The following is a 51,774-nucleotide window of genomic DNA, read 5'->3' as shown; positions in this document are numbered from 1 at the left end:
CTTGGTGTTTTTATTTTGTGTTAAAAGCAGTGGCTAACTTGATTTTAAAACTCGCCGAATTACTTTTTCAGCAAGAATACCAAGCTCATGAATTTTCTGGGGATCTTCGTGTCCGGCATCATCTTTGGCTTCATGCACGTCTCGAGTTTCACCCCGACTTTAATCATGTACGCCGCCCTCGGGTGGGTCTTGGGGTATAGCTACCTGCATTTCCGCGACATTCGTTATGACATGACGCTTCACTTCCTGAATAACGCGTTATCCTTAATCTAACTATCAAAAAGCCTGAGGCAAATGCCTCAGGCTTTTATTATGTACGGCCGCTCCCCCACGATTTCCTAGTTCTCGTGGTTAGCGTCCCGATAGTTTTCTGATCACGCCAACGAAAGCGCTTTGTCAGCACTCCCAAATCTTGTGACCAACGCTTCGCTCAACTTTGAATGCGGACTCCCTCAAGCCGCCTACGATAAGGCTACCTCAGAATCTGGTCACAGTATAGAACATTATTAGGCTAATGGAAAGCTAACTCCCACATATCTGGAAAGGTGCCGTGCAATAACGAAGACACGAAAAGAACCCCGCCCAAAATAATTGCGGAGTTCCGTGATTAACATCCTAAATTGACCAGACCTGTTTGGCAACCGTAATGACTCGCTGCAGCTTCGCCCACTCTTCTTCCTGCGTCAGGCGATTGCCCACCGTAGACGACGCAAACCCACACTGCGTGGACAATCCCAGGTTTGCCAGGGGGACGTGGGTCGCCGCCTCATTTAGCCGTGTCGTCAGCGACTCTACGGATTCCAGTTCTGGCGTCTTTGACGTGACCAGGCCTAGAATGAGCCGTTTATGGGCATCCTGGTGCCAGATCTCGGCGAGTGGTTCAAACCCGCCGGCCCGCTTGCTGTCGTATTCCAGAAATAAGCCATCATACTTCAGTTGTCCCAGGTATTTAGCGACAACATCATAGCTTCCAGAGAAGACGTAAGTCGAGTTGAAATTCCCCCGACAGATGTGGGTGGTGAGGGTCAGATCAGCCGGTAAATCCTGCAAGACGGTATTAATCAAAGCCACAGCATCCCGTGCCTGACTCTCAAAGTTGGCATGCGCTCCCGGATCGTCCTCGGTAGCATTCAACTCACTGATCAGGTAGGCCCAGTTGGTATCATCCAACTGAAGGTAACGATTACCCAACTCATAAAAATGTAGAATGGTCTCCCGATAAGCCTGTGCCAGGTCGCTGAGATAGGCATCCCAGTCGGCATAGACATCGTGCCAGTTAGCGCCAAACAGCAAGGTTGGTGACGGAATTGTCTGCTTCACGGTCACGCCGGCGGGTACCAAGGATTGCGTGTATTTAAAATCAGCGAAGAAGGGATGATCGGGATTAAACGCGACCCGATCCACCAACTGAGCGGTATGGAGCTTATTGCCGCCACCCGCAAACGAGATGGATTCCTTGAAGTGGTCACTGATCCCCGTGAGGTGCTGCCAAAAGTCCAAGTGCCACCAACTGCGGTTAAACTCGCCATCCGTAACGGCCTTCAACCCCAGCGCCACTTCATGATCCACAACCTTTTTCGTTTCCGTGCGCTGGATCTGTTTTAAAGCCGCAGCCGCAATCTCACCGCGTTGGAACTGGTCCAAGGCCTGTCTCAATGCCGGTGTCCGTAACAGACTGCCGACCACATCATAGTGATAGGGAAATTTCAATTCAGGTACTGTCATCACGCATCCCTCCTTCTCAATTACTTGACGTTTGGCACAACCGCAAAGGCCCGTACCGGAAAACCGGGTGCCTTTTCTGCCTTGGGCACCGAAATAAAAATGTAAGCACCCGTAGCTGGGACCAAATCCAAATTATCCAGCAACTCAACCTGATAATGGCCGTGGGATAACACGTAGTATTCCCCAACCAAACCATTCTCCTGCTTCACCGCCGTATCCGTATCGAACGTTTCGTGGCCGTTGGCGGTGACGTGCCGTTGCTCGTAAATAAACTTTAAGGCTTCGAGATCCCATCCCGGATAATGAGCCTGACCCTGGGCATCCAGGTTTTCAAACTTATCCTGACTCGGCCACCGTTTGCCCCAGTCGGTTCGTAACGCCACAAAGGAATCAGCCGGAATCTTACCATGTTGTTTTTCCCAATCCTTGATGTCAGCCACGCTCAGGGAGGCGTCCGCGCTCTTAGCCACCGCGGCCGAGCGATCGATGACGACTAGGGGCAGAACCAGTTGTTTTAAAGCCAAGTCCTCCACGTACTGATCCTGATGCGCATCGAAGTGAATGGGCGGATCAATGTGGGTGCCGAATTGTCCGGGGAAGGTATATTGTTTAACGAAGAAGCCATCCGCGTGAGTAAAGATGGTCTTGAATTCCGGCTTCGCAAATGACGGGAACCGCGGACTATCTGGCCCAAAGGTATGGGTCAAGTCCACCCAGTCATAGGCTTTTAACTGATCAACCACCTGTGCCACGGGTGAGGTTGCGGGTTCGCTAAGGGTCTTTTTAGAATTATCAATGTTAGTTGTCATAAAACAGTCCTCCAATAATCATTTATTTTTCTGTGGGTACCGAGTGGTCAGTTTGCTATGGGAACCGGATTTGGTGAACGGTAGGCGGTCAGCACCATCTAGCGTTGCCAAGTTCTAGTCCTTACTCGTAAAGTCCAGCTTAGGCGTGCGAACGCTGAAAAACTTGGTCTTAACGATCAGAATGATCAGGCCAATCACCAGCCAGGAAGCCCCGACCAACTTGGCGTCAATCGAGAGGTTCAAGAAGATCCACGCACTCACGCCAAAGCCAATCAACGGCGACAGACCATGTTTCAGAAAATCACCAACCGTGCTGTGTTTACCGGTAATGTAGAACTTCCAAATGACGGACAAGTTCAACACCATGAAGCCAAACAGGGCACCGAAGCTGACCAGGTTAGACACCATATCTTGTGACAGTGCCAATGACAGAACCAGTGAGACCAGTCCCACCAGAATGATCGCCACGACCGGTGTCTGGTAACGTTTGTGTAGCTTAGCCAGTGATGAGGGGAGCACCCCATCACGTCCCATGGCGTAGAGAATCCGGGAAACGGCGGTCTGCCCTTCCTGACCACTCGCAAATCCAAATGACAGGATAATGGTAATATCGGCTAATTTAACCAGCCAAGCCCCGCCCACGCGGTCCAGAATGCCTAAGAAAGCCGTGTTCGGATTGAGATTTTGATAATCTGGTGCAACGAATCCCGCCAATGCCGTAATGAAGACAAACAGTAAGCCAATGCTGACGATGGAAAGGATAATAGCGCGTCCCACGGAATGGTAAGGATTCTCCGCTTCCTCCGATAAGGTGCTCACCGCGTCGAATCCGAGGTAGCTGACAATCACGATTCCCGTTGCCTGCAAGACCCCTTGAAAGTTAAAGTGAGCGGGATTGTAGAAGGCCACCACGTTGGGATGAATGGTCCCCTGGATCAATGCGGTGATCGTCCCCACCACGAAAGCCAGTAGGACAAAGGCCTGCAGGGCAATCAAAGCCCAACTGATCTTCGTCACGATATTGACCCCTAAAATATTAATGACGGTGTTGAACAAGACTAGGGCCACAATCCACACCCACCCCGGAATGCCCGGAATCAGGGACTTACCAAACGACTGCGTGATGAGATAAGTAATCGTGGGAATCAAGAGGTAATCGAGCACAATGCCCCAGCCACTGATGAATCCCAGCCCAGCAGTCGTTCCCTGCTGGACGTAAGTATAAACGGAACCGGAGAAGGGATAACTACCGGCCATCGTCGCGTAGCTAAATCCCGTAAACAGCATGGCAATCATCCCCACCAGGTAGGCTAACGACACCATTCCATTAGCCGGGGTAAGAAACGACCCGTAAAAGGCCAACGGCGCCACGGGAATCATAAAGGTCACGCCGTAAATCACTAAATCCTTGGTAGACAAACTCACTTTTAACGCTGAACTGGTACTCTCCATAATGTCATCTTCTTATGCAAATTTTTTTGACGCTGGCTAACGCTAGCCCTGAATCAATTCTCTTTAAAAATTGCCTGCCAACCATGATGACCACTGCAGTTAGTCACCACTGTCGGCGTTGTGACTGAAAGCGGTAAATTTTTCCATCGCTGACGACAAAAAAATTCGCCCCCTAAACGTTGTTCAACACAACGATTAAGGGGCGAATTATCGCTTTACCACCCTTGGTTCGCATCAATCACTTGATGCCTCAACAGTACACTATGATACCAGGGATGGTAACGGATCCTTCCGCAGTACAAGCTTGCACTAGTACCGGTCATTTCGAAGCTCATCTTCACCACGTGTCTCTTTGCCCGTTCACACCATCGGGGGCTCTCTTAGAAAGAAATTTAATGGCTACTCTTCTTCTCGCGACATTTTCAATTTATTTTTGAAAGTCGCTGCGCAGCGACTCAATACATTAGATAATAATGAGTATCGATCTCATTGTCAAGACTAAATTCACATCATTTTCTAATTCAAATAAAAATTGCAAGCTATTTCGTGTGTAGCCCACTACTATCGCCCCGACAAGCAACTAAACTTTAGGTCCTATTGTGCAAACCTACCGCCTCACCGCTCACCTACTTTGAACTGGAGCGCGGTGGGCAGGACGACTAGGGCCTGAAGAAATGGTCTCTGACCTCGGCCGAGCGCTAATTGCTTTCACTCACGGCTACATGACCAGTTGCCTATCGCGCAGGATCAAGACAGTCATTCCGTGCTGTTCGCCGCAATAGAGTCGCTAGCAACAATCGTTAACCGAAGGCGGCCAGAGATGGAGGCAGCCGTGACGACGGTGTTAGCCGGGCAGCGGCTTACAGCGTGGGACGTGTTTGGAGACCGGTGAACTCTACCGGGCTTCAAACCGAGCCGGAGGACCGCTTCCCAGGCCGCAGGCGGTCCCCACAGCAGCCGGAATCTCTGGCAGCCGCAGGTGACGGCCAAAACTACCCTATCTATTCCGAAAATAGACTCAACAGTTCCTCTTGCCGGAGGTTCTGCTTCTCTTCATCACGGACATCCAGCTTGATCTGCCCGTCCTGCACCATGACTAGGCGGTTGCCATACTTTAGGGCATCACTCATCTTGTGGGTGATCATCATCGTGGTTAAATGGTTCTGCTCTACGATGGTCTGGGTTAAGTCCATCACCTTTTGACTGGTCTGGGGATCCAGGGCTGCCGTGTGTTCATCCAGTAGGAGTAACTCCGGTTGACTCAGGGTCGCCATTAACAGGGACAAGGCCTGCCGTTGCCCACCCGACAAGTATTTCACTTGCGTCGTCAGCCGGTTTTCCAGTCCCATGTTTAACGGCCGCAGTAATTCTTGGTAAGCCGCCGTTTGACCGTGATGGCGGTAACGCTTCAGGCTCATACTCCCGGTGTGTTGCGCCGCCAAGGTTAGGTTCTCCGCCACACTGAGTTCGCCCGCCGTGCCCATCTTGGGGTCTTGGAAGACCCGTGATAACCACCGCGACCGGTAGGCGATGGGTTTGCGGGTAATCTTGTGTCCCGCTAACGTTAATTCGCCCGCATCTGCCGGCAACGTCCCAGCAATCGTGTTCAGTAGCGTAGACTTTCCCGCCCCGTTGTTCCCAATCACGGCAACGAAATCGCCGGGTTCAATCGTGAGACTGACGTCCTTTAAGACGTGGCGCTCATTTGCTGTCCCGGGAAAGAAGACCTTCTGAAGGTGCTTGACGCTTAAGACTGCTGTTGGTTGTGGCATTCGAATCGACTCCAATCTGTTTGAGGTAACGTTTCAGTTGTTGTTTCGTTTGGTATTTGTTTCGTAAGAGTGGCAGGCAGATCACGACGACTAAGATACCTGCGGACAGGATCTTGAGGTCATCGACTGGGAAGCCTAAGCCCATAGCAATCGTCAGTAGGAAGCGGTAGATGATGGCTCCCACGACCATGGCCGTGAGACGCACCCACATTTGCCGGCCGCGCAGGAAGATTTCCCCTACCAGCACGGAGGCTAACCCAATCACGATGGTTCCAATGCCCATCCCGATATCCGCGTAACCGTTGCTCTGCGCAATCAGGGCGCCGGACAACGCGATACAGCCGTTTGACACCATGTAACCAATAATCACCATTCGGTCAGTGTAGATCCCGTTGGCAGCACTCATGGCCGAATTATTTCCCGTAGCCATCAGGGATAACCCCAGCCGCGTCTTGAACAGCCAAATCAGTGCGACCATCACGATACCCGTGATCACGGCACCCACGATGATCGTTTGTAAATCAAGGGACCAGCCAGCAGGTAAGTAGCTGGTCAAAACTTTTTGATCCAACAGGGGCACGTTGGATTTGCCCATCACGTGCATGTTGATTGAGTACAACCCCGTCATCGTGAGAATCCCAGCGAGCAGGGAGGGCATCCGAAGCTTGGTATCCAATACCCCGGTGACCCAGCCCGCAATACAACCGGCTAGGAAGCCCAGCAGACTGGCGACCAGTGCGGATTGACCGCTGACCATGGCGCTGACCGTCACGGCCGCCCCCAGTGGGAAGCTTCCCTCCGTGGTCAAATCGGGAATATCTAAAATGCGAAAGGTAATGAATACGCCGATAGCGAGTGGCGCCCACAGGAGGCCCTGACCGATACTAGTGATTAACATAACTATTCTCCCTCTTTCTTTCTACGGTTCTTGAATCTGACTCGTCTTTAAGCCAATTGCCTTGGCATTGGCCTTGTTAATGTACATGTGAAGCTTCTTGGATGTTTGAACGGCCATGCTTTGTGGCTTCTTGTTATTTTCCAAAACGTCGTAAGCCATCTTCCCGGTTTGCTTACCCAAGTCGTAGTAGTTGATACCGTAAGTAGCGGTCCCACCATCTTGTGCCATTTCAATTGAACCGGTCACAACGGGAAGCTTAGCGGTCTTGGCTTTCTGGCCAATCGTCTTCATCGCACTGGCCATCAGGTTATCCGTTGGCAGGTACAGCCCTGATATCTTGCCTTCCAAGCCGGCCAGGACACTTGAGACATCATTGGTGCTGGTAGCGCTAACGACTTTCAAACTGATGTTGTGCTTCTTAGCGTAGGCCTTGGCTAACTTCACTTGTAGGACGGAGTTTTCTTCCGAGGAGTTGTACATGATTCCCAACGGCTTATTGCCCTTGCTCATGCTAGCCAGCAACTTTAATTGCAAACCGACCGGCGTTAAATCACTGGTCCCACTGACGTTGGTTGCAGGCTTGCTGTTGGCCTTGACCAACCCAGCAGACTTGAGATCCGTCACGGCCGTTACCATGGTTGGCGTGGTCGTGGTCTTCTTTGCCAAGGCCTGAGCGGCTGGCGTCGCAATCCCTAGCAATAAATCATTCTTCTGTTGAACCAGTCGTTGGCTCATCGTGTTCAGGTTAGATTGATCACCCTGCGCATTTAAGTAGTGATATTTCACATTCACGGATTTGTTGTGGGCCTTCAGTTCATGGTTCAGGCCGGCCTTGAATCCTTGCCGTGCCTCATCCAGTGAGCCGTGTTGGACGACCTGCAAGATCCCCACGTTTAAGGTACTCTTGTTACTAGCTGAGGACTTGCTGGAGCAGCCCGCCAACGTTAACCCTAATCCCAATAGTGCAACACTCGTCAGTAATAATTTTTTCATAATCGATTCCCTCCAGGTAGGTTTGGTCAGTAACACTGACCGCTTTGTCGTTAAATTTTATAGGTGTAACTGATGCGCTGAATTCGTTTGGATTTTTGATTAAATGATTCTTTTGCCTCCTGATGACACCAGCAGGCAAGCCCACAGATTGTAACAACGTGACGGCTGTTTAACGCTTCGGTTGCCGCCCCCATGCGTCCATGACGGGCAACGACTGAAACACGTTTGCTAAATCAGGTACCCACGCTTTAGCTCACGATTTAAACAAAAAAACACCAGGTAGATTCTGAGTAGAATCTACCTGGTGTTATCGGGCCCGATAATATTTTCTCCAGATAGATTGTACCCGTACCTATCTGGTGCTTAAAGTCATGTTGAAAAACTTTAGCTATTCGATAGATACAAACGCAGTTGTGCGGCGCGTTCGTATCCAACAAGATGAATACAAACGCTATCTAAAGAAAAAGCTAAAGGCAAATTGGCTATTCAAATGAGTGAGGTTATTTTGCTTCATGAGTGAAGTTCCTTTCATTTATCAATTTACATTTACTAGTAAACCATTAAAGAATCATGGTGTCAACCCTAAATTTCTAATCTATTTCTCATTACTCGGGATCAGGCTCTGAAAATCCTGGGACCAAGCCATCCCCATTGCCCCATCGCCCACATGGACGCCAAAGCTGGGGCCAATCAGAGCCACGTCAAACTTCACCGTAGGAAAACGTTCCTGCGCCGCCGCCAACCAGCGTTGCGTGGCCTCAGGCTGGTCCGCATTTAAAATCGTTGCCTTCACGGGCACGGTCGCCGCAAGGTCATCGGCGAGATCATCTAAGAAATCTCCCCGCGCCCCACGCCACCGCAAGGTACTTCCGGCGTAACGCATTTTCCCGGACGGCTCAAATGACAAGATGGGCTTGCCGGCGTGCAGGGGCGTGCTCCCTGGCCCATGACTCGGGTTAACTTCCCCCGTCTTCAGTAAGGGCTTGATCGAGTCCACCACAAAAATGCTGTGAATGGTCTGGCGCAATGCAGTCATCTGTTCAAAGACGCCCTGCACCGTTGCTCCCCGATTAACCAGCTCCGCCGCCAAGCGCACCTGATCGCCCATTACCGTCAAGATTCCCCGTGAATCCCACGGCCACACGTGAATGGCGTCAATGCTCTCCGCAAAGGCTGCCAGTGTGTTCACGAACCCCGAGATTCCCAGTGAGGGACCCACAACAATGACATCGGTATACCCTTGCTTGACCAGGTCATCACAGGCGGCTTGAATCGTCTTCATGGAGAGTTGCGGCGCCGTGGGCACAACTTTCTTCGTCTTGGCCAGGCGCATCAACCGGTAATAATCCGCCGTGGATAGGTCTTGATATTCATGATATTGGCGGTTGCCGAACATGATGGGGGCCGGTAACAGCGTGATGTGCCGCTGCTCGGCCTCAACAAAGTCAATGCCCGCTGAAGTATCCGTCATAACTGCAATTTTCGTCATTTGGCAACCTCCCTGAGGTTTGTTTCATCTATTATTTTAGTTGTAATCTGCTTTTAAGTCGGTCGGAACATGGCAGCCTTGCTCAAATCTGCCGCCTTACCGTTCGCTCAATTTGAACTGGAACGCGGTGGGCAGGACGGTCGGAGCCTGAAGGAGCGGTCTCCGCCCTCGCTTTGAGCCGAAAAAATCATCATCTCAAAGTCGCCATTTTCCAAACAGACTGTTTGGAAAATCCCACGGCTGAGCTCAAATTGGACTCACTCACGGCTACGCAAGAGGTTGTCAATCACCTAGGATGCAGAATTTCAGTGATGGTCACATCAATACGGTGGCTCACAACCAGTCTAACCGGAGGCGGTCAGAGATGGAGGCAGCCGTGACAACGGTGTTAGCCGAGGTTTTCGGCTTACAGCGTGGGACGCGTTTGGAGACTGCCGGTTTTTGACAGGCTTCAAACCGAGCCGGAGGACCGCTTCTCAGGCCGCAGGCGGTCCCCACAGCAGCCGGAATCTCTGACAGCCGCAGGTGAGCGCCAACGACCTCACCAACAATCGACCAACGGAAACCCAATTTTTCCGAACGGTTAAACTCCAGTATACCAAAAAAGTGAAAAATATGGTTGACGGTTTTTCAGCAATGCCGTACACTAAATTTATTCGAAAAACGGAAGGAAGGAAAGTTATATGCAAATGTCTCGTATTCAACTTAATGGACGTTGGCAAAGCCGGTAATCAAGTCGTCATCACTGTAGATGCGACTTGAGCTCCCAGAGCGATTCTCGCATCTGCGCCGGCTAACTTTCTGATGCAATGGCCCGCACGGATGTCTTCTATCCGGTATTGCGGGCCTTTTTCATGGGCACCCAGCCGGACTGGGTGCCCATTTTTTTCTACATACCGACCGGCTCTCGAATTTTGCCACCCCCTACGCAAATCCCTTTGACGCCTATCCCGTCTCTGGCAGTATAGACAGTGGCTAACGTCCCATTTTTCAATGAAGTTATCATATTTATTGTCACCCGCATTTATTTTAGAGAATTGAGGTTGATTGCACCATGAAACGACTATATGGACTCATCGCTATCCTCGTGATTTTTCTAGGCTTCGCTTTCGTCAGTGAAAGTCACAAGGAAGCCGCACAAACCAAAGAAGTGCCGACCGTGGGAATTTTACAACTGCTCTCCCACCCGGCACTGGATGCCATTCACAAGGGGATCATCCACGGTCTTGCCGAGGAAGGTTACCACGTGAATAAGAACATCAAGATTGATTTTCAAAACGCCGAGAACGACCAGAGTAATCTGAAGACCATGAGCGCGCGCTTCGTCAACGAAGATGCCAACGCCATGATCGGGATTGCCACGCCAGCTGCCCAGGCCTTGGCTAACGCCAGTTCATCCACGCCCATTGTCCTCGGGGCCATCACCGATCCCAAGGGGGCTCACCTGGTCAAGAGTAACACGCACCCCGGCAACAACGTCACCGGGGTCTCCGACCAAGCACCACTGGCTTCACAGCTCAAATTGATTCAAAAGATCATGCCTAATATGAAGACTTTGGGCATTATCTACACGTCATCCGACGACTCGGCCACCGCACAGTACCACCAATTTGCGGCGCTCTGCAAGAAGGAACACGTGCGACTCAAAGCCTACTCCATCGCCAACACCAACGACCTCAACCAGGTCAGCCAGGAAATGGTCAGCCAGGTCGATGCCGTTTACGTGCCAACCGATAACACCGTTGCCAGTGCCATGCAAACGCTGGTCGCCACCGCAACGGCCAAAAAGGTGCCCGTCTTCCCAGCCGTGGATACCATGGTTAAGGCCGGTGGACTGGCCACGTTGAGTATTAATCAGTACCAATTGGGGGTTACCACCGGGAAGATGACTGCGGCCATCCTTAAGGGGAAGAAACCCGCCGACACGCCAATTCACTTTGTTCGCAAGGGTGAAATGACGATTAATCTAAAAACGGCCAAGCAGTTGGGGATCACCTTACCCGACTCGGTCATTAAAGAAGCCAAACAACACGGGGAGGTATACCGCTAATGAGTTTATTCGTATCTGCAATTGGACAAGGTCTCCTCTGGGCCGTCCTGGGTGTGGGGTTGTTCCTCACCTTTAGAATTCTAGATTTTGCCGACATGACCGTTGAAGGCACCTTTCCACTAGGTGCGGCCACGGCTGTCGCGGCCATCAGTAACGGGATGAATCCCTTACTGGCCACCTTACTGGCCTTTGCCATCGGCGCCATCGCCGGCCTGATTACCGGGCTGCTCTACACCAAGGGGCACATTCCCATATTGCTAGCTGGGATCTTGGTCATGACCGCATGCTACTCCGTTAACCTGCGGATCATGGGTCGGGCCAACGTCTCTCTGCTGGGTAAATCCACGCTATTCAAGAATCACTTTCTGGCTTCCCTGCCCCAATACTTCGACAGTGTCTTTCTCGGCACGCTCGTTATGGTTGTGATTACGGGAATCGTGATTTACTTCCTGCAAACACAACTGGGGCAAGGCTTCATCGCCACCGGTGATAACCAAACCATGGCCCGTTCACTCGGAATCAACACCGACAACATGAAAATTATGGGCCTGATGGTTTCCAACGGCTTGATTGCCTTTGGTGGCGCCTTGGTTGCCCAAAACAACGGCTATGCCGACGTGAACATGGGGATCGGGATCATCGTGATTGCCCTGGCCTCCATCATCATTGGTGAAGTGGCCTTCGGGGACCTGACGTTGAATCAACGGCTGGTCGCGGTGACCCTCGGGAGTATTCTCTACCGGTTCGTCCTGCTGATCGTCCTCAAACTCGGTTTCAGCGCCAACGACCTGAACCTGTTGTCCTCCATCATCTTAGCGCTCTGCATGATGCTGCCGGTCTTCAAGAAGTCGTTGAACTTCAAGCATATTTTGAAACGGGGGTTGGATACCAATGACTAAACCATTACTCGAATTGAAAAATGTCGTGCTCAAAGTTAATCGCAATACGCCCGAAGAAATCATGATTCTCGATCACCTCAACCTGACCATCAACGCCGGGGATTTCATCACCGTGTTGGGGTCCAACGGGGCTGGTAAATCCACCCTCTTCAACGCTATCGGGGGCGACCTCAGCATTGATAGCGGGCAAATCTTGCTAAACGGCAAGGATATCTCCCATGAATCCGTGGAAAAACGGACGCGCTTCCTCGCCCGGGTCTTCCAAGATCCCAAGTTGGGCACGGCCCCACGGATGAACGTAGCGGAAAATCTCCTGCTGGCTGAGCGGCGGGGACAACGGCGGACACTCGCGCCGCGGCACCTGAACAAGCAACTTGATCGCTATAAAGAAATCACCGCCACCATGCATAACGGCCTGGACGAGCGATTAACGACGGCTACCGGGAACCTCTCCGGTGGGCAACGCCAGGCCTTGAGCTTCCTCATGGCCACCCTCAAGCGTCCAGAGATTCTCTTATTGGATGAACACACCGCCGCCCTTGATCCTCAAACCAGTCAGGACCTCATGCACTTGACCAACGAGCGGGTTCAAGAGGAACAGCTGACTTGCCTGATGATCACCCATCACCTGGAAGACGCCCTGACCTACGGAAACCGCCTGATTGTCCTGCATCACGGTAAGGTCACCTTTGACGTGGCTGGCGCCGAAAAGAAGGCCCTGACGACCGAGAAACTCTACAGTTTCTTCGCTGAGATTGAGTAGGAGGACACCCATGGAACTCGTGATTTCAAATGCCCCTTTTAACCGGGCCGCGGCCCTTTCCCTGCGCCAAGCCATCTTCGTGACCGAACGGGGCATTCCTCGCGATGTCGAGTTTGACGATCGTGATACGGCCGACCGGGTCTACGTCAACCTGTATCAAGACGCCACTTACCCAGTTGCAACGTTAAGACTCGAACCCCAATCCTCACAGGAAATGCGGTTCGGTCGCGTCTGCACCCGCCAAGACCTTCGGGGTCAGGGACTCGGGCGTCGCCTGCTGTCCGCCGCTGAAACTTGGTCCCGCGATCATGGGTACACGACGGGGGTTATCCACGGTGAAGTCAGTGCTCAGGGGTTCTATGAGCACTGCGGTTACAGCATTGCTGACGGGCCATTTGATGAAGACGGTGCACCAGTGGTAGTGTTGCATAAGGTTCTCTAATCCTTGACACTCTGGGTTACCGCCAACAAGGTTTAGACCGGTTAAGTCAGATATGCAATTCACCTGCGGCTGCCAGAGATTCCGGCTGCTGTGGGGACCGCCTGCGGCCTGAGGAACGGTCCTCCGGCTCGGTTTGAAGCCCGGCAAAGATCGCCGGTCTCCAAACGCGTCCCACGCTGTAAGCCGAAAATCGGCTAACACCGTTGTCACGGCTGCCTCCATCTCTGGCCTCCTCCGGTTATGACAGATTTTAGCTATTTTGTTTCTCGGATCATCGCTGGAATGTCGTAGTTGAGCTGCAATGACTGACAACCTCAGGTATAGCCGTGAGTGAGTCAAATTTGGACTCAGCCGTGGGATTTTCCAAGTGGTCCTCTTGGAAAATGGCGACTTTGAAACGTGGACTGTCGGTTCAAAGCGAGGTTCGAGACCGCTCTGTGGCTCGGACCGTCCTGCCCACCGCGTTCCAGTCCAAATTTGGCGAACGGTAAGGCGGCATCTTTCGCTAACGCTGCCGAGATTCAGCGTCTGTGACTCCGGAATGTTGCTACTAATTTCGAATCAAAAAAGCGTTCAGTGAAGCCTGATAAGGCCGTCACTGAACGCTTTTCATTTACTCATTTTTTCAATAGTCGTCGCTGTTTCAACCACAGGTAGCCCCAGACAAAGGGCCCGGCCAGGATCAGGAACAGCCGCAGAACCAGGCTGATCCCCCACCGTTCGACCCCGTTCTCCTTGCCACTGGTATCCCCGATGCGGGCAAACCCAAAGTGTCCCGTATTGCCGTAGTTAGAACCAATCCGCAGAGACTCCTGTTCCGCATTTTCTCGTGGTTGACTGAGCTTCTTGCCCATGTCGCCCGATTGGTCCATATGCTGTCGGGACTGACCATACAGCAGTGGGAAGAAAATCACATAGCTCAGGACCAGGTAGAGGTTCCACCAGGAGAACGCTAAGGTCCACGCCCCCGTTTGCGTATTTAGGTTGTGAATGAAAAAAATAAAGGCGAAGGGAAACAGCCCCCGCAGGTATGTTTTGACCATCTGATAACGTCTCCTCCACGATCATTTCAAGATCGGCTAAATTGCGGATACTGGCATGAACCTCACACCACTCAAGTATGGCGTCACTGTTTCTCCTCTGATCGCTTACTTTTAAGATACTGCTTACCTGGTGAATTAACAACACAATTGACCCATTCGCCGGATTTTAATTTAGTCGTTAAAAAATGAGCTGACTACTGCCAGCCCATCCATAATATCGTTTTAATCCTGCTCGTAAGTCTTAATCAAACCCTGTGTCCCGTCGTTGCCCAGGCCAAAGTCATCGACCATGGCCTCATAGAGGAGCTTAGCCTGCTTGGTTGCCGGCAAGTCCAGGTGCATGCGATCGGCCTCCTGCAGGGCAATCCGTAAATCCTTGAGGAAGTGCTTGGCAAAGAATCCCGGCGTGTAGTCGCCCTTCAGGATTCGTGGCACGTAGTTATCCATGCTCCAGTTGTCGGCACCACCACTACTTAGCGTGGTCAAAACCTGCGGCAAGTCTAAGTCCGCCGCCTTGGCGTAGACCAGCATCTCCGTTAGCCCCGTCATGGTCCCGGCAATCATGATTTGATTGGCCATTTTGGTGTGTTGCCCTTTGCCGGCCGTACCAAAGTAATTAACGCGTTGGCCAATCTGTTGAAAGACGGGCAACACGCGATCATAAGCGGCCCGGTCACCACCAACCATGACGGTTAGCGTGGCATTCTGAGCGCCGACATCCCCACCGGAGACCGGCGCATCCAGTGCCTGCACGTCATGGTCGTGGGCCAACGCCGTCAATTTAACGGCCAGCGCCGGTGTACTCGTGGTCATGTCTACCACAATGCTGCCTGCCTGAATGCCCGCAAAGATGCCATTTTCGCCGGTATACACGGCTTCCACATCGCTGGGATACCCGACCATGGTCATCACTAACGGTGCCTGTTGCGCCACGACTTGCGGAGTATCTGCCCAAGTTGCCCCTGCATCTAGCACCTTCTGAGCATGCGCCTTGGTCCGGTTGTAGACGACCACGGACTGGCCCGCCTTCAACAAGTTCAGAACAATCCCGGTTCCCATGACACCCGTGCCAATAAATCCAATCTGCATAAGCGTTACCTCCCGATCCATTTGTCCTCTATGGTACCACGTCCGTTCAAGAACGGGGTGCGTTTGGCCACGCCGCTCGTAGATATCGCGCAAACGCTTAATTAATTCACGCTTAAACTAACTATCGGCGGATTTTGAAAAATAAGTGAGACTGAATTCACGCAAATTTCGTTAGTAATAAGTGAACGGTCCTGTTCAACCTGCCATTTTTCCTCGGACTAGAATGCTCGTAAGCGATGACCAAAAACGAGGCTGACCTTTGGCCACCCTCGTTCGTTTAATTATTTAATGAATAGGCTCAAATCTGAGCACCTATAAGGACCTGTTGGCCAGCCAATAAACATAGTTGATACCAGGTTGCCTTACTCGGCAGGCTTTTCCGATCGTCCCTGTTTTTTCTGCGGTTGCCGGCGTTTACGAATCACGTGGATCACCAGCGTGACGATAATCGCGCCAATCACGATAATCCCAAACAACGTTGCCGGGATTTCAATATCAATCGCCGGAATCGACACGAACAGCTTCACGGCAATCAAACCGATCAGAATGTAGGCCATGGGCTCCAATTCCGGAATCCGCCGCATGAGTTTCATAATCACTTCGGCAACACCCCGCATGGCCAGAATCCCAATCAATCCCCCAATCAAGACGATGACTGGGTTGTTGGAAATCGCCAGCGAAGCCAAGACGGAATCCACGGAGAAGATGATATCCATCATTTCAATCTGCAAGACCACGGACCAAAACAACGGTAAGAACCGTTTCTTTTTATCTTTAACTAACTTACGCGTATGTTTAACTCGCGTTTTGGTAAAGTACTGAAACACCAGAAAGACCAGGTAGAGGGCCCCGATGACTTTGATTTCCCAGAAATTGATGAGGTAGGTTCCCAGTCCAATGATGATGAACCGGAAGATGTACGCTCCCCAAATACCGTAAAATAGGGATTCTTCTTGTTGTTTCCGAGTTGGCAGCGACTGCGTCTGTGCGGCGAGAACCACGGCATTATCCACGGACAACAGGCACTCAATCAGCACCAGTGAAAAGATAATCAGCCAGTCATTACCCGAGGTAATCACGGTTTCCCAATTGTGAAGATCAAAGAAAGGCCCATAGAGTTGGCCTAGAAAATGTAACAACGGTGTCTTCAGCTCCTTAATTTAGCAATGATCAATCTATTTTTATCTGAATAAGTTTACCACACTCCCCCTTAACTTGCGACTGATTCATCTAATGTGCCCCGCAACTAATTAGCGGATGCGTTGTGGCCACTTAATCCGTTCACCAAATAAATGATTGAAAATGTAACTAAGCCGCGTTAATATGAAACTGGCTTTTGAGAAACTGGAACCGACTTTAAGGGAATGGATGATGATTTTGAAGAAACTTGTGACAATTTTGGGGGTAACTCTCGCTTGTGCGTTTGCTGGCAGCTTCACCACGGTCTCTGCCGATGCTAGCAGTTACTTGGGCATCACGAGCACCAAGAACACCAGCTACAACGCACGTTTTGTGAATCAAAGTCGTCGTAACGACGGTATTTACTATTACGCACCCTACTACACCCAGCGGTCGGCGAAGACCCGTGACGCTAGCGGTAAGAATTGGCAACACCGCTTCGTCAAGGTTAGCCAGGTCGCCACGCTGTCAAATGGGGCACAGTTTGCCAAGTTCTCTTGGTACGGCAAGACCATTGGTTGGGTTGATGTCAAAGCCTTAGAGACCTTCAGCCGGAGTCAAAATGCGAAGGTGCTCCTGAACAATGCGCATTTTCAAGGACGCGCCATGTTATTTAACAACTACACGTCCGGCGCCAGCTACGTCAACGTCGGTTACGCCGATGCGGCAACTAAAACACGAAACTCAGCCAATACGATTTACCCCATTGCCTCCTTACAGAAGGTCATGACTGGGGCAATCATCGAACAATTAGCTGGCCAAGGAAAGTTGTCACTGAACAATAAACTCAGTCGTTACTATCCGGGGGTCAAGAACAGCAGTAAGATTACGCTACGGCAGTTGTTGAACCAACGCTCCGGAATTGATATGTCCGAATCGACGCCTAACACCCTGCTCTCAACGCAATCCGCTGAAATCAACTACACGCTCAATCAGCTCAAGGTTGGCAATAGTGGGAGCTTTAACTACACCAATGCTAACTACACGCTCCTGGCCGGGATCGCGTCTAAGGTCACGGGTCAAACCTACGATCAGTTGGTGCAAAAGCGGATTATCGCCCCGCTCAAACTCAAGCACACGTTTGTCTGGGACAATCTGCCTAAGAGCGGATCCATTGCGAACGGCTATAGCTACGTCAACGGCAAGAGTAACAATCCTAACAATGCGTCACAGAAGTTAGTTTCCTCACTCTTAGGTGCCGGCAACTACTACTCGACACCTTCGGACTACTATGCGATCCAACGAGGCTTACGTAATGGTAAGATTCTCACGACCAATCAGTATTACGATCTGGCCAATGATTACAAGTTAAGTTATGGTGGCGGCTTGTACCACTATAGTGGCAGTATCAAGCGGGTCAGAGGAACGCTCAGTGGTGCGGGCTACGAAACCGTGCTCTACGGATCAGAGGGCAACAAATCTGGGGTCATCCTCTTCGCTAACCAGGCGCCCACTAAGGCGATGGACAGTTTAGCCAAGACACTCTACGACCTCGCGCGTTACTATAACGAAAACTAACGATGCATGGGTAGGCTCACCTTACCGCCAACGTCGCGTCATTCACTAGCGTTAGGCAAACACGCAGACAGTTACAAAAAAAACGAGGCAGCACCAGCTCAATTGCCGGTGTTGCCTCGTTTGCGTTTAGGTGTCATATTGATTTAAATTATAGGTGGCGATTAAATTGGTGAGCTTCTTAGCATAACTGGGATCGGTGGCGTAACCGTTGCTCTGGAGGAGCTTGGCCGCCGTCTTGTAATCCGTCACCGTTTGCTTGAAGTAACTGCGTTTGAGCAACGCATCGTGATCAAGGATGGCCGCCGTCAGGTTCGGGTAATCCCGAAAATTAGCGTGAACCGAAATTTTCTTATTGTTGACATATTCATTCGTCAGGAAAGATTTCGACTGGCCATTGTAGCTGCCCTTCACCCCAAACGGATTGTTGGCCTGCAAGAAAAGTTGGGAAGTCCCCCAACTCGACTCCAAGATCGCCTGCGCAATCACGATACTCGGGAGGACCTGCCCGTTTTGTTGGTAGACCCGCACCGCTGGCTTAGCCATTTTCGTAATAAATTTCTTTTGTGCGGCCGTCTCGTTGTCCGTAGAGCTGTTGGCTGTTTGTGTCACGCGTTGGGACTGAATCTCCGTCTTGATTTTACCGCGAACTAACAGCCCGCCACCCAATACTAACAGGACCATGACAAAGATCCAGGTGGCAGTCGCAGGATTATGGGTCGCTTTTCTTTGCATTCTTCGACGTTTTGGCACCCGGATTCCTCCAATCTCGGTTATAATGTTCTCAATTATAACGAGTTTTTCTTTAGATAGAATTAATTATCAAAAGCCTCAACAAAACTTAAACTTTTATCAGAAAGGAGATTGCCATGCTGCTCAGTGCCAGTGCAGTTCTGATTTGTCTAGTCATTTTACTAACCATCTGGGACCCCCACGGTCTATTCAGTGCGGTGGTCACCATTCTTAGCGGGGGCCTGATTACCCTATTTGCCACACTATCACAGCGACCGTGGGCGCCCTATCTCGCCACGGTTGGCCGGGGGATCATCGGCTTCATCGCACTGTGGGGGTTGTTCACGCTCTTTCTCATCATCGGCGCCCCCAGCCTGGTCGTCCGGAAGCGTGAGCGGCTGACCTGGGGACTGGTGGGCGGTATCTGGATCTGGGTCTTTCTCGGCGTCGCCTGGATCTACGCCGTGGGTCACGGTCACTTCAATGACACCATTTGGCCCTGGTTAACCTTCATCCCCGCATTCAGCCTCTACCTAGGTCTCCTGTTCGGTGCCAGTGCCATCGGTTACCTGCGGGTCATCTGCCAGCGGGCCCGCCACGCGGACACCCTCGTGGTGCTGGGCGCCGGCCTGTTAAACGGCGATCAGATTGGGCGCGTCCTCGGTGCCCGCCTGGACACGGCACTGGCCTTTGCCCGGCGTCAGAATCATCCCGTCACGCTGCTGGTTACGGGCGGCCAAGGCGCCGATGAGACGCTGAGCGAGGCCGCCGCCATGGCCGCCTACCTTAAACAACGGGGCTACCCGGCGGATCAGATTATTCAGGAAACAGCCGCCACCAACACCCGAACCAACTTGATTAACAGTCAAAAAATCTGGTGGCGATTGCCCCATCAAGGGGGTCGCGTGGTGGTGATCACCAACGGCTATCATCTTTTCCGCACGCGACTCCTGGCCCACCATCTGGGTATTCACGCTGGTGGCTATCCAGCGCCAACCCGACCGGGGTACATTTTAGTCGGTTGGGCGCGTGAATTTCTCGCCATTATCATGCTGCATCCCCGGCTACACCGTGGGGTCTTGATTGGGCTGGTCGCCACCAACTTATTGTGGCTCCTGGTTCAAGGCTGACTGACTCTTCAGCACGCCCGTTCATCACTCAAAAAAGCTGGCATTTTCAGAAATCTCAAAGTTCTGAAAATGCCAGTTTTATTCTCTGCCCTTAATTTAAGGGCGTCACCCTGAGCTGGTTAGCCACCTGGTAAAATTTAGGCGTCGTCCACGCCAGCATTTCCGGCGTCAGCTTGAGTTGCACTATATCCAGCCGGTTGTAGGGCTGAAAATAGTAGGTCAAGGACTCACTGCAGGTCGCCGCACGGTAAACAGAATACGTGGGACGATACTGGTGACTCTTAGGTACCGCGACGCTATCCAGGAGATGCCACGCACTGACGATGCCCGCTTGCTCATCAGCGGGAAGATCGGCCCGTTCCTTGTAGTAAGCGGCCCGCACGAACCGCCCACCAGGTGTGTATGAGCCACTGGGAACCGGTTTGCCGGAGAAACGCCCCGTGGTCACCCGAGGCGCGTTTAGCGGGACCGTCTCCATTTCAAAGTCATCGGTGTAGTTGACGTACTGCCCCAACCGCGCTAGCTGTAAGTCAAAGTCCTTGCTGTTGGTCACAACCCCCAGTGGGTTCTCCCGTACGCGCATGGGAAAATGGGTCGGCTCAATCACCACGGTTCGGCCCGTCCGATCGACCACCGCAAAATGCAACTCAGAATCACCAATATCGTTGACCGCATAAGCCCCGCTCATCAGCTGAATCTCGTCGATGTGGGCCTCGATATCGGCCACGGAAGCGAAGTTTGCCAACAGATAAAATGAAAATTCATAGGGTGCAAGGTGTACCTGCCCGGGCGTCGGTCGCGTTACCAAGTGAGAGCCGTTGGCAAACGTCAACTTCTGAACGCTCAACCCCATCTCGTTCACGCCATCGGAAACGTCGATTTCGTTGTGATGCGCGCCACCTCCGCCAATCATGGCATATCGGTTGGTGTGCCACTGATTATCAAAGACACTCTGCCAGCGATAATGCCGTGGCACAAACAACGGCTGAACGTAGAGGGCATGCCAATCCATAGTACGGGCCAGGATGTGACTGCCATCCTTAGCGATCTGTAAAATACTGGTACACATGCAAATCCCCTCTTTCCTTTAGCGTCGGTTTCACGGTTTACCCTGAGCTGACTGCATGGATTACATGGTCACAATCCATTCATACATACAAGATTAATCTAGTTAATTAAGTTTACGGGAAAACTATCGAAACCGCAATTAAATCGGCTTGGCCGCGTCATCCAGGAAGGCCTGGAAGCGACGATCAATCTCCCGTTGGCGATCCATCACAGCTTTACCCGGTTCAGCCACGTTAGCCGTAATCTGTAAGTAAGCAAACATAACCTGGCTCTCATCAAGATGATACTGGGCAGCTAGACGAGTCGCCAGGGCGAAACGTTCCCCCGTCAACATCGCTGCAAAGGGGCTTTGATAACTTTGGTGGTGCTTCGTCATTTTCTCACGTTCTTTCTTTTAGTTAGTATGCGGTCTCCTACTTTACCCGCTTTAAACCTAGAGTCAACGAAAGAGTTCCTTAAACTTTCTTAAATAAAGCTGAAATCGGCCCGAATGCCGCCTAATATGGTAAAATTAAACGTGAACTGCACCCTGCTTGCACGGCGGGAAATTGATTAGATAGAGAGGACTCAGACTACATATGCAAGAACGGATAAGAAAGCTTCACCACAACCGAATTTTTGCACTCGTATTCTGGTTAATCGTGGTCTTCGCGGCCATCGTCACCTTGCCAAATGTTAAGACGATCATTCAATATGATGGTCAACCACAATTGGCGAATACGAGTCAACCCGTTAAGGCGACCCAACTCAAAAACAATTGGGGACGTAATCTCAACGGAACCTACACCGTCAATGCGGTTTTCAACAACCCTGACGGTGCCCTCACCAATAAGCAACTCGCTTCGGTTAACAAGACCGTCTCCGAATTGCAAAAGCGTGCTAACTACTACGGTGTGCAAAAGATCACGACCATGACCAACACACCAACCAGCAAGCCCCAGCTGCTTTCCAAGGATAAATCCACGGAAATTGTGCAACTGGAGGTTAGCCACAATCAAGGCACTGTGCGCCAGATGACCTCACAGTTAAAGTCTCAGATTTCAACCGTGGGCTTAAACACGTACGTGACCAGCCCTGAAATCATCAGTGATGCGGCCAATGAGCACATCTCTTCTTTCACCTTGATGGTGATTCTGATGACGATGCTGGTGGCCCTGATTGCCATGGGAATTCTCTTTGCGTCGATTATTGCACCAATCATTACTTTCTTAGCTATTTTAATTAGTTATATTACGACGCTCTCCCTGGCCACTAACCTGGCTTATCACTGGAACTTTGCCTACTCCGAATACACCCCGATCTTCCTGTTACTGGGGATCAGCCTCTTCACTCTGTTGACGAGTTTCTGGTTCTTCCGCGAGCTCCGTAATCTTACCGATGACGGTCTCGACAGCCAGGCAGCGACGTCTAAAGTCGTTAGCGATCTGGGTTATCGTATCCTAATTAGTACGTTGAGTTTGACGATTGCCTTCGGGAGTCTCATGCTCTTCGACTTCTCCACCATTCGGGCATTTGGCCTCCTCGGGATTGGTTTTGCCATCACCGGGATTGCCAGTGTCACGCTCGTTCCTGTCTTTACGGGGATGCTGGGGACCAGCCTCTTCTGGCCAAAGAAGACGCGGCCACGTCTTAAGGATCACAAATTGTGGTTCCACCTGACGAAGTTCGGTCTCTGGCAACCTTGGATTGCCATCGCTGTAGTCTTATACCTGATTGTGCCCGTAGTTATGGCCGATCGGACGCACCTCAACTATGACAACGCCACAGACATTCCAAATAATCAAGCCGTGCAGGGTGCTCGGGTTTTAAGCGCGCACTTTGGTCAAGGGAAAGCAACGCCAATTACGCTGTACATCTCGACCAACCAACGCCTCGACAATCAAAATCAACTCTACCAACTGGATAACCTGACCAAGAAGCTCCGGGCACAACCCGGCGTTGCTGCCGTCACTTCCGTTACCCAGCCCGGTGGTCAACCCATTACACAGTACTACGTGTCTAATCAACTGAGCTCCCTGAATGAAAACATCACGGGGATTGTTGGTCAATTAGGAACGGTTCGAAACGATCTGCAATCCGACAGTACCAACCTGAAGCAAAGCACCCTTAAGGCAGAAGTCAAACGGCTGAATAAGCTGACCAACCAGACCAACGCCTTGATGAGTGATAGCAGTACGCTTCAGACGTCACTACAAGCGGCTTTGAGTCGTTCAACGGCTGCTGGTACTACCAGCACGTCCAAGCGGATCACCAAGTACATTAATCAATTAAATGCCGTCAATTCGGAATTGAATACCGCCGTCAATGATCTGACGACCCTTTCCACTTCCGTTGGCACGGTCAGCTCCGATGCCACGACCGCTCATTCGAACTTGAGTAACTACGCTGAATCCATCAAGGCCGTTAGCGACAGTTTGAAGACCTCTAAGAAACAAGTGGCCAGCATGCAGACGTCCATGAATAAGATTTACCTGTACCTCAGCGGGTTACAGAGTTCCGAAGCTGCTAAGTCACTCTACCTGTCACCAACGCAGATTGCCAGCGGTGATTTCCAACAATCACTGACAAACTACACGGATGCCAAGGTCAAGACGACCTACTTAACGGTTACCTTGAAGCAAGCACCAAATGCTAAGACGACGACACAAACGTTGACGCAACTGAAGCAAGTTGCCAAGAGTCAACTTCGGGGAACCGTCCTCAGCGACGCCACGTTAACCTTCAGTGGTCAACCGGTAGTTGCTAGCACGATTCAAACGCAATACCAACACGACTTACCACGTGTCTTAATCTTAGTCTTTGGGATCACGTTGTTACTGTTAGTGCTGTTCAGTCGTTCCCTATTGCAAGCCGGCTACTGGTTCTTAACCTTCCTAGCCTCCGCTGCCGCAGGTTACCAGTTAACGTTACTCATCATGGGTTGGTTGACCGGTAACACGGAATTCAACTGGCAAGTGCCACTGCTGGCCTTCATTCCACTGACGGTCCTCGCCGTGGTTGAATTGACCCAGTTGGCGCTGAGCTACCGTCTCAACGATGGCTCCCTACTCGACTGGCTCCTGCCAGGGATCAATGAAGTGGGTCAGACCATGCGTCACTCCCTGTTTATTATCATTGCAGGGGTTCTTGGCTTGTTAGCGGCTGAATCACAGACGTTAACGGCTGTGACGCTGATCACGATCCTCACCGCCATCATCTTTAACCTCGTGTTACCACTGATGGCTTCTTCCTTCGGTAAGCTCTCCGTCGTTCTGCCGGCACAAAAGCCGATGCAGTTCCATCGACGCAAGCGGGCCAACCGCAAGTCCAAGACCAAGGTCGCCAAGACGACACGGTCTGCTAAGGATACCGACAAAAAATAAATTTTGACTCAAAAAGCCTTCGCGTAATTGCGAAGGCTTTTTCTGTGTCTAACTGAAAGATTGAAAATGAGATAACGACCTCGTCCCAGCTTTTGGTGTGCGTTAGTACGTTAAAATGAGCTAAATTGGGCGAATAGAAACAGCTTTGATATCCTTTATAAACTAAACAGCTTATTAAATTGACAAAGTGGTAGAATTAAAAAGTGAAGATTATTATTATTTTAAGTGAGGGGCTTATTATGATGTCAAAGCATAAGCAGCACAGACTCTTATCAAAATTAATTCTTTTCTCAACCTTGCTGGGGATTGGTTTTTCTATGGGAATTGCACAAACTGATTTAAGCGTGAATGCCACAACGCGCGATGAATTAGAGAACCCGACTAATATGTCCAAATCTACAATCCCCACCAACGACCAAACAGAAGGTGAATTTGAAGACCAAATCAAACAACCTGTAGATCTCAATGAACCGATTAACGTTATCTTCAAAGACAAGGTTTTACAAAATTCAGTCGCCAAATCATTAAATGTTGATATTACTCAAAAATTAACTGATTCCGACGATTTCACTCACGACAAAGTCCGACTATTCATCTACCCAGTTGATAACCAAGCGGACAATCCCTATTTAATTAATGATTGGACGGGAATGGCCGCCTTAAAAAATAGATTAATGTCCATCACACTCAACGATCAAGGAGACAATTTTAATTCTAAAGTCCTGAAATTAACTGATCCTAAGGCTGGCTTTCTTTCTGACAAAGCTAATGATGTTGATACCACTGGCCTGTATCTTAACTTTGATGGTGATGGTATTACCCAAGACACTTTTGAAGCACTCATGACTGACTTAACGAATGTTTCGGTCGATAAATTAAATTTAGACTCTAATTACATTCATGATTTCAAGACTCTGGATGCACTTAAATTCAGTGGTGACTCTGACGACAGTGACGTTCCATTTCATAACTTGTTTTTGGCAAGTAATCAATTTGGTGCCGCTGAAGGTCAACCCACTCATAAATTAATTGTTTCTAAGGACGGCACATTGAACTTAACCTATTTGGACATGGAAGGGCTAGATAACATGCCTTCAACCCCCCTATCCCCTAAAGGTACAAGTTATAACAATATGTTCGACACAATTAATAGTCGCAGCGTTTACCACCTAACTTCAGGGGAAAATACATTTGAAGATGCTCTCACTACACCTGTTGATAACGCGGGGCTTACTCTCGAAGCTATTGCTAATGGCACTCCAACGAACGTGACTACGCCTCAATTAACTGACTATCTGAATGATTATCTATCCAATACACGTAATATTGAGGAGCATTTGTGGGACAGGATAGGAATATTTGATTCCAGCGGAAAAATAACACGCGGAGAACATGCGCAAGCATCAGTTGACATGATCTATGGAATGCTCCCCATGTTGAATAAAAATGCAGGCACCCATGTTACTCCCGATGACATTACAGCAAAGGCCAATTCGGATGGTGTTACTGTCAGCAACATTCCTCAAAAAGCCAGCTCAATTACAATGCGGACTGATTATAATGCCGCAGGGAGCGGCGGCCTTACTACTCACTACGGCAACACCATCGACATCCCCATCTCTCACGAATCAGAGGGCAGTTCTTCCAACGGGGCTAACGGTGGTCACACCGATCCTGCTACGTCGTCGACCCCCTCTTCGGAAGCCAATCACGTTTCGTCGACCGATTACCAGAAGCCGACAGCCCCGGCTGTTAAAAAAGGCCAGGCCGTGTATGCCATCCAGAAGGTGAAGCTGCATAAAACCGCCACTTTCAGTCGGCACTCCACTAAGTACATGTACGCCAAGCAATCCCGTACCAAGCGGCCGCAGTTTGTCGTTATCGGGTATGCCCATTCAAAATCCGGGCTATTGCGTTATCGGGTGCGAGACGTCAACCATCACAGCAAGTCTGATGGCAAGATTGGTTACTTAACGGGCAATACCAAGTTTGTGGTCAACACGTATTACCAGGTGAATCCCAAGAAGATTCAGGTCATCAATCCCAAGGGAATCAACGCCTATCACAACATTAAGCTGAATGGAAAAGTGGTCAAACATTACCGCCGAGGAACCGCGTTAAAGATCAAGCGGATCAAATCACATCACCTGACCACTCGGTTGCAGTTAAGCAATGGGACTTGGATAACGGCCAACAAGACTTTAATTATTAAAAAATAAGTGTCCTAACACCGAGCCCAGTATCTTAAATTCCAGCAATTAAAAAGCCTGCGCATAATTGCGAAGGCTTTTTCTGTGTCTAATCAAAAGTTTTAACCCCTTAGAGAAGAAGTCGGCCATGAACACACTGCAAAAGATACCGTCTTGCCGTTCACCAAGTAGCGTATTCCCCATAACTTGGCGCCATTGTCTTCTCAGTAATGTCCCAGACAATGTCACAGTTAACCACCAGTGTAGCCGGAGACGGCCAGAGAAGGAGGCAACCGTGACAACGGTGTTAGCCGCTGGTCTTCGGCTTACAGCGTGGGACGTGTTTGAAGTCCGGCGACCTTTGCCGGGCTTCAAACCGAGCCAGAGGACCGCTTCTCAGGCCGCAGGCGGTCCCCACAGCAGCCGGAATCTCTGGCAGTCGCAGGCGAAACGTCATGGTGACACTAGTTTCATGGTCAAATATCCTAAGCGCGAGCTGGTCGGTGGAACACCCGCCACCCCGTGATCACGCTGGCAACCAAACAAATCGCCAGCGAAACCATGAAGGCGATATGCATTCCGGCAATGAAAATTTCGGGATGCGCCGGGAGATACGCGGTGACCTTGTGGCCCGCGTAGTGCCCCATCGCTGAGAACAGGACGGTGGTGGCAACGGAGATTCCCACAATCATGCCCATCTCACGCGCCAAGGCGTTGACGCCACCGGCAACCCCGAGGTCACGCAGCGGGACAGAGCTCATTACAATCGAGTTGTTGGGCGCCATGAAGATTCCATTGCCCAAGCCCACCAGGCCGATAAAGAACATGAAGAGCCACAGCGGCGTTGCTAGGCTAGACAGCATGTAGCCGACCTGACTGATTGAAATCAGAATTAACCCAATGAACGTTAAAACTTCCGGTCCAATTCTATCCGAGATGCTCCCCGCGATTGGTGCGACCACGACCTGCACAATGGGGAACGTCATCAGCGCGTACCCTGCGTAGTTAGCGGGCATGTGCCGGGCATTTTCCAAATAGAACGGTGCAATCACGTTAAAGAAGAAGTTCGCCACAAAGATCAGAAACGCACAGAGGATACTGATAGAAAAGCGTTTATTTTCAAATAAATGCAGGGCCAAGATGGGATGATCAATCCGCAACTCCAAGCGCACGAAGATTATCGTGGCCACTAGGGCAATCGCAAACAGGCCTAGAATGGCCGGTTGCATGAAGCCCACTTCCTGACCGACGAAGATCCCAGCAAATAGGGTCACCATCATCAGGGCAAACAGAGTCGCCCCAAGCTTATCGATGGGTTGTTGGCTGACCATGATGTCCTTAGGTAGGATGCGCTGGCCGATCAGATAGGCCACGATGCCAATGGGCACATTGATCCAGAAAATGTATCCCCAACTCAGGTGGGCCAAAATCAAGCCCCCGACGCCGGGACCCGCAATACTCCCCAGCGCCACGAAGGACCCAATCATTCCCAGTGCCCGGCCGCGTTCGTTAAACGGAAAGACTTCCGTAATAATCCCGCTGTTGGTCGCCATGGTCATGGCCGCACCCACGGCCTGGATGGCCCGCGCAGCCAAGAGCAAGCCCAAGCCCGCACTGAATCCACAGAGTAAGGAACCCACCGTGAACAGGATGGACCCCATTTTAAAGATCCGAATCTTCCCCCGAGTATCCCCTAGCTTGCCAAATAGGAGCAGTAACGCACAGATGACAATTAAATAAATTGAAACGACCCACTCCGCTTGGTTCATCGGAATGGCAATGTCCTTACTGATCACGGGCAACGCAATATTGACGATGCTCCCGTCCAAGGTAGCCATAAACGTAAAGAGACAGACCGCGACTAAGATCCACCAGCGGTGTTTTTGAATCTGCGGATCATCCGCAAAATTTTTAACTTTCATTCTTATTCTCCCTTAATCTAGGCCAACGAGGCGTGCCGCCACCCAGTCGGCTTGGGCCTGAGCCCGTAATTGCTGTAACTGATTAACCTGCAAGCCATCGGCCACGTCGGTCGGAACCATCCGCGGATGATCCGTCAGGTAATCCCGCACGTTCTGTAAATTCTCAAGCTGATAGTGACTGAACTGCCGAAAATCCGCCAGAATGGTGCGCTGATCGGCTTGTGACAGCAAGTGTAAGAAGCTACATTTGATCTGAAATAAGAGCTGTGCCTGCTTGTTAATGGTCACGGGAACCACGACCAACCGGGCGAAATGTTCGCGACCCTGCGCCGTGATACTGGCAACCTTTTTGGGGCGTTTATCGCCATTTTCCACGACCAGCGTGATGTCCTGGGCCCGAGCTAACCGATCTAACAGCGGATACAGCACCCCGTAACTGATGGTCTGCTCCTGCCCCACCATCGTGGCCAGCGACTTGCGCAACTGGTAACCCGACATAGCGTGATCCATCAATTGCCCCAACACAAATAAGTCATACACGTGCGTCAACTCCTTTACCGGTTTCCCATTATAGTATATCGGCCCGATATATGCTAACAAAAAAACCATCTTTTTTCCATTCCGCAATACCGTTGACACAGGCCAATAAAAAATGAGGCCGGGACAAGCGTCCTAGCCTCACCAATGGGTCATTTAGTTAACGAAAATAGTTGGTCTTGTTTAATGGTGGTGTTTGCCCGTCACAATTATGCTTTAATCTCAGCCATCACCCGCTGTGCTTCCGCATTCGGTAATAGCTTGTAATGGACCTCACCCTCGTCTGGCAGGATCGCCATCAGGGTCTGTTCGTCATCGAAGCGGCCAAGGTTGAGCGCCATCTGACCATCAATCTCGGCGAAACCTTTCATCCCCGTTGAAATAAACTTATGAATATATTTAACCCGTTCCTCACGAGCTTGGGCTTGCTTAGCCGCGCCGTTCAGCGTGTAGCCGGCGTCCAGAAAGTACTTCATCATGGAGACCTTGATAAACGTCTTAAACGTATAAACCCGCGCCTGTTGGCCGTCCTCCCGTTCACGCGAGGTGATCAGGCCCTTCTTCTCCCAGTAACGCAATTGCCGTGCGGAAACATCCGTCATCGATGATAACTCCCCGATTCGAAAAACCAAGCGATGAAAATCAAACGCTTCTCGCACCTGTGCCGTAAATTCTGCCATTGCTCAAGCTTCCTCCCCGTGTTAACTTACTTTCCAATTATGTTAGATTTTACCAACTTTCACCCCAATATTGCAACTAAATTGCAGAAAGTAATGTTTTGTTTAAGACATTTAACCCGTTTGCAAACGGCTTGTTACATATTTGTCACATTACATTGGTACGCTAGTAACTGTAATAATTCATGAGGAGTTGTCAGTAGGAATGAAGAAAGTTGTTAAACTATTAGCCGCATTTGCATTAGTTATGGTGGGTGTCTTCGCTATCTCAATGAGCACGACCACGACGGCATCAGCCGATTCAAACAGTAGCTTCAAGTCAGTTTACAAGGTTGCCAAGTCTCACTTAGGTGCCCGTTACGTTTACGGTGCTACTGGTCCTTCTGCATTTGATTGCTCTGGTTTCACGGGCTACATCTACAAGAAGGGTGCTAAGACCACGTTGCCACGGACTGCACAAGCCCAATACAACAAGTACAAGCACGTGAGCTACAAGAACATCCAAAAGGGTGACTTAGTCTTCTTCGGTTACAGTGCCGGTTCTATTTCACACGTTGGGATGTACATTGGTAACGGTAAGATGATCGATGCCCAAAACCGTGGTGTTGTTCGCGAAGCCGTTCATGCCCCATGGTGGCACGCTGTTGGTTACGCTCGTGTAACCACGGCAACTGACGCCGACTAGTTCTAACTGAACCTCATGAATTCAAATGAACGATAATAAAGATGACACGTTACGCGTTGGCAGTTGGCCGACGGTAACGTGTTTTTTTGTAACAAAAAAAATCTGTTAACGCCGTAGCATTAACAGACCTTCTGTCAGCAACTAGTCCACCGTATGGCGCATAGTCCGATGCTGAATTCCCGCCTCTTCAAACGGGTCACCGATCGGTTCAAAGCCTAGCTCCTGGTAGAACGCCATGGCCGTCAGCTGGGCATCCAGTTCTACCCGTGTCACGTCCGACTTCTTGGCGTCCGCGATGATCTGTTTAATCAGCTCACCCGCGTAACCCTGATGCCGGTCCGTCTTTTCGGTGGCTACCCGTTGAATCTTCACCCTGTTGCCCGCCAGCATGTCAATTCGTGCCGTCGTGGCCGGTCGATCGTCGACGTAGCCCACGTAGTGCATCTTATCCTCGTCAGTGCCGTCTAGCTCCAATTGCGGATCAATCCCCTGTTCGGCAATGAACACGTCCTTACGAATCTGTAAGGCGTCCTGGTAGACGGGGTTCAATTTACCCCAAGCCATTCTAATTTCCATCAAACCATCCTCGTCCTAATCTTTTTGGTTGTAGCTCAACACCTGAATGTCATCCGGTGTCAGTAATAATTTCGTTAAACTCCCATTAGCGGGCCGCACACTCAGGTCATACTTGCCCTGACCGTAACGCTCCATCAGACTCAGCAGGGTATTGCCGTGACTGATCATCAGGACCTTGTCACCGTCCTTCAACGCTGGGTTCGTGCGAATCAGGTCAAACCCTTGATCCACCCGCGCCCAGTACTCAGCATTGTTTTCAGCCTGACGGAAAGGATCGGCTTCCTTCAAAAAGTCCTTGGCCTTTCCAATGGAATATTTCTCCTCGATGGCTTTAAATGAAGGCACACCATGGGGCGCACCGGCCACGTACCACGCCTGGGCCATGTCGGTCCCCTCGTAATAACCGTAGAACTCCTCACGGAAGTACGGTGCCGTGGTTAACTTGGGCGCTGGCTGCGACTGATTGGCCGCCAAAATGGTCTCGGCGGTCTGCTGGGCCCGCGTGGTGTCGCTGCAATAAGCCGCCACAAATGGCACGTCCTTCAGCCGTTCACCAGCTGACTGCGCATCGGCGATACCGGCCTCGGTCAGCGGCGAGTTGCTCCAGCCTTGTAATTTATTATAGATGTTAAAATAAGTCTGTCCGTGCCGCACCACATACAACGTGATTTGCTTGTCCATAACGTCTTCACACCTTTCTTTTCCTTCATATAAACCTTTACCCCTGCGTCGTCTTCGGTGGCTAGGGATTCCGTCTGCTGTGGGGACCGCCTGCAGCCCAAGAACGGGCTTCCGGCTTGCCCTGGAACCTCGCCAAAATCACGAGTTTCCCAGGTCGTCCCGTGGTGTTAACTGACAAAAGACGCCAGTTAACACCACCGACACAGCTGACTCCATCCCTAGCCCCCTTCGACTTTGCGACATTTCATGTCTAACCAGATTCGCCCGACAAGTTGGAACACACAGCTTCGATGATGCATCCCACCCCACTAACCAATAAAGTAAAACCAAGTTTCACCTCAATCTTAGCCGCAGGAGGCCAGAAATGGAACCAGCCGTGAGTGTGGCGTTAGTTGGCGTTTCATGCCAAGTTACACCCACTGGACGCATTTGAAGACTCGCGCATTTTGCGTGGCTTCAAATCGAGGCGAAAGACCGCCCTTGGGCTTTCGCTGCTCCCCACAGCAGGTGGAATTTCTGGCAGCCGGAGGCGAACGTTATCCCCAGTCTGATAGTCCCACTCAGACCATTGCCACGACTTTTTGGTCTAACCCTAGTGTACCAAATAACCGCAACGAAGGCGCTTTATTTCCTAAGGGGGACTTAAACTTTTCCTAAACTTGCCGCTAGACCTACTATCGCACCGCGGAATTTGCTAGGATAAGGAAAATGCCATTAGCACGGGTAACCGTTATTGCCCGTTAACTATGGTAGAATAAGACTACTTATTTACAAAATGAAGGAGCGAAATAACTTGGAACGTTTCAAAAGAATCTGGGCCAGAACCGGCACACGGATGGGTTTCGTTACCCTCCTCGTCGTGCTTTTCTGGCTAAAGACATTAGTCGCCTATTTCGTCGACTTCAAATTGGGGCTCAGCGACCCCTTCCAGTTCCTCATCGTCCTCTTGAATCCCATTGCGACGACCGTTCTACTCTTTGGATTAGCCCTGTACCTCAAGCGGGCACGGTTCTTCTATCCATTTATTTTTCTGATCGACATTCTGGATACGCTGCTGCTCTACATAAACGTCATTTACTTCCGGGAATTTACCGACTTCATGACCGTGAGCACCGTGTTGGGCTATTCCAAGGTTGACCAGGGCCTCTCTGGCAGTTCGCTGGCCCTCACCTCGCCGCATGATATTCTCTACTGGCTGGATCTCGTCGTTGTCCTTGTCCTCATGCTCACCCGCCGAATCTACGTTGATCCACGACCGGTGAACAAGCGCGTTGGCCTAGCCGTAACCTCTGCTGCCCTCCTCGCCTTTTCCGTGAACCTGGCGTTGGGCGAAATGGATCGGCCGCAACTACTAACGCGGACCTTCGATCGGACCTACGTTGTGAAATACCTGGGGCTGGACGCCTTCACCGTTTATGATGGCATCAAGTCCGGTCATACCAGCGAGTTACGCTCGCACGCGAAGAAATCCGAACTGAGTGGCATTTTAAAATACGTCCATAAGAATTACGCGGCGCCCGATAAGAAACTCTACGGGGTCGCCAAGAAGAAAAACGTCATCATCATTCATTTGGAAAGTTTCCAGCAATTTCTGATTAACAAGAAGGTCAACGGCCAGGAAGTGACGCCGTTCCTGAACAAGCTCTACAAGAGTAAGTCCACCTATAGCTTTGACAACTTCTTCCATGAGGTTGGTCAAGGGAAGACCTCCGATGCCGAGACCATGCTGGAATCCGGCACCTATGGCCTCTCCCAAGGATCGTTGTTCACCCAATTAGGGAATGACAACACCTTCCAAGCAGCCCCCGCCATCTTCAATCAGGCCGGTTACACCACGGCCGTCTTCCACGGGAACGTGGGGAGCTTCTGGAACCGGAACAACACCTACAAGAACCTGGGTTACCAGTACTTCTTTGATGCCAGCTACTACGACACTTCCGGTGACAAGTCTCTCGGTTACGGCTTGAAGGATAAGCTGTTGTTCAACGATTCCGTCAAATACCTGCAACACCTGCAACAGCCCTTCTACGTGAAGTACCTGACCGTTTCCAATCACTTCCCCTTCTCGTTAGATAGTGAAGACAGTAACTTCAAGACGCCGAATACCGGGGATAAGACCGTCGATAACTACTTTAAGACGGCCAACTACCTCGACCAATCCATCAAAGAGTTCTACCATTACCTCGACAAATCAGGCTTGGCGAAGAACTCCCTGGTCATGATCTACGGGGACCACTACGGGATCTCCAACTCGTCTAACAAGAGCTTGGCGAAGTTGTTGGGGGTCGATCCGGATGACTGGAACGACTACGACAACGCCCAGCTCCAACGGGTGCCATTGATGTTTAACATGCCCGGCTACACCAAGGGGAAAGTTGAACACACCTATGGCGGGGAAATCGACGTGTTACCAACGCTGATGCACCTGATGGGGATGAGTACCAAGAAGTACCTGCAATTTGGGACCGACCTCTTCTCCAGTGAGCACAACCAGGTCGTAGCCTTCCGGAACCGGGACTGGGAAAGCCCGGGTTACACCTCCGTGGATGGCACCATTTACAGCAACAAGACTAAGCAGGAGATTCACCCGACCGGCAAGCTGAAGACCAAGATCGAAGCGATGCAAAAACACGTCAACCAGGGACTCAACTATTCCGATTCACTGAATACGAAGAACCTGTTGCGTTTCTACCATCCTAAGGGCTTCACGGCGGTCGATCCGGCTGACTACAACTATTCCGATGGGCTGCAAAAGGCCGAAAAACTCGAAAAGAAGCTGGGCTTAAAGTCCACGAGCCTCTTCTCACGGAACGGCGACAAGTCCACGCAGGGTCTATACAAGACCGACGCACCGGAACTCAACCACAAAGAAACGGATTCCAACCGGATCAAGATCACCAATCCGGATGACACTAGCGGTAAGTAACGGTTACGCTCAGTCTTAGCCCCCGCCTTACCGTTCGCCAAATTTGGCCCGGAACGCGGTGGGCAGGACGGCCAAAGCCTGTGGAGCGGTCTTTGACCTCGCTTTGAGCCAGAAAAATCACGGTCTCAAAGTCGCCATTTTTCAAGTAGAACACTTGAAAAATCCCACGGCTGGGTCCAAATTTGACTCACTCACGGCTAGACAACGGGTAACCATTGCTGCCATTCCAGCGGGGTTCACCGCAAACTAGTCGTTCACAACCAGCTTAACCGGAGGAGGCCAGAGATGGAGGCAGCCGTGACAACGGTGTTAGCCGATTTTTCGGCTTACAGCGTGGGACGTGTTTGGAGACTGACGATTCTTGGCAGGCTTCAAACCGAGCCGGAGGACCGCTTCTCAGGCCGCAGGCGGTCCCCACAGCGCCGGAATCTCTGGCAGCCGCAGGTGACGGCCTACACCTAATCTAATCTTTCAAAACCACTTTTAGCTGGAACTTGACTGTAAAATAAAGAAGCTATCCGTTCAATCTTGACGATGAACGGATAGCTTCTTTGCTTTTATTTCGGTTGCACTCTAAGGTTTAGGCGTAATGGAGGTGCTGTGAACCGGCCCGCGCCGATCCGGAAAGTACGTGGTCATGATGGCTTGCACCGCAATCGGTGCTTCACCATAGCCAATGGCGATCAATGGTGACTTGCCAGGATAGGTTGCGCCGTCCCCAATAGCATAAATACCGGGAACGCTGGTCGTCATCTGGCGATCAACGGCAATCAGTCGCCGTTCCTCCGCCAGATCAACGTCCCAAGCCGCTAACGCCGAGTGATCCGCCGTAAAGCCATAACTGACGACCAGATCGTCAACCACTTGGTGAGCCATCTCCGCGGTAGATCCCACGGGCTTTAAGGTAACGTCCAGCGCACCATCCGTTGTTGCCTGCAGGTCACGGATCAGGTAAGGTGTCTTGACGTTCACCGTTGAGGCCTCGAGCAAGTCCACCATGTGCGCCAAGCCACGGAACTGGGCTCGACGGTGAAGCAGTGTGACCGACTGGGCCACAGACTCCAACATCAGGGCCTGATCAATGGCGGCGTCCCCGCCCCCGGCAACCATGACGCGCTTACCGCGGAACTTTTCCAGATCACGGACGCTGTAAAAGAGCTGTTGGCCCGTAAAGGCATCTGCTCCCGCCACGTTGAGTTTCCGTGGCGCAAAGGCCCCGTTACCCACGGCCACAATAACGGCTCGCGTCTGGCTGGTTCCCTTGGGCGTCGTCACCAGGAAACCGTCTGCGTTAGCCGTGACATTGGTGACGGCTTCTCCCGTCTTAATCGTCAACGGAAACTGTTTTAACTGTTCAGCCTGACCGGCAATCAGATCACGGCCCTTAATTCCGGGGAAACCCGCGACATCCAGAATCGTTTTTTCCGGATACAGCGCGTTGACCTGCCCACCCAATTCAGTCAGGCTTTCAATCACTTGCGTCTTGGCATTGTGCATCCCGGCGTAAAATGCCGCAAACATGCCGACCGGGCCGCCGCCAACAATTGTAATATCATAGTTTTCTGTCATTCGTTTTAGCTCCATTTCTTCGTCTGAACACCCACTGGGAGATGATCGCCATGAAACACCTGCGGGGACTCACCATTCTATTCACTAGCCTGCTCACCTTGGGCGGTCTCGCCTGGGGCTGGCACGCGCGGCAAGCGACCTTAGCCGACTTACGCGTGCCCCAGACACGCACGGCAACGCTGTTTTTACCCGGCAATAGTGGCGGCTGGCTTTCCATGCGCGACATGGTACTCAGCCTTGATCGGCCGCACCTCGCCCACTTTAGCCTAACCGCGCACGTCTCCTTCAACGGTCACGTGCGGTGGCAGCAGCACCGCCCGTTGGCCACCAACCTGCTCGTTCCCGTCCTCTTTAAAGATAACACCCATTCACGCCGGGAAGCCACCCAATTGGTCACTGTACTACAGCAACTGCATCGCCGTTACGGGATCACCCACGTTAACTTCGTCGGGCATTCTTCCGGCGGTACCATTGCCTACGACTACCTCAACCAGCAGCGACAAGCGCCGGTGACCATTAACCGTTTGGTCTGCATCGGGGCCGACTTTCCCGACCGCCGACCGCTTAAAAATCACTACCCACAGCTGCACATTCTCAACCTAGCGGGTAACATTGGTCGGACGGGCAACGACAGCGAGGTGCCCGTCGACACGGCCACCCCACTACGGCGACTGGTCGCCGGTCACGTCAGCAGCTATCGCTTTGAGGAGCTACGGGGACCCGTCTGGGACATGCAGCACTCGTTACTCCACGAGAATCCCACCATCGACCGCAAAATCATTCGGTTTCTTTATCCGCCAAGCTGACTGTTTTTCAAGATCCGCTGACCCTGCAAGGTACGCACCTCGCGTAATCCGGCATTGATCAGAACAAAGATGGCCAGCCAGCCAATGGCGATCAGCGCCCACTGCTGGAGATAGAGAATATCCAACACGTCAAACGGCGCGTTCCAGTCCCAGCCCGAGTGTAGTAGGATGGCTAACAGGTAGAACCGGAGAAATTTCGGCGCCACCATATTCCCCCCAGTGACCGGTTCATGCCGATCTTTGGCCAGGATAATCGCTGCCCCCATGATGGCCGACCAGATGGTATGCGTTCCAATAGCCTGCCAGCTCCGCATCAGCAAGGTCACCAGACCATATTGCCCGGTGTAGCCAGCCGTTTCAAAGACCGCGAATCCGGCACCAATGGCCGCCCCGATTAGCAGACCGTTGAAAATATAGTTCAAGTGGAAACGATTGACAAAGAAGGCAATCACTAACATCTTAGCGGTCTCTTCAATGAACCCCACGATTAAAGCCGATTCCCACGAAACGCCGTTGCCAGATGGAATCAATGAATATAGAATCATGGTCGCGACCAGGGATAGAATCCCGCCAACCAGAAAAACCGCCATGAGCTGGTAAACGGAAATGTTACGGAACACGTTAATTTCAAAAAACATAATCATTAATGAAAACGGCACGGTTAACGAGCCAATGAAGATCATGCCGGGCACGGCATTGTTGCTGCGAAAACCCAAGAATAACAAGGCTAATAGGACAAAACTGGCCCCGAGCACCGCAAATACTCGGGAAAACAGCCACGGTTTCACTGGCGCCGACGAGACGGCTTCCAGGGAGGGCGTGGTTTCTTTGGTGCCGACGATAAATAACGTTTCGGCGTCATCTAAATCATGATGTTTAAAGACCTCGGAAAACATTGAAAACAAGTGGATTTCAACCACTTTATTTTCCCCCGTCCACTCGTTCATTTCCTTTGTGGCATCATCTAGCAAATGATTGTGGTACTCAAAATGCCGTTTAACCGGCTTTACTGACTCTTTATTGCCCATTACTTAATCCCCCTTGACTGGTCCAAGCCATGGCTTAAACCTGCTTCCTAGTTTACCGTGAATGGCGGTAGGCTTCAACTTGACCACAAGACCGCTTGCTAAATGTAAACCGTTACATTATAGTTGTAGTAGGCGCTCAGCCAATTAAATATAGATCAAAGGGGAGACAATAATATCATGGCAAAACGTAAAATGATTTTAGACTTAGATACTGGTATCGATGATTCCTTAGCAATTGCTTACGCATTAGGTGCCCCAGATGTGGACTTAATTGGGATCATTGGTTCCTACGGGAATGTTGTCGTTGAGGCTGGTGGCCAAAACTCTTTGAAGATTTTGGAACTCCTCGGTCACACCGACATTCCAGTTTACCTAGGTGAAAGTCATTCCTCAACCAGTGATCACTTTGATCGGATGCAAGTTAGTGCCGACATCCACGGTGAAAACGGGATTGGCCAAGTTGAATTACCTGCTCCTAAGCGGGCTATCGAAAAGGAATCCGGTGTGGACTTCTTAATCGATGCCGTTCACAAATACGGCAAGGACTTGACGCTGGTTCCAACTGGCCCAATGACCAACTTGGCTGCTGCCATCAAGAAGGCGCCAGAAATTGCCACTGAAATTGGCAACATGACCTTCATGGGTGGTGCCTTGACTGTTCCTGGTAACGTGACGGCCTACGCCGAAGCTAACATCAACCAAGATGCCGAAGCCGCAAACGCTGTGCTGACGAGTCCAATGCATTCAACGATGGTTGGTCTGGACGTTACCTTGCGGACCCTCTTAACCAAGAAGGAAACCCAACAATGGCGTGACTTAGGCACCGAAGCCGGTGAAAAGTTTGCCGACATCGTTGACTACTACATCCAAGCTTACGTGGACGTTAACGACAACTTAGGTGGCTGTGCTTTGCATGACCCACTTGCCGTTGGGGTTGCTTTGGACCCTAGCTTCGTGACGACGATTGACCTGAACATGGTCGTTAACTACAACAAGGAAACTTACGGCCGGACAATCGGTGATGATAACCGGTTGAACGAACCTACTAACGTTAAGGTTTCCGTTGCCGTCGACAAGGATCGTTACTTGAAGACCTTTATGGAATACTTGACTGCTTTGTTCAAGAAGAACTAAAGCTAAATTATTGCTTGAAACTCCCCCTATCCGCTGTGACAGGGGGAGTTTTTTTAGCTAGTGAAGGTTGACCAGGCAGCATAGGCAATACCTACCGCCTTACCGTTCCCCAAATTTGGACTGGAACGCGGTGGGAAGGACGGGGCAAGCCAAAGAACGGTCTTGCCCCTCGCTTGAAGCCGGAGGACACGTCTTCAAGTCGCCATTTTCAAGAAGATCGCTTGAAAATCCCACGGCTGAGTCCAAATTTGACTCACTCTCGGCTACACTGCAGTTGTCCAATAACGATAGTTGAAGACTGACAAGCCATATATTCAATCAAGCTTGATCGGTATTCAAAAGCCAACTTGTCAAAGATGGCGCTAGCGGTGTCGAGGGTGTTAGCCGATTCTCGATTTACAGCATAGAATACGCTTAGAGATCGGTCAATCTTCAGTCTACCGTTCCTACCATCCGAGCTCTGATCATGTTTTCCGTTATTTCAACTTTCGGCCAAAGACAAAAACGCGCGGTAAGCCTCAATCTGGGGTTTACCGCGCGTTATGCTTTATTTCACTTTGTAATTAAAGTTGTCCGTCATCGTTTTGACACCAGCATTGGCGTATTGATTGGCAAACTTCTTTTGTTGCTCAGGCGTTAAGGATTCGAAGGCCTTCATGTACTGCTTGTACAGAACGGGCCGCACGTACTTCTTAGCGTACGCTGCAGCAGGACTCGTCTTGGTCCGAGTGTAAGTGTACGTCTTCCCGGTCGTTGCCAGCCGCCGGTTAGCCTTACTGCCGGCAATCTTAACCGCGAAGGTGTTGCTGGACTTCTTGGTCATCTTAAACGTGTACGTCTTCTTCGTCAAAGACGTGGTGGTCTTATTATTGACCGTCTTAAACTGGATGAGTTTGTACTTGGTCGTCAACGTTCGTTTGTCTTTGCTCAGCGTCCGTGCAGTTGGGACACCGTACTTCACGTTAGGTGTCGCGCCAAAATCACCAAAAATCAACATGGTTCCCGTCTTGCCACCAGACTTATAGGTCTTAAAGTAGAAAGCCGTCTTAGACTTGGCGTTCTTGTAATACCGCTTTAAATCAGTGTTGTTGATCGTTGGTTTCTTGGCAGCACTGGCAGATACACTAGGCGCTACAACGCCACCTAAGGTTCCCAATGCCACAACCATTAGCCCTAGCTTAACTAATAAACGTTTCATGACCATAATCCTCCTTAAGATTCATTCAGTATATCATTTATACTGCCATTGTTTCACTGAAATTGCAAAGAATCGCTCCCGTTAAGCTAAGATCTCTGCAAAACGTTCCTTCAAGTAAGCGGCCACGCCGGCTTCATTGTTAGTCGTTGGCGTCTGGTGATCCGCAGCTGCCTTGATCTCTGGTTGTCCATTTAACATGGCCACACCATCACCAGCCGCTTTAATCATGCCCAGATCATTTTCGGCATCCCCAAAGGCCATCAGGTTGCTAAAGTCCCAGCCGAAATGCGTGAGGAGTTGGCCCAAACCAACGGCCTTATCCATATCGGCAGCCAAGAACTCTAAAATCTTAGGCTGTGAACGAACAACGTGATACAAATCGCGCAATTCTGGCGTAAGCTTGGCAACCACCTGATCCAAGGTAGCGGCATCCGTTGCCATAACTGCCTTACTAAAGAGGTGTTCCGGCAGATCCGCAAACTTCGTGGGAATGAAGTCCATGGGTGCTTTTAGCATGTGTTGATAGACCGATGGTGTCAGATCAGACACCGGATAAACCTGGTCAAAATCAAGGATATCTAAAGGATAACCGTTTTCATTCGCAAAAGCGTGTAGGGGTTGGAAATCATGCTTACTTAAACCACTTTGGGCCAAAGCTTCCTTCGTGGCGTTTTGAATCACTAACGCGCCGTTAAAGGTAATCGTGTAGTCTTCACTGGTCGTTAACCCTAACTGTTCCAGGTAGCCCCAAATCGCATTGATTGGGCGGCCGGTGCACAGTACCACTTTGATGCCAGCTTCATGCAGCTTACGTAGCGTTGCCGCATTTTCTTCGCTGATGGTCTTATCGGTATTCAGTAACGTCTCGTCTAGGTCGAGTGCAATCATTTTTATCATTCGTTTTCGTCCTCCATATAACCTCTAGTTTACACGTTACTGGTCATGAAGTGAACCGTAACTAAGCCAAAAGGTCTTGGCGAATCAAAGCAACAATCTGCTGGTTTTCTGGCAAATCCGCATGATTGGCATTGGCACCGGTCACGGTCATTTGCGTAAAGCTCTTAACCTGGCCCTGAAAAATCAGCTTTCCGCGGTTGACGCTATCAAAGGGCACAATTCCGTCACCCGAATATCCCTCGCTCCCGGCAATCGAATAGACGGTGAGGGCCTTGGGCAACCGTTTTCGCCCATTACTGAGTTGCTTAAACAGCGGGGTGTCTACACTTTGATCCTGTTCTTCCAGATTAAACGGTGACGCAATGGTCATCAAGCGATCCGCATGGGCCTGGGTTTTAACCAAATCATTCTCTAAGAAGAGCGTTAAGACCAGGCCGCCATTCGAATGTCCCATCGCGGAGAAGTGATTAAAATGATAGGTTTGCTGTAACGCCCTAAATGCCGTCGTAAACCACTTGGCCTGCTTTTGAATCGTTTCATAACCATCGTGATGATTCTCAAAGCCCACGACCACGATGGGCTGTCTATCATTAGCGCGGATACTTCCAGAATATTTCAGCGCACCATCAGTCATGACCTCCACCCGCAACAAACTATGCTGATGGGGGGTCTCTCGATTTAGCTCCCCCACCAGATCGTTGAAGCGATTCTGCGTGGCGCTTGACCCGGGTACCAAGAAGACGGGCGCCATTTGACTACGATAAGCCGCCTGCACGTGGGCCCGTTGCTGTGACCGCCAGAGGAAGCCCGGCACACACAGCAACAAAAGCATCAGCATGATGACACCGAAACTACGAAATTGTCGGTTCATGAGTCACCGCCTCCTCCGCAATCCCCGCCCACTTGACGAACGGGTAATAGATCGCCGTACTTAAGAGCAATTCAACCACCGATAGCCCCAACGCAGCAAGGCTGCCGCCCGTTCCCAAATACGCCTGCAAGATGCCGGGCGTCCCATTTGCCAACGGATAAGCAGCGGCAGGCACCCAATGTAAAACCAAGCACGCCCAGCTCAGGGTGATACAGAGCAATGGTGCCAAGATAAAGGGTAAGAATAGAATGGGACTAAAGATAACGGGTAACCCCATTAACAGTGGCGCGTTAAAATTCCCCAGTGTGGGAATCAAACAATACCAGCCTACACGGCGTTGGCGGGCATGATGTTGAACCAAAAAAATGGCCAGTAGCAACGCTAGCACCATCCCCGGTCCACCACTCGTGGCATACACGTCAACCACCGTGTGCAGTGTCACGGGATGGGGCACGTGCCAACCGCTACGATCTAAGACCGCCGCCAAATTCTGCGCCGCTTCAATGGATTGCCCCCCAACACTGGCAATGGGGCCCAAGATACCGAACCACTGGCACGTCCCCGTCAGCAGGCCAAACCCCAACAACGTTCCCAAGGTATGCGGCAGCTGAAACGGCCATTGCGAGAGCGTCAACAACGCGGCATTCAGGCTCACCGTTTGCGTACTGACCCACAGAAAGCCCAAACCGTTCAGCACGATTAGCCACAGACCAATGCCGCCCACGGTCTGTTCAAGACGTTTGTGATCGGGATCCTGATGGTCAATCAACCACCGGTAGCCGTTTCCCACCAAAAGGCCCACCAGAACACCGACTAGGATCCCAGAAAGGCCCAGATTATTCGATAACCACTGAACCGAATGGTTTCCTAAGACCGACTGGCGGTTAACGTTTAGCGATTTGAGTGCAATAATCGCGATAATTCCCGCCATCAATCGATCAACAATCAATGGTGTGGCTGGTGCCACGAGATAAAAGCTCACCGCAAAGGTAACCAGAATCGCCGTTAGGCCTAGCGTCCCCGCACTTAGAAGTCCCAGGTACTGGCGTAGTAATTTGAGCTGAAACGCCCATTTTGCCACGTGTAGCGTTTGATAGTAGTAACCACTCCGTTGTAGCCACGTCTGATTGATAAAATCCGCTAGTGTCCCCACTAGAATCACGGGAAAGATGAGACGCAACGCATGGTAAATCGCCGTGATTTGCCGGTTGCGTCGAAATTGAATTTCAAACCCAATGAGGTGCCGACCAAAACTACTGGTTTGTTCAGCCATCGCTACCATCCCCTCAATACCGTTGATTTTACGGCAAAGGAAAGGGTTGATGATATTCAAGCTACTCAGTTAGTGTGGCAGTCACCTAAACTAACCATTGATCGATCTGATCCATGACGGCCCCCTGCTGATTGGTCTTAGCCAACCGCTGAACCGGTCCCGTCATAATGGCGGGGTCGGCATTGGCTACGGCAAAGCCCTGACCGACCATTTCCAGCATGGCGTGATCATTACCCGAATCCCCAAACGCCGCCATCTTGTCGGGAGATACGCCCCAGATCTGGCCTAGCGCTAAGAGGGCTGCCGCCTTGCTGACCAACGGTAGCGTCACGTTCATGCCGCCTAAACCGCTACTGGTCCCCACCAGCCGATTGCGAAAGTGATGATTAAAGGCGGCCACCTGAGCGGCGACATCCGTTTTTAACCACGTGACATCAATTTTTAAGATATCAGCCGTCACCTCACCAAGTTCTGAAACCGACGTCAGACTGGGATAAAAGACTTGGGATTCACGAAAACGGCGACTCGTCGCTGCCAGTTCCGTGTAAGCACGGTCGCGACCGCACACAATTATAAAACAGCCCTGCATCACGGCTGCCGTCTTCAACCACGTCACAGCCGCCCGCCAATCCGGCGCTGGCATGCCTTGTGACTGCAATGGTTCGCCCTGGCCCGTCACCGTGAGTGCCCCATCTTCCACAATGTACGTCAGCGACTGCCGGTCCGCCAAGGGCGCAAATAAGCCCTGCACATGATCTAGTGGATCACCGGTGGTCACCACAAACTGGATCTCACGGCGGGCCAACGCCGCCAACTGTGCCTCAAACCGGGCAACGTCATACCGTCCCGTGTCGTCTAAAAAAGTGCCATCTAAGTCCGTTGCAATAACCTTTGGCCGCATATTTTGCCACCCTCTCTTAAAAATAACTTACCCCCAGCATACCTGACGTCATTCCCGAGTACAACGCATTTCACCTACAAATAAAATCATAAAACAAACGCCGGTCTATCAAGGATACCGATAACGTAAACGGATTGAATCACCGGTCATTTGGGCAACGATTGATTCACTATAACGACTATTCATCAAATCTGTCATGCCTGTTCTAACAACAGTGGGCCTAAAACTAGGCAGCCTAGTTTTAGGTCCATCGCCTTGCCGGTCAACAGATATGGACTGGAACGGTGCAGGCGACTTTGGAGACAGGTGTTCTTCGTGGCGCCAAAGCGAGCGAGAAGACCGATGCTTTTCCGGTCTGAAGCGTCCCCACAGTAGGCGGAATCCCTGGCAGCCGGAGTGCGCCCAATTTAGTGGCGCAAATGATGGCCATTACTGGGACTAGCTAGGCATTTCATCTTTCACTCTTTTTCCGTCAGGTTTATTCCAAATAAAAATCGCGCTGGCCTCAACCAACGCGACTCGTTTGTTTATTTAAGCATTCATTCCTAAGCTGTAAGCGTAGTTCATCAATGACCGCGTTTCCGTAAATTCATTTTCATCGTGGAGGACCACCGTGATTACCCGGTGCTTCCCCGCCTTCTGGCCAGTTCCCACGAAGCAGTAACCGGCTAGTGGGGTGTACCCCGTCTTCAAGCCATCAACGTTGAGGCTGGCTTGATAGTATTTCCGACCGGCTAACATGTTGTTGTAGTTGTAGCACAGCTGCCCGTTAACCGTCTTAGAGCCCACGGAACCATCCGTTAAGACACGGGGGTAATCCTGGATCAAGTGGCGGGCAATCAAGGCCACATCCTTGGCGGAAACCAGGTTGGCATTAGCCTTCCCGTAGTTGTAGCCAAACGCCTTCAAATCGCTATTTTCCAAACCGGAAGCGGAGACAAAACTGGCCTTATCCAGGTTCCAACTCTTTGCCTGAGCGTTCATCTGTTGAATGAATTTTGCATTACTACCGGCAACCCATTGGCCCAGCGCAATTGCGGCGTTGTTCGATGAGTCCAACAGAGCCGCATCGTAGAGTTCCTTGACGGTGTACTTGTGATTGCTGTAGAACTTAAAGCCTCCACAGCTGGCACTGTTGCCCATGGCAATCAAGCCCTTGTCACTGGTCTTCACAATATCCGTCCACTTGCCAGAGCCATTGTTGACCTTATCCAAGACCAGGTACAGCGTCATCAGCTTAGACACGGAGGCAATGGGCCGCGCCGTATTGGCACTCTTCGACCAGACGGCCTTACCGGTGGTGTAATCCAAAGCCACCGCATTCTTCGCGTACTTCAGACCAAATGGCGCCTTGCCCTTGGTCAGGTAGCCGTGCCAGATCCAGCCCTTGACGGAACCCGCTTTATTCGACACGTACAGGTAGATACCCTTTGAATTGTTGTGCTTCAGCGTGGCTTGCTGCGTCACGTACCAAGTCGTGTTGGGATAGCCCTTCATCGTGGCAATCCGCTTGTTGTGGGCCTTGTTGTAAATGGCCCCCGACGTGCTCTTCTTGTGATAAGCCGTCTTGGCAACGTTCTTAGTCGAGACCGTCGTGTAAGTGGCCGCGTTAGCCGTCACCTGAACATTGACGGCGGCGCCCAGAGTCACTGTAAACAACAGTGCTAACAGGAACCCCTTAACCTTTGAAATCTTCATCAGTATGTATTCCCCTTTTCTAAACCTTTACAAACTCTCAACCATCAGCCTATCATGCAAAAGGTTGTGACGACAAGGGATGACGCGAGTTTGTAACCGACTTGTTGAAGACGTAATTTTATCGTAATCCATCACTTGTCGACTTAACTACTCAATCGATTTATCGTTAGGGGGCGCAGTGATTAAGCCGAAACAACAGCTGGCGATATTCTGGCCCACTAAAAAATGGTTAACCGGGGCGTGATGCCTAAGTTAACCATTTCTTTTCTCTGACTAAATTGGCGTTTAATCAAGAATCACCGTTGCCTAGTCATTCATACTGCGCAGGCTGTAGGCGTGATTCATGAGCGATCTCGTTTCCGTAAACTCGTCCTCATCATGCAGCACAACCGTGATCACCCGGTGCTTGCCAGACTTTTGACCCGTCCCGACGAAGCAGTAACCGGCCAATGGGGTATATCCCGTCTTTAAGCCGTCAACCCGCAGTGAGGCCCGGTAATACTTGCGCCCCTTCAAGAGATTGTTGTAGTTGTGACAGGTCTGACCGTTCACCTTCATCGAACCAATCTTGCCGTCCTTCAGAACCCGTGGATAGCTGATAATCAGGTGCCGGGCGATTAAGGCCACGTCCTTAGCCGAGACCTTGTTGGCATTAGCGTGTCCGTAAGCATAGCCATACAACCGCAAGTCGCTATTTTCCAGGCCAGAGGCCGAGACGAAATGAGCATTTCCCATCTTCCAGGCCTTCGCCTGAGCATTCATCTTCCGAATAAACTTACCGTTACTGCCACCAACCCACTGGCCTAACGCAATGGCCGCGTTGTTGGAGGAATCCAGGAAGGCCGCATAATACAGTTGGCGGACCGTGTACTTGTGATTCAGCTTGAAATGAAAGCCACCGTACGCAGCGCTCCGACTCATTGAGACTAATCCTCGACTGGTAATCTTAATCTTATGATTCCAGTTGCTGGACTTGCCATCGATCTTCTTCAACGTTAGGTAGAGCGTCATTAATTTAGAAACGGAGGCAATGGGCCGCGCCGTATTCGCGTGCTTGCCCCAAACCACCTTTCCCGTTTTGGCATCCATGGCAACGGCAGCTTTAGCCTTGCGTAAGGCAAAGGGGGCTTTCCCCTTCTTCAGGTAATTATGCCAGATCCAGCCCTTAACGTTGCCCTTGCCATTCTTGACGTACAGGTAGACGCCCTTGGTCTTCCCGTGCTTTAACGTGGCCCGCTTGGTTGCATACCACGTGGTGTTGGGATGGGCAGTAAGGTTACTGACCTTACGCGTGTGGGTCTTGTTGAAAATGGCCCCTTTGCGACTCTTCTTGTGATAAGCCGTTTTTTTAATTGATTTCGTGCTAACCGTTTTGTAACCCGTTGCCGCATGAATCGGTACGACTGGGCTCACGACACCGCCAAATGTTATGGCGACGGCAAAGGCGATTAAGCCGCGTTTCATTGCTACTTTATGCATGATTTGAATCCTTTCTATAACACAATAATTAAGACAACCAACTATTAGAATAGCACTCTTTCAAAACAGCCGGAAGTATTTCCGCCATGAAACACGTCCGATGTAACGCATTTGTAAAAATCATTGTACGGCTAAACTGCTTATAGACTAGAAACGATTTTTCTGGGCAGTGGTTGCATTTCCCCGATAAACTCGTTAAGCTAAGAATAATCAAATACGACTGGGGTGCCATCGCGGCTGAGATCAAACCCATTGAACCTGCTCTGGTTAATACCAGCGAAGGGAACGCGTAATCAATAGCTATCAATGACCCCACTAAGAACGATTAGTGGGGATTTTTTTAGCATTGGTGGCCCCTCAGCGTCTAAATTTTATAGGAGGCGACTGTTTATGAAACGTTGGCATATTAGAGATATTATTTTGGTCACGATCATTGCAATTTTTATGGGGGTTATCTTCTGGGCGATTGGACCCGTTTATACGATTTTGGCGGCAGCTTTAGCACCCGCTGGTCTACAACCCTTAGCAAATGAACTGTTATTAGGCATCTGGGTCATGGCCGGGCCCCTCGCTGGTTTCGTTATCCGCATCCCCGGCGCCGCAACTCTGGGCGAACTTCTAGGTGCCGTTGTTGAAATGTTTCTCGGCGGGATCTGGGGGGCCAGCACCCTCATCTCTGGTACCCTTCAGGGATTTGGGTCCGAACTGGGCTTCATCCTTACCGGCTACAAACGGTATGGTTGGTTCACCTTGGTTCTGAGTGCCCTCACCACCACGATTGTTACCTTCATCTGGGACCTCTTCCGGAGTGGTTACGCCGCTTATCACCTGCCATTTTTACTGTTGTTATTCTGTGTCCGCTTCTTATCCGTCTTCATCTTTGGTGGCGTTTTGACCAAGCTCATCAACAACCTGTTGGTTCGCGCTCACGTCTTGAAGGACTAGTGCGTCTCACCAACTAAACCGTCACATCCGTTTTTTTAATGTAGTATTGGGGGAATTTATTTGGCAACCGTCACGATACAATCACTCACTTACACCTATCCGAAGCAGTCCCGTCCCGTGCTGGACCACCTGTCCGGTACTTTTCCCACGGGTAAATTTTCTCTGCTGACCGGTGTATCCGGTGGCGGAAAATCAACGCTGCTCAAATTAATTGCCGGCCTGTTGCCTAACCCTGACGACACCACCGTCACCTTTGATGGTCAACCGCTCAACGCGATTACACCAACCGACCGTGCCAAAACGGTCGTGATGCTCTTTCAGGAACCCAGCACGCAGTTCACCATGGATACCGTGGAAAACGAACTGCGTTTTGCCCTAGAGAATCAGCAGGTTCCGGCCGGTGAAATTGCCGACCGTAGCGACGCGGCCTTAGCCTTCATCGGGATCACCGACCTCAAGTTTCGCAAGCTGATGCAACTCTCCGGCGGCGAACAGCAGAAGGTCGCCCTGGCCATCATCGTCGCGATGAATAGCGATGTCATTTTGCTCGACGAACCCTTTGCCAGCATCGATCCACCAACCCGGCTGGTTTTGCTGGAAAAGCTCGTGGCGTTATGTAATGAACGGGGCAAAACCATTGTCCTGGCCGATCACGATCTGAGTGGCTATCAGCAGTGGGTCGATCACCTCGCCGTCTTGGCGGATGGTCACCTCACCCTGCTGTCAGTGGATGAGACCCGGGCCCGTTTTGCGGCCTTCACGCCCCAGCGCCTGCAGTTGACCCACGTTCAGCTTCCCAGTGACCAGTTGACCGTGTGCTTACAGGGAACGGCATTGGGCTTGGCACACAGCAACCGGCAGTTAATCGCACCACAGTCTCTCAGCTTTTACGCGCACAAAACGACCCTGATCACCGGCCCCAACGGCAGTGGTAAGTCCACGCTCTTCAGGGCACTGGTTCGACTGGGACATTACCAAGGACACATCGCCTACCGAGATACTGATATCAAGAAGATTCGAAAACGACGCTATGCCCGCCAAGTTGGCTTGATGTTTCAGGCCGCGGCCGCTCAGTTTCTGAATGTCACCGTGGCGGAGGAATTGGCGCTGTCCCAAAAGTATGGGAACAGCACCTACTTCACACCGGAGCGGGTTCATGCGCTGTTAGACCAACTCAATCTGGCCGGTCGCGATGAGCAAGTGCTTTATTCGCTCAGCAGCGGTCAACAAAAGAAGATTCAACTCCTCTGCATGCTGATTATGGCACCGGAAGTCTTACTATTGGATGAACCCCTAAAGGGCCTCGACTACGCCTCAATTCAGGCCGTCATGGCCATCTTAAAAACGGTTCAGCACGATCTGGACCTCACCTTGATCTTGATCAGCCATCAACTCAGCGGTCTGGACGCGCTAGTCGACCTCCACTTGCAGCTGGAAGATCACCAGTTAACCTATCAGGAGGTGCGCGCATGAATCCGTCACTCAAACTAACCTTGCTCATCCTGATTGCCCTTGAAGTCTCCTTCATTCAAGTCTGGAGCGTCAACGTTGCGTTAATTGTGGTGAGCCTCTTACTCATGCTGTTCAACCACGTCTCATGGCGGCGCCTACTCTGGCTAACCCTGGTGCCGCTCTTCTTCGCCAGTGCCCTGGTCTGGTCACTGATGCTTCGGGGAGACGCATCCACGCACTTTTTGATCGTCATTTTCACCCGGATGTTCGTCTACGTTTACATGGGGGGCTGGTTCACGTTAACCACGAAGCCCTTGTGGTTGACCCGTTCTCTGGAACAGAATGCCAAGCTCCCCAGCAAGTTTGCCTATGGCTTCCTGGCGGCCTTTAACCTGATGCCCAAGATTCAAGCAGAGGTGGCCACCGTCCGGGCTGCGGCCTTAATGCGTGGAGAAGTTCTCCACGTCTGGTCGCCCCGCCTGTACTTTAAAGTCATTCTGGCCGCGATGAACTGGTCCGACCAACTGGCCGCAGCCATGACTTCCCACGGCTTTGTCGAGGGCGCCCCCCGGACACATGCTCTAACGGTGCCGCTACTCGCCCGCGACTGGTGGATCTTCGGCATCAGTCTGCTGCTGGTTCAGGTGGGCCTCTTCGTGGGTTTGCCTTAACGCCACGTTACTTATAGAATTTTCTCAAAGGAGTTTTGTTATGTTTACCGACCAAGCCCACGCGGCGACCTTAGCTTCATGGACGGCTTCCAAACACCATCCTTTTATCACGCAACTCTGTGCGGGTACCCTGCCTCGCGAAACCTTCCGTTACTACCTGATTCAGGACCACTATTATCTACAGGAATTTGGCAAATTACATGACCTGGCAGCCGTTCAAAGTCACGACCCCCAGGTGGCCCAACAGCTTCACGCGGGGGCCGAACACCTTCGTCAAGGAGAAATTGCCGTTCGCCAAACCTTCTTTGAGCGGTTAAACATTACGCCCGAAGAAGTCGCCGCTACCCCCGTTGCGCCAACCGGTTACGCCTACACGAGTCACCTGTACCGGGCACTGGCCACGGCCGGTACGGCGGGCGCCGTGGCTGGTCTTCTCCCCTGCTACTGGCTCTATGCCGAGATTGGTCAGGAGCTGGCCCAGGCTGGTTCACCCGTCCCAATTTACCAGGATTGGCTCAACACCTACGATGCCGACGATTACACGGGCATGATGGCCGATCAGTTGGCTTTGGCCAACCAGGTGGCCACACCGGCTAACCAGGCAGAACTGCTGGAAATCTTCAAGAAGAGTAGCTGGTATGAGCTGAACTTTTGGCAAATGGCCCTCGATCACGAAACGTGGGCTATCCTCGCATCCACAAAGCCGTCAGATTTTTCAGTCGAAAAATAATGCGGTATAATTAAGGCACCGTACGAGAGAAAGTAGGTGTCGTCAATGAAAAAATTACGGCAATTAACGTTCTTACAGTCTTTTGGGGTTCTCGCCTTGCTCTTGGGTCTGCTGATTGAAATTTACGCCCTCTTTAACGGTCTAGGCACCCGGTTATCCGGCGACGATATGTTTGGCGGCGCCATGGTTCTCGCTTTAGCCACCGCCTTCATTCACAGCAAAAATCTCCCCGTTAATCTGGGATTGATCGCTCTCAGCACCCTGGGATTCGCCTATTTCACGTTCATTCACACGCAGGCATGGCTCTGGACCATCATCTTGGCCGTTCTCGTGGCCGCCTTCATGGTCTACTTCTTCGGCTTACGCGGGGAAGTTCGGCACAACCAGAGTGAATGGTTCCACTTCTAAATCATCATTAACTAACCTTAGCCCGTCCGCCAACCGTGGACGGGCTATTCTTGTCGTTCAGTTCAAAACCAAGATGTTACCCGTTGAAAAGTGCTAGTGTGGTCCTCACCA

General features: G+C 51.1%; 45 protein-coding genes and 1 riboswitch. Of the genes, 18 read left to right on the top strand and 27 right to left on the bottom strand.

All coding sequences use genetic code 11. From position 1 onward, the window contains the following. Window positions 1-87 precede the first annotated feature (87 nt). Window positions 88-273, top strand: coding sequence for a CPBP family intramembrane glutamic endopeptidase (locus tag FD28_RS11930; protein ID WP_057735265.1), 186 nt, complete (start codon window positions 88-90; stop codon window positions 271-273). Between the two features lie 342 nt (window positions 274-615). On the opposite strand, the gene FD28_RS11925 is transcribed toward FD28_RS11930, so the two are convergent. The 7 genes from FD28_RS11925 to FD28_RS11895 all read right to left on the bottom strand — a co-directional run bounded on the left by FD28_RS11925 (window position 616) and on the right by FD28_RS11895 (window position 9,138). Then, a complete protein-coding gene (locus tag FD28_RS11925) occupies window positions 616-1,725 on the bottom strand; it encodes a 5-methyltetrahydropteroyltriglutamate--homocysteine S-methyltransferase (protein WP_057735264.1) in 1,110 nt (369 codons plus the stop codon). A gap of 20 nt (window positions 1,726-1,745) precedes the next feature. Then, a complete protein-coding gene (locus tag FD28_RS11920) occupies window positions 1,746-2,534 on the bottom strand; it encodes a cyclase family protein (RefSeq protein ID WP_057735263.1) in 789 nt (262 codons plus the stop codon). A gap of 114 nt (window positions 2,535-2,648) precedes the next feature. Next, window positions 2,649-3,986 carry an APC family permease gene (locus FD28_RS11915; RefSeq protein ID WP_057735262.1) on the bottom strand — a complete coding sequence of 446 codons (1,338 nt, stop codon included), beginning with the start codon at window positions 3,984-3,986 and terminating at the stop codon, window positions 2,649-2,651. A 1,001-nt stretch (window positions 3,987-4,987) separates the two neighbouring features. Then, window positions 4,988-5,758 (bottom strand): ABC transporter ATP-binding protein, encoded by a 771-nt coding sequence (locus FD28_RS11910; RefSeq protein ID WP_057735261.1) that lies wholly within the window; start codon window positions 5,756-5,758, stop codon window positions 4,988-4,990. Continuing rightward, a complete protein-coding gene (locus FD28_RS11905; protein ID WP_057735260.1) occupies window positions 5,688-6,656 on the bottom strand; it encodes an ABC transporter permease in 969 nt (322 codons plus the stop codon). The genes FD28_RS11910 and FD28_RS11905 overlap by 71 nt, the downstream gene beginning before the upstream one ends. A 21-nt stretch (window positions 6,657-6,677) precedes the next feature. Beyond that, window positions 6,678-7,649, bottom strand: a complete 972-nt coding sequence (locus tag FD28_RS11900; protein WP_057735259.1) for an ABC transporter substrate-binding protein — start codon at window positions 7,647-7,649, stop codon at window positions 6,678-6,680. 595 nt (window positions 7,650-8,244) lie between these two features. Further along, complete coding sequence (locus FD28_RS11895) at window positions 8,245-9,138, bottom strand: DegV family protein (protein WP_057735258.1); 894 nt, start codon at window positions 9,136-9,138, stop codon at window positions 8,245-8,247. A 1,054-nt stretch (window positions 9,139-10,192) separates the two neighbouring features. Here FD28_RS11895 and trpX point away from each other — a divergent pair. From trpX to FD28_RS11870, 4 genes are read left to right on the top strand one after another with little or no spacing between them, the layout of a single operon-like run. Next, window positions 10,193-11,188, top strand: coding sequence for a tryptophan ABC transporter substrate-binding protein (gene trpX, locus FD28_RS11885; protein WP_057735256.1), 996 nt, complete (start codon window positions 10,193-10,195; stop codon window positions 11,186-11,188). Further along, window positions 11,188-12,087 (top strand): ABC transporter permease, encoded by a 900-nt coding sequence (locus tag FD28_RS11880; protein ID WP_057735255.1) that lies wholly within the window; start codon window positions 11,188-11,190, stop codon window positions 12,085-12,087. Before trpX ends, FD28_RS11880 begins: the two co-directional genes overlap by 1 nt. After that, the gene (locus FD28_RS11875) at window positions 12,080-12,850 is read left to right on the top strand and encodes an ABC transporter ATP-binding protein (RefSeq protein ID WP_057735254.1); all 771 of its coding nucleotides are present in this window, start codon (window positions 12,080-12,082) and stop codon (window positions 12,848-12,850) included. The genes FD28_RS11880 and FD28_RS11875 overlap by 8 nt, the downstream gene beginning before the upstream one ends. Window positions 12,851-12,860: 10 nt before the next feature. Beyond that, complete coding sequence (locus tag FD28_RS11870) at window positions 12,861-13,292, top strand: GNAT family N-acetyltransferase (RefSeq protein ID WP_057735253.1); 432 nt, start codon at window positions 12,861-12,863, stop codon at window positions 13,290-13,292. A 617-nt stretch (window positions 13,293-13,909) separates the two neighbouring features. Here the strand turns inward: FD28_RS11870 and FD28_RS11865 are convergent. From FD28_RS11865 to FD28_RS11855, 3 genes are all read right to left on the bottom strand, one after another. Next, window positions 13,910-14,335 (bottom strand): hypothetical protein, encoded by a 426-nt coding sequence (locus FD28_RS11865; protein WP_057735252.1) that lies wholly within the window; start codon window positions 14,333-14,335, stop codon window positions 13,910-13,912. A 222-nt stretch (window positions 14,336-14,557) separates the two neighbouring features. Continuing rightward, on the bottom strand, window positions 14,558-15,424 hold the full coding sequence (locus FD28_RS11860; protein WP_057735251.1) for an NAD(P)-dependent oxidoreductase: 867 nt from the start codon (window positions 15,422-15,424) through the stop codon (window positions 14,558-14,560). Window positions 15,425-15,786: 362 nt separating this feature from the next. Beyond that, window positions 15,787-16,563 carry a TerC family protein gene (locus tag FD28_RS11855; protein ID WP_057735250.1) on the bottom strand — a complete coding sequence of 259 codons (777 nt, stop codon included), beginning with the start codon at window positions 16,561-16,563 and terminating at the stop codon, window positions 15,787-15,789. Between the two features lie 238 nt (window positions 16,564-16,801). Here FD28_RS11855 and FD28_RS11850 point away from each other — a divergent pair, with 238 nt between their 5' ends. Further along, complete coding sequence (locus FD28_RS11850; protein WP_057735279.1) at window positions 16,802-18,121, top strand: serine hydrolase domain-containing protein; 1,320 nt, start codon at window positions 16,802-16,804, stop codon at window positions 18,119-18,121. A 126-nt stretch (window positions 18,122-18,247) separates the two neighbouring features. On the opposite strand, the gene FD28_RS11845 is transcribed toward FD28_RS11850, so the two are convergent. Then, window positions 18,248-18,871, bottom strand: a complete 624-nt coding sequence (locus FD28_RS11845) for a glycoside hydrolase family 73 protein (protein ID WP_057735249.1) — start codon at window positions 18,869-18,871, stop codon at window positions 18,248-18,250. A 116-nt stretch (window positions 18,872-18,987) separates the two neighbouring features. Here FD28_RS11845 and FD28_RS11840 point away from each other — a divergent pair, with 116 nt between their 5' ends. Then, window positions 18,988-19,980: a YdcF family protein gene (locus tag FD28_RS11840; protein WP_057735248.1), complete on the top strand. Its 993-nt coding sequence runs from the start codon at window positions 18,988-18,990 to the stop codon at window positions 19,978-19,980. 91 nt (window positions 19,981-20,071) lie between these two features. On the opposite strand, the gene FD28_RS11835 is transcribed toward FD28_RS11840, so the two are convergent. Both FD28_RS11835 and FD28_RS11830 read right to left on the bottom strand, forming a co-directional pair. Next, window positions 20,072-21,049, bottom strand: a complete 978-nt coding sequence (locus FD28_RS11835; protein WP_057735247.1) for a linear amide C-N hydrolase — start codon at window positions 21,047-21,049, stop codon at window positions 20,072-20,074. Window positions 21,050-21,187: 138 nt separating this feature from the next. Continuing rightward, complete coding sequence (locus tag FD28_RS11830; RefSeq protein ID WP_057735246.1) at window positions 21,188-21,424, bottom strand: hypothetical protein; 237 nt, start codon at window positions 21,422-21,424, stop codon at window positions 21,188-21,190. Between the two features lie 202 nt (window positions 21,425-21,626). Between FD28_RS11830 and FD28_RS11825 the strand changes: the two genes are divergently transcribed. Both FD28_RS11825 and FD28_RS11820 read left to right on the top strand, forming a co-directional pair. Continuing rightward, on the top strand, window positions 21,627-24,410 hold the full coding sequence (locus tag FD28_RS11825; RefSeq protein WP_057735245.1) for an MMPL family transporter: 2,784 nt from the start codon (window positions 21,627-21,629) through the stop codon (window positions 24,408-24,410). A 203-nt stretch (window positions 24,411-24,613) separates the two neighbouring features. Continuing rightward, the gene (locus tag FD28_RS11820) at window positions 24,614-26,629 is read left to right on the top strand and encodes a DUF5776 domain-containing protein (protein ID WP_157059897.1); all 2,016 of its coding nucleotides are present in this window, start codon (window positions 24,614-24,616) and stop codon (window positions 26,627-26,629) included. Window positions 26,630-27,084: 455 nt separating this feature from the next. Here FD28_RS11820 and FD28_RS11815 read toward each other — a convergent pair whose 3' ends face one another. The 3 genes from FD28_RS11815 to FD28_RS11805 all read right to left on the bottom strand — a co-directional run bounded on the left by FD28_RS11815 (window position 27,085) and on the right by FD28_RS11805 (window position 29,738). Next, window positions 27,085-28,521 carry an MFS transporter gene (locus FD28_RS11815; protein ID WP_057735243.1) on the bottom strand — a complete coding sequence of 479 codons (1,437 nt, stop codon included), beginning with the start codon at window positions 28,519-28,521 and terminating at the stop codon, window positions 27,085-27,087. Between the two features lie 12 nt (window positions 28,522-28,533). Next, complete coding sequence (locus FD28_RS11810) at window positions 28,534-29,061, bottom strand: PadR family transcriptional regulator (RefSeq protein ID WP_057735242.1); 528 nt, start codon at window positions 29,059-29,061, stop codon at window positions 28,534-28,536. 206 nt (window positions 29,062-29,267) lie between these two features. After that, window positions 29,268-29,738: a MerR family transcriptional regulator gene (locus tag FD28_RS11805; protein WP_057735241.1), complete on the bottom strand. Its 471-nt coding sequence runs from the start codon at window positions 29,736-29,738 to the stop codon at window positions 29,268-29,270. 202 nt (window positions 29,739-29,940) lie between these two features. Here FD28_RS11805 and FD28_RS11800 point away from each other — a divergent pair, with 202 nt between their 5' ends. Next, on the top strand, window positions 29,941-30,420 hold the full coding sequence (locus tag FD28_RS11800; RefSeq protein WP_157059896.1) for an NlpC/P60 family protein: 480 nt from the start codon (window positions 29,941-29,943) through the stop codon (window positions 30,418-30,420). Between the two features lie 141 nt (window positions 30,421-30,561). Here FD28_RS11800 and FD28_RS11795 read toward each other — a convergent pair whose 3' ends face one another. Together FD28_RS11795 and FD28_RS11790 are read right to left on the bottom strand one after the other, a co-directional pair. Next, complete coding sequence (locus FD28_RS11795; RefSeq protein ID WP_057735240.1) at window positions 30,562-30,996, bottom strand: GNAT family N-acetyltransferase; 435 nt, start codon at window positions 30,994-30,996, stop codon at window positions 30,562-30,564. Between the two features lie 15 nt (window positions 30,997-31,011). Continuing rightward, a complete protein-coding gene (locus FD28_RS11790) occupies window positions 31,012-31,677 on the bottom strand; it encodes a histidine phosphatase family protein (protein ID WP_057735239.1) in 666 nt (221 codons plus the stop codon). 775 nt (window positions 31,678-32,452) lie between these two features. Between FD28_RS11790 and FD28_RS11785 the strand changes: the two genes are divergently transcribed. Then, window positions 32,453-34,603: an LTA synthase family protein gene (locus FD28_RS11785; protein WP_057735238.1), complete on the top strand. Its 2,151-nt coding sequence runs from the start codon at window positions 32,453-32,455 to the stop codon at window positions 34,601-34,603. Window positions 34,604-35,176: 573 nt separating this feature from the next. Here the strand turns inward: FD28_RS11785 and FD28_RS11780 are convergent. Continuing rightward, window positions 35,177-36,172 (bottom strand): NAD(P)/FAD-dependent oxidoreductase, encoded by a 996-nt coding sequence (locus tag FD28_RS11780; protein ID WP_057735237.1) that lies wholly within the window; start codon window positions 36,170-36,172, stop codon window positions 35,177-35,179. A gap of 50 nt (window positions 36,173-36,222) precedes the next feature. Between FD28_RS11780 and FD28_RS11775 the strand changes: the two genes are divergently transcribed. Next, window positions 36,223-36,978, top strand: a complete 756-nt coding sequence (locus tag FD28_RS11775; protein WP_057735236.1) for an alpha/beta hydrolase — start codon at window positions 36,223-36,225, stop codon at window positions 36,976-36,978. Here FD28_RS11775 and FD28_RS11770 read toward each other — a convergent pair. Then, the gene (locus FD28_RS11770) at window positions 36,963-38,006 is read right to left on the bottom strand and encodes a PrsW family intramembrane metalloprotease (protein WP_057735235.1); all 1,044 of its coding nucleotides are present in this window, start codon (window positions 38,004-38,006) and stop codon (window positions 36,963-36,965) included. The two genes, FD28_RS11775 and FD28_RS11770, sit on opposite strands and share 16 nt — an antisense overlap. 177 nt (window positions 38,007-38,183) lie before the next feature. Between FD28_RS11770 and FD28_RS11765 the strand changes: the two genes are divergently transcribed. Then, window positions 38,184-39,140 carry a nucleoside hydrolase gene (locus FD28_RS11765; RefSeq protein WP_057735234.1) on the top strand — a complete coding sequence of 319 codons (957 nt, stop codon included), beginning with the start codon at window positions 38,184-38,186 and terminating at the stop codon, window positions 39,138-39,140. Window positions 39,141-39,687: 547 nt separating this feature from the next. Here the strand turns inward: FD28_RS11765 and FD28_RS11760 are convergent. From FD28_RS11760 to FD28_RS11730, 7 genes are all read right to left on the bottom strand, one after another. Then, the gene (locus FD28_RS11760) at window positions 39,688-40,338 is read right to left on the bottom strand and encodes a hypothetical protein (RefSeq protein WP_057735233.1); all 651 of its coding nucleotides are present in this window, start codon (window positions 40,336-40,338) and stop codon (window positions 39,688-39,690) included. An 81-nt stretch (window positions 40,339-40,419) separates the two neighbouring features. Further along, entirely contained in the window at window positions 40,420-41,235 is an 816-nt protein-coding gene (locus FD28_RS11755; protein WP_057735232.1) for a Cof-type HAD-IIB family hydrolase, read from the bottom strand. A gap of 61 nt (window positions 41,236-41,296) precedes the next feature. Next, window positions 41,297-42,106 carry an alpha/beta hydrolase gene (locus tag FD28_RS11750; protein ID WP_057735231.1) on the bottom strand — a complete coding sequence of 270 codons (810 nt, stop codon included), beginning with the start codon at window positions 42,104-42,106 and terminating at the stop codon, window positions 41,297-41,299. Further along, window positions 42,087-43,379, bottom strand: a complete 1,293-nt coding sequence (locus FD28_RS11745) for a PTS transporter subunit EIIC (protein WP_057735230.1) — start codon at window positions 43,377-43,379, stop codon at window positions 42,087-42,089. Before FD28_RS11745 ends, FD28_RS11750 begins: the two co-directional genes overlap by 20 nt. An 85-nt stretch (window positions 43,380-43,464) precedes the next feature. Continuing rightward, window positions 43,465-44,280, bottom strand: coding sequence for an HAD-IIB family hydrolase (locus tag FD28_RS11740; protein ID WP_057735229.1), 816 nt, complete (start codon window positions 44,278-44,280; stop codon window positions 43,465-43,467). Between the two features lie 531 nt (window positions 44,281-44,811). After that, window positions 44,812-45,978, bottom strand: a complete 1,167-nt coding sequence (locus tag FD28_RS11735; protein WP_057735228.1) for a serine hydrolase — start codon at window positions 45,976-45,978, stop codon at window positions 44,812-44,814. 306 nt (window positions 45,979-46,284) lie between these two features. Beyond that, window positions 46,285-47,457: a D-alanyl-D-alanine carboxypeptidase family protein gene (locus tag FD28_RS11730; RefSeq protein WP_057735227.1), complete on the bottom strand. Its 1,173-nt coding sequence runs from the start codon at window positions 47,455-47,457 to the stop codon at window positions 46,285-46,287. Between the two features lie 211 nt (window positions 47,458-47,668). After that, window positions 47,669-47,760: riboswitch (TPP riboswitch) on the top strand. An 87-nt stretch (window positions 47,761-47,847) separates the two neighbouring features. On the opposite strand from FD28_RS11730, the gene FD28_RS11725 reads away from it, so the two are divergent. From FD28_RS11725 to FD28_RS11705, 5 genes are read left to right on the top strand one after another with little or no spacing between them, the layout of a single operon-like run. Then, window positions 47,848-48,402, top strand: coding sequence for an ECF transporter S component (locus FD28_RS11725; protein WP_057735226.1), 555 nt, complete (start codon window positions 47,848-47,850; stop codon window positions 48,400-48,402). Window positions 48,403-48,462: 60 nt separating this feature from the next. Further along, window positions 48,463-49,875: an ABC transporter ATP-binding protein gene (locus tag FD28_RS11720; RefSeq protein WP_057735225.1), complete on the top strand. Its 1,413-nt coding sequence runs from the start codon at window positions 48,463-48,465 to the stop codon at window positions 49,873-49,875. Beyond that, the gene (locus tag FD28_RS11715) at window positions 49,872-50,525 is read left to right on the top strand and encodes an energy-coupling factor transporter transmembrane component T family protein (RefSeq protein WP_057735224.1); all 654 of its coding nucleotides are present in this window, start codon (window positions 49,872-49,874) and stop codon (window positions 50,523-50,525) included. Before FD28_RS11720 ends, FD28_RS11715 begins: the two co-directional genes overlap by 4 nt. A 40-nt stretch (window positions 50,526-50,565) precedes the next feature. Beyond that, entirely contained in the window at window positions 50,566-51,255 is a 690-nt protein-coding gene (gene tenA / locus FD28_RS11710) for a thiaminase II (protein ID WP_057735223.1), read from the top strand. Window positions 51,256-51,300: 45 nt separating this feature from the next. Continuing rightward, a complete protein-coding gene (locus tag FD28_RS11705) occupies window positions 51,301-51,663 on the top strand; it encodes a hypothetical protein (protein WP_057735222.1) in 363 nt (120 codons plus the stop codon). Window positions 51,664-51,774 lie beyond the last annotated feature (111 nt).

Origin of the sequence: Levilactobacillus hammesii DSM 16381, assembly GCF_001434395.1 — a bacterium.
Taxonomy (GTDB): Bacteria; Bacillota; Bacilli; order Lactobacillales; family Lactobacillaceae; genus Levilactobacillus; species Levilactobacillus hammesii.
Note: the sequence above shows the minus strand (reverse complement) of the source record. Positions and strands in the feature narration are given on the sequence as shown.

Coding starts and splice junctions, on each gene's coding strand:
- FD28_RS11930 (WP_057735265.1), top strand. CDS start 88: ATGAATTTTCTGGGGATCTTCGTGTCCGGCATCATCTTTGGCTTCATG.
- FD28_RS11925 (WP_057735264.1), bottom strand. CDS start 1,725: ATGACAGTACCTGAATTGAAATTTCCCTATCACTATGATGTGGTCGGC.
- FD28_RS11920 (WP_057735263.1), bottom strand. CDS start 2,534: ATGACAACTAACATTGATAATTCTAAAAAGACCCTTAGCGAACCCGCA.
- FD28_RS11915 (WP_057735262.1), bottom strand. CDS start 3,986: ATGGAGAGTACCAGTTCAGCGTTAAAAGTGAGTTTGTCTACCAAGGAT.
- FD28_RS11910 (WP_057735261.1), bottom strand. CDS start 5,758: ATGCCACAACCAACAGCAGTCTTAAGCGTCAAGCACCTTCAGAAGGTC.
- FD28_RS11905 (WP_057735260.1), bottom strand. CDS start 6,656: ATGTTAATCACTAGTATCGGTCAGGGCCTCCTGTGGGCGCCACTCGCT.
- FD28_RS11900 (WP_057735259.1), bottom strand. CDS start 7,649: ATGAAAAAATTATTACTGACGAGTGTTGCACTATTGGGATTAGGGTTA.
- FD28_RS11895 (WP_057735258.1), bottom strand. CDS start 9,138: ATGACGAAAATTGCAGTTATGACGGATACTTCAGCGGGCATTGACTTT.
- trpX (WP_057735256.1), top strand. CDS start 10,193: ATGAAACGACTATATGGACTCATCGCTATCCTCGTGATTTTTCTAGGC.
- FD28_RS11880 (WP_057735255.1), top strand. CDS start 11,188: ATGAGTTTATTCGTATCTGCAATTGGACAAGGTCTCCTCTGGGCCGTC.
- FD28_RS11875 (WP_057735254.1), top strand. CDS start 12,080: ATGACTAAACCATTACTCGAATTGAAAAATGTCGTGCTCAAAGTTAAT.
- FD28_RS11870 (WP_057735253.1), top strand. CDS start 12,861: ATGGAACTCGTGATTTCAAATGCCCCTTTTAACCGGGCCGCGGCCCTT.
- FD28_RS11865 (WP_057735252.1), bottom strand. CDS start 14,335: ATGGTCAAAACATACCTGCGGGGGCTGTTTCCCTTCGCCTTTATTTTT.
- FD28_RS11860 (WP_057735251.1), bottom strand. CDS start 15,424: ATGCAGATTGGATTTATTGGCACGGGTGTCATGGGAACCGGGATTGTT.
- FD28_RS11840 (WP_057735248.1), top strand. CDS start 18,988: ATGCTGCTCAGTGCCAGTGCAGTTCTGATTTGTCTAGTCATTTTACTA.
- FD28_RS11835 (WP_057735247.1), bottom strand. CDS start 21,049: ATGTGTACCAGTATTTTACAGATCGCTAAGGATGGCAGTCACATCCTG.
- FD28_RS11830 (WP_057735246.1), bottom strand. CDS start 21,424: ATGACGAAGCACCACCAAAGTTATCAAAGCCCCTTTGCAGCGATGTTG.
- FD28_RS11825 (WP_057735245.1), top strand. CDS start 21,627: ATGCAAGAACGGATAAGAAAGCTTCACCACAACCGAATTTTTGCACTC.
- FD28_RS11815 (WP_057735243.1), bottom strand. CDS start 28,521: ATGAAAGTTAAAAATTTTGCGGATGATCCGCAGATTCAAAAACACCGC.
- FD28_RS11805 (WP_057735241.1), bottom strand. CDS start 29,738: ATGGCAGAATTTACGGCACAGGTGCGAGAAGCGTTTGATTTTCATCGC.
- FD28_RS11800 (WP_157059896.1), top strand. CDS start 29,941: ATGAAGAAAGTTGTTAAACTATTAGCCGCATTTGCATTAGTTATGGTG.
- FD28_RS11795 (WP_057735240.1), bottom strand. CDS start 30,996: ATGGAAATTAGAATGGCTTGGGGTAAATTGAACCCCGTCTACCAGGAC.
- FD28_RS11790 (WP_057735239.1), bottom strand. CDS start 31,677: ATGGACAAGCAAATCACGTTGTATGTGGTGCGGCACGGACAGACTTAT.
- FD28_RS11785 (WP_057735238.1), top strand. CDS start 32,453: ATGAAGGAGCGAAATAACTTGGAACGTTTCAAAAGAATCTGGGCCAGA.
- FD28_RS11780 (WP_057735237.1), bottom strand. CDS start 36,172: ATGACAGAAAACTATGATATTACAATTGTTGGCGGCGGCCCGGTCGGC.
- FD28_RS11775 (WP_057735236.1), top strand. CDS start 36,223: ATGAAACACCTGCGGGGACTCACCATTCTATTCACTAGCCTGCTCACC.
- FD28_RS11770 (WP_057735235.1), bottom strand. CDS start 38,006: ATGGGCAATAAAGAGTCAGTAAAGCCGGTTAAACGGCATTTTGAGTAC.
- FD28_RS11765 (WP_057735234.1), top strand. CDS start 38,184: ATGGCAAAACGTAAAATGATTTTAGACTTAGATACTGGTATCGATGAT.
- FD28_RS11760 (WP_057735233.1), bottom strand. CDS start 40,338: ATGAAACGTTTATTAGTTAAGCTAGGGCTAATGGTTGTGGCATTGGGA.
- FD28_RS11755 (WP_057735232.1), bottom strand. CDS start 41,235: ATGATAAAAATGATTGCACTCGACCTAGACGAGACGTTACTGAATACC.
- FD28_RS11750 (WP_057735231.1), bottom strand. CDS start 42,106: ATGAACCGACAATTTCGTAGTTTCGGTGTCATCATGCTGATGCTTTTG.
- FD28_RS11745 (WP_057735230.1), bottom strand. CDS start 43,379: ATGGCTGAACAAACCAGTAGTTTTGGTCGGCACCTCATTGGGTTTGAA.
- FD28_RS11740 (WP_057735229.1), bottom strand. CDS start 44,280: ATGCGGCCAAAGGTTATTGCAACGGACTTAGATGGCACTTTTTTAGAC.
- FD28_RS11735 (WP_057735228.1), bottom strand. CDS start 45,978: ATGAAGATTTCAAAGGTTAAGGGGTTCCTGTTAGCACTGTTGTTTACA.
- FD28_RS11730 (WP_057735227.1), bottom strand. CDS start 47,457: ATGCATAAAGTAGCAATGAAACGCGGCTTAATCGCCTTTGCCGTCGCC.
- FD28_RS11725 (WP_057735226.1), top strand. CDS start 47,848: ATGAAACGTTGGCATATTAGAGATATTATTTTGGTCACGATCATTGCA.
- FD28_RS11715 (WP_057735224.1), top strand. CDS start 49,872: ATGAATCCGTCACTCAAACTAACCTTGCTCATCCTGATTGCCCTTGAA.
- tenA (WP_057735223.1), top strand. CDS start 50,566: ATGTTTACCGACCAAGCCCACGCGGCGACCTTAGCTTCATGGACGGCT.
- FD28_RS11705 (WP_057735222.1), top strand. CDS start 51,301: ATGAAAAAATTACGGCAATTAACGTTCTTACAGTCTTTTGGGGTTCTC.